We start from the raw sequence: 57,671 nt of genomic DNA on the forward strand, positions 1-57,671 counted from the left end.
TCGATCATCTCTTGGAACATCTCGAAGCCTTCGAATTGGTACTCCCGAAGTGGATCTGTACCGCCATATGCACGTAAGTGAATACCTTGGCGCAGCTGATCCATCGCATCGATGTGATCCATCCATTTGCTATCTACTGCACGAAGCGCTACGACTTTTTCAAATTCACGCATAAATTCTGCGCCAATTTCCGTTTCACRCTCATCATACCGTTTGCTCACAAGATCTTTGATCAGCTCGATGATCTCATCTTGCTCTTTACCCCACATGGTTTGATCAGTAATTTGTGCATCATCGTGCAGCAAGTTGTTATTCACAAAGTTCGCAACTTCTTGCAGTTCCCACTCTTCCGGAATTTGCTCCTCTGGACAGTGGGCTTTCACGATACGCTCGATCACGGCACTGATCATACCCTCAATTACCTCGCGGATATTTTCAGACTCCAGCAGCTCGCGGCGCTGTTTATATATAATCTCACGTTGTTGATTCATGACATCGTCATATTGAAGGACGACTTTACGTACGTCGAAGTTGTTACCCTCAACGCGCTTTTGCGCAGATTCCACGGCACGGGAGATCAATTTGCTCTCAATTGGTTGATCTTCTTCCATTCCGAGACGATCCATCATCGCCATAATATTTTCAGCGCCGAATCGTTTCATCAACTCATCTTCAAGAGAAAGGTAGAATTGTGAGGATCCAGGGTCACCCTGGCGTCCTGCGCGCCCACGCAGCTGATTATCAATCCGTCTGCTCTCGTGACGTTCAGTACCTATGATATGCAAACCGCCAGCATCATGTACGCCTTGACCAAGCACAATGTCAGTACCACGACCCGCCATGTTCGTTGCAATCGTAACGGAACCTGGTTGACCTGCACGTGAAACGATTTCCGCTTCTTCCGCATGATACTTAGCATTCAATACTTTATGTTGAACGCCTTTCTTCTTCAGCATCTCGGAAAGCTTCTCTGAGTTCTCAATGGATACTGTACCCACAAGCACTGGCTGATTCAGCTTATGACGCTCTAGAATTTGCTCAACAACAGCTCTGAACTTACCGTTCTCTGACTTATACACCACGTCCGGTAGATCCTTACGAATCATTGGACGGTTCGTCGGAACGATAATAACTTCAAGGCCGTAAATTTTCTTCAACTCTTCTTCTTCCGTCTTCGCCGTTCCCGTCATTCCCGCTAGCTTGCGGTACATACGGAAATAGTTCTGGAACGTAATCGTAGCGAGTGTCATGCTCTCATTCTGAACTTTCAGCTGCTCTTTCGCCTCAATGGCTTGGTGCAACCCATCACTATAGCGACGGCCAGTCATGATACGGCCTGTAAATTCATCAACGATCATAACTTCTTCTTCTTGAACAACGTAGTCCACGTCACGTTTCATAATGAAACGAGCTTTGAGCGCTTGTGTGATGTGGTGGTTGATGTTTACGTTTTGATGATCAAATAAGTTCTCAATACCGAAAGCTCGTTCACCTTTCGCCACGCCTTCTTCCGTTAACGCGACAGCACGCACTTTGATATCGATCGTGTAGTCTTCTTCTTCTTTTAGAGTCGATACAAAACGGTCCGCCGTAAAGTACATATCTGTTGATTTCGCAGCTTGTCCAGAAATAATCAATGGTGTTCTCGCTTCATCGACTAGAATGGAATCCACCTCATCGATAACCGCATAGTACAGCGGACGTTGAACCATCTGCTCTTTGTACAGCACCATGTTGTCACGCAGGTAGTCAAACCCGTATTCGTTATTCGTGCCATACGTAATATCACAAGCATAAGCAGCTTGCTTCTCTTCATGAGACAAGTCATGCAAGTTAACCCCAACGGTTAAGCCGAGGAACTCGTAAATTTGACCCATTTCGGCGCTATCCCGCTGTGCCAAATAGTCATTGACGGTAACAACGTGTACGCCTTTACCAAGCAAAGCATTCAAATAAACAGGAAGTGTTCCAACTAACGTTTTCCCTTCACCTGTTCTCATCTCTGCAATACGGCCTTCGTGCAGTACCATACCCCCGATAAGTTGAACGTCATAATGACGTTTTCCTAATACACGGATACCCGCTTCTCTGACTACTGCAAAAGCTTCAGGCAATAGATCATCGATTTCTTCGCCCTTCTCAAGGCGTTCTCTGAACTCGATTGTTTTCCCTTTTAACTGTTCATCGGTCAGCGGTTTAATACTGGCTTCAAGCTCGTTGATGTAGTCAACGGCTTTGAGCATCCGTTTAATCTCCCGTTCATTGGAATCACCAAAAATTTTCTTCACTAGTCCTAGCATCGGTGAACCCCTTTCCCTTGCGTTCGTATCCTTAAATTGTACCACTTATGACAGTCCTGCCGCAACAAACGAGCATTCTCTTCCTTCTAAAACCTATAGAAATAGGACTTCAAAACCATGCTTTTCGTATTTCTTAGTATGAAATGGAGATGCCGCTAACATGCATAGCAAAGATTATGACTTCATCGCTAAAGGAAAGAGCTTAATCCGATGATATCGAATTAAGCTCACTTGATCATTTTGTATAGGAATGTTGATTAAATGTATTAGGCCATTTGTTTATGCATTACATCGCCGGTTCGATTAAACCGTACTTACCGTCGTCTCGTTTGTAGACCACATTGACTGTGTCTGTCTCCATGTTCGAGAATACAAAGAAGTTATGACCCACCATATTCATTTGGAGAATCGCTTCTTCCACGTCCATCGGCTTCAAATTGAAGCGTTTGTTGCGCACGAGTTCGAAGTCCTCTTCTTCTTCCATGTAGGAAGCTGCCGCGACTTCTGCCTTGAACAGATCACGCTTGCCGCCATCTTGGCGAATTTTACGATTCGTCTTAGTCTTGTGCTTACGAATTTGACGTTCTAATTTGTCCACAACCAGATCAATGGATGCGTACATGTCGGTGTTGCGTTCTTCTGCTCGTAGTAACACACCTGTTAACGGGATGCTTACTTCGATGGTCTGAAGACCTTTAACCACGCTTAGCTTTACTTGTACATCAGATGTAAGGGGAGCTTCAAAATACCTCTCTAGTCTATTCAACTTCTTGTCGACATAGTCTCCGAGGGCTTCAGTAACTTCAAGGTGTTCTCCGCGAATGCTAATTTCCATAGTTAAACATCTCCCTTCCTTCTTACATTATACTACATTCCACTCCAACTTCATAATTCCTTTAAATTCCGAGCTAAACTTTCTAGCCAAAATATAAAAAACACCCCAGAGTATGTCCCCAGGGTGATTTGTTCATCGTTGTATGCGATGGCACAATACGTGCCGATTAATTATAGTCTGCTTACGTTTGCAGCTTGTGGTCCGCGCGCGCCTTCTACGATGTCAAACTCAACAGCTTGACCTTCGTCTAGCGTTTTGAACCCTTCGGACTGAATCGCGGAGAAATGAACGAATACATCCCCACCATCTTCGCGCTCAATGAACCCATAGCCTTTTTCTGCGTTAAACCATTTCACTTTACCTTGCATATCGTACACAATCCTTTCGTTTTAAAAAATATAAAAAAGAGTTTAAATGAAATGTAAGCCCTTTCTTTTTGACTATACCACCTATCTGCTTGACCTGTCAATTTCTAACTTTTAATAAAAGTGAATATTTAGAAAATTCAAGTATTTACATCCCGTGGATAACTGCAGAATTTGTAGAATCCTGTCATGACGGGCTTCTTTACATGTTATTAACAAAGTTATTAACAGGTTTATGCACATTATCCACAGGTAGAATAGGAGGAATTATGGATAACTCGCGGTAAAACGGTCCGTTTATTCACATCGTGGGGTCAGATCGGATTGTTTATCCACGGAAACTTGTACGAGGTTGAGGAAAACAGGGGATAAAAGAAAAAACCTCCTGCCGCGGCAAAAGGTTGGTGTGGATAGGTTATTTCTTCTTGTCGAAGAAGTAACTTTCCTGTGCATAGGGTTGCTCATACGCATTGTTATGCACACGGGCCCGTTCTATTTTATCGATGCCGATCTTCGCTTCATCTCTTAATTGCTGCATGCGCCTTACGATCGCCTCATCATGTTGGAGAATGCCTTGAATCACCAACTTTTGCTGATCATTATAACGCTGATTCATCGATTGTAATTCATCAATAATGAGTTGTCTGTCCTCAACAAAGCTAGCTAACTGCTCATACTCCATCTGATCCAGCTCTATGATGATTTCGTGCGTTATCCGCTGTAACGTTTGAAGTAGCTTATCCATTTTTCGACGCCAAAGAAAGCTTGGCTGCCTGAACCCACGTTTCTTTCAACTCTACTAGATACCCTAACACTTCCTCCGCGGATTCCACCTGCTTCTTCGTATTCGCTTCGACTAGGCGGAAGAGGAAATAATCATATAAGCGTAGCAACTCGTCAGCCACAGGAGCTTTCTTATCCAAAGTGATAATAAACTCTTGGATGATGTCTTGTACTCTCATCAGATAGTTATTAGCATCTTGGTAATTCTTCTGCGAAAGTGCCTCAATGGCTTGCTTACAATATCGGATAGCACCATCAGATAACATGATGAGCAGCTGAGCTGGGCTCGCTGTTTGAATTGAATTTTGCATATACTTATTCTGCTGCGCCGAAATCATGAGAATGCCCCCTAATGTTTTGTCTTGTTCGTTTATTATCTACGCTCATCTACCATAGCTCCAGCCATTTCCCAAACCCTAGCTAGAAAATCAAGCGATTTCTCATTCGGGATTTCTCGAATAAGTTCACCATTGCTTTTGTCTAATACTCTAACAATAATATGCTTTGTCTGTTCGTGAATTGAAAAATCAAGCGTTGTAGAAGTACCTTCTACGGCTTTAATTGCACGTTCAATAGCCTTTACAAGTTGTTGCTCACTAATCGGGATATTCTGCCCTTGCGCTTGAGCTTGCTTTAAATCATGAACACTTTGAATGCCGTCATTGCTCGAAACTTTAGGTACTGCAGGGGCTGCGTTAACACTAGGCTTTGGAACATTTCCAATCGATGGGTTCATACTCAAAGCAAGGACCTCCTAAAATAATAGTTATTACTAATATCGGTGAACAGTTACATATTATTTATAGGAAATGATTAACTACCACTTGATAGAGATTGTGAAAGGTAAGAGCTTTGCGAATTATAGTTATTCATCGCTGTTTCCATAGCAGTAAATTTTTTGTAAAAATTAGTTTCTTTCTTGCTAAGTCGATCTGTCTCGGTATTAATGTCCTTATATGTCTTGCTCATCAACTTTCCGATCACACTTTGATCAAACTGAGTATTTCCAGCACTCCCCGCTTTATCTTTAATTTTAGTAAATGCTGTTTGGAAATCATCATACAAACGAACTACCAACCCTTTTTTCGCATCTGTCGTTGTATCACTGGAGGTTTGTGAAAATAGGTTTTTAACTGCCTCTGGATCAGCCACAATCGCCGCTCGTAACTTCGTTTCATCAATATACAGTTTCCCTTTATCCGTATAATTTTGAGAAGCGATACCAATTGATGAAAGAGAGTTGTAACTGCTCCCATTATCGACCTTAGACGTTATATGATTTCGCATACTATTAACCAATTCTTTTAAGCTACTGTCACTATGGAACAATCCACTCTTAGCTTTCGTTTCCCACGCTGTGATCTGTGTTTCTGACATGGCTTCCCTTTGCTCATCGGTCAAGGGCAGATAGTCCTTATAGACAGTCTCATTAATCGCTTTATTGAGTTTATCCAACATCTCATTATATTTAGTTACGAAATCTTTAATATTTTTAATCTCAGCATCTATATCACTTGCAACAGTCACCGTCTGGGCAGTTGTCGTAACATTTTTTAGTGTGTAATTGACACCCATAACTTTTACATTATTAGATGCTGAGGTTACGTCCGTACCGTTAAACTTAATCTTAGCGTCTTGTGCAATATTTTGATTCGTTGAATCAGAACTACCCTTGCCAACGATTTTCCCCAATGCGGTCGCTGCGGATACATTTATGAGTGAGAAAAGATTTGCTACTTCGTCAGCCATTGTACCATTACCTACATCAATCTCAATAGAGCTCGAAGGACCCGCCGATTTAGTCTTGAAACTAATATCTGTACCGTTTGTCGTAATATCAAGCAAATCAGATAGTTTACTAGTGCCAGAGGTTACTTTCTTTAATTCGGCAACCACATCAGTAAGTGTCTTACCAGACCAGTTTTTTTGCAAAGCTAAAKCAATATCGAAGTTTGTGCCGTCAACTGTAATACTGGCATTCTTTGTAGCATCAGTAGCACTCATATTAAACATATTTGCTGAACCAGCTACATAGTTAGTCGCATTAGTGTCTGGCACACGAGTTGCACTTGTTTTTTGAGCTGTCGTATAGGACCCAGAGCCTCCGTTAAATCCATTAGCAAAGTCAGTATCTGCGGAGCTGCTAAAACCGAGTGTTGTATCCAGAAATGTATTAGGCGTAGTGTCGGTAGTATCGGTATTTGTTGCTGAAATCGAGATTTGTGTGTTCGCTCCAGTATCTTTTGTTTTCAAAATAAACTGTTTGAGAGTGGAATCATAGATCGCTTTGAGACCCATGCTCTTTCCAGATTCCGGTTTACCAGTTGTAGTATCTTTAGCCGCGTTTAATTTAGCAATCACATCAGCTATCTTATCCTTGGCAGCAATGCTGACCTTCGTCGTATAGGAAGCACCCGTCTGATCTTTGGTTGTTATAGTTAACTCCGTCGCACTCCCCAATTCAGCAGTCTGATCAATATCGATATTGGACTTCATCGTTGCCGATTGGGCAAGATTTGAAATCTGATAACTATATGTTCCCACAACAGCATCGGCTGATGATACACCACTCATCGAATCAGGACTAGAGGGAGTTGTCGAATAAGTGTTGTAGTTGCTCGATAGCTTCATATTAAATAACGTGTTACTCCTAAACGCAAATAAGTCTGAATTCCACTGACGGTAGCCATCACTTTGCCAGGTATACTTTTGCTGAGTTTGCTTCATTTTGTTTAATTTGATACTTTCAGCCGCCATCATCTTTTTTACCAGCGCATCTGTGTCCAGACCTGAGGCCATTCCACTGATTCGAGTGACCGATGTCATCATCATTCCTCCACTTAACATTAAATTTATTAACAATATCCCGGAAAGTATTCTCTACTCTTTATATCGGTATTAGCATCACTTTTCTGAATCCCTTCATCAAAAATATTAACTCTAATCATTAGCTACTACAACAAATAGAAATAGAAATAGACCGAGCTAGCTAAGGTCACGGTCTACTTCGTAGTTAAACTTAATACTATTAACCGCCTTTAGATACGATTAGTTGCGGGAAACCGCACTAACTACTTCAGTCTATTATTTATACCTTCACATCAAAATTCCCACCGAGATGTGGCTGTACTGATTGCTGTATAACTGTATTTTGACTTAACATCTCCGTAAGATTAGTTGCACTCATTTTAGCTGAATCCATTGCTATTTTCATTACAGACAAGCTTGCATTTTGCACTAAGCTAGTTTGGCTCATAACCATTGACATTGCGGCAATATCCATTTTAGCACCTCCACTAATGTTTTAGGCCAAGCTCTTACATTTTTATATTTCATAAGTATGAAAAAGAGGACTCTAGAAAGTCTAGAGTCCCCTTCCGTAGGGCTAATATTAGCCACGAAGCAATTGAAGAACGCCTTGTGGTTGTTGGTTCGCTTGTGCAAGCATCGCTTGAGCTGCTTGAGCAAGGATACTGTTTTTGGATTGGTTCATCATTTCTTTTGCCATATCTACGTCACGAATACGGGATTCAGCAGCAGTTAAGTTTTCAGAAGATGTATTCAAGTTGTTGATAGTATGCTCCAAACGATTTTGATACGCACCAAGTTTGGAACGTTCAGAGGATACATTCTTGATAGCTTCATCAAGAATATTCGTAGCACTTTGAGCGCCCTCTTTAGTGGTAACATCAACATCTTTTACAAACTTATCTGAACCGTTAACATTCGTTTTGCCAATTGCACTAGTTCTCATATCACCAATGCTGATTTGTAATGTTTGGTTAGCATTAGCACCAATTTGGAAGGATACACCTGAGTTTTTGATATCAGCGTTAACATTAGTCATGCCGATTAGTGAAGCTGCTTGAGATTTCTCATCAAATTTCATTTCAGCAGGACCACTGATTTGTAACTTATGATCTGCGGAGAAAGAAACATCAAGGCTTGTTCCTGCTTTAGACAACAGATCTTTCATGTATGCAGCTTTTTTATCGTCAGTTGTTGCACCATTATATCCTTTTGCTGTCAAGTCAGCATCACTCAAGCTTTCAACAGCCTTAACGATACCCGTTGCATTAGCAGCACCACCTGCAGCCGTACGAAGGGTTGCAAAATCAGTACCTACCATAGCGCTACCTGTAAACGTAGTAACATCACTCGCACTTGCACCAATGATAGCTGCTTTTACGGCATCTTTGAGGGTCGACTCAGAAGCGTAGTCACCTTCAGCAATCTCACCACTTACAGTAAGTCCATCGTAAGTCAGGCTAATTTTGTTGTTTTGATTAGCCGTCTGATTTAAACCATCCTCTAACTTAATAGAGAAATTGTCAAATGTATTTGTAACGCCAGCATTATTTGAGGAATTAGCAGCGGCTGTTGCTGTAGTGCTTGTAGCTGGTGCAGTAACTTTAGCAATAGATACTGAAGATGTACCGAATCCTAAAGAATTTGCAAAGACATCATTTGTATGAGTAGTTCCAGTAGAATCAGCGCCCGACAAAACAAAATTGTTCGTCGCATCCGTACTTACAAAAGAAAATGTTACTTCTTTATATGTACCGGATGTTGGGTCAGTATCAACGTTAAAGTTCAGTTTCAAATTAGCGATAGCAGTTGCTGCAACGGTTCCCCCGTTAGCTTTGTCGTACGCATCAGCTGCAGATTTGATTGCACTTTCAACTGCAACTGAAAAATCCACTGCATTTGTATAGTTACCCTCTGCAACATTTACATCTAAATCAAATAACGTAGGGTTAGCACCAGCGCCGCTTTGGTACGTAAGTTTAAAGCTATTGTTTTTGGTTTCAACACCATCAGTAAAGCTTATAGCGCTGGTCGGAGAAACATTTACAGCAGAACCACCAGTCAGATTAGCACTTGTAGTTTTAGCACCTTTGGAGCCATCAAGCAACTTTTGTGTATTGAACTCAGTTGTGTTACCGATACGGTCCATCTCGGATTTCAACTGTTTTACTTCGTCTTGAAGAGCATTACGGTCGTCTAAAGTATTTGTATCGTTGCTTGCTTGAACGGAAAGTTCACGCATACGTTGTAGGATATCATGAGTTTCGTTCAAAGCACCCTCAGCTGTTTGGATCAAAGAGATACCATCTTGCGCATTACGGGAAGCTTGATCTAGACCACGGATTTGACCGCGCATTTTTTCGGAAATTGCAAGACCAGCTGCGTCATCACCTGCACGGTTGATACGAAGACCGGAAGACAATTTCTCGATGGATTTGCTTTGGTTAGCTGTGTTTGTGGACAATTGACGGTGCGTGTTCTGTGCTGTTACGTTGTGATTAATTCTCATTGGTAATTCCTCCCTGAATATATGAATTCCACATCCATGTGGATTAGCGTTTCTTCCAGGTCGGCCGCCCTTGGAATCGCTCATACTATTAATATCGACAGGGGGCGACTATTTCTGAAGTCCTATTTTCGCGAAATTCCGACATTTACAGCTATAAAGTCTCAGATATCATTTCATTTCGCCCAAATTTAGCCTATTTACTCTGTTTTTCTCGTTTTTTTGAACATTTCATTGAGACCGTTATAATTTGATGCGCTGCCAAGGGCATCCTTGTTAGCTTGCTGAATAGATAGGTAGATCTCTTTTCGGAATACCTCGACACTTTTAGGAGCGGAAATACCTAAACGAACTGTATCCCCTTCCGTACCCAATACGATAAGTTCAATATGGTCGCCAATCATAATGGCTTCGCCTTTTTTACGAGTTAGCACAAGCATGCCTGTCCCCCCTTATTTATTTGTTATCGGATGGAACCGATTGCATCAATTTATTTTTGGCGTTGTAGGAAGAGCCGTGAAGGATGACCTGCTTCCCTATTCTCGAATTCACATTCACAATGATAGGCGCTAATAAGTTTAGAGTCGCTTCTTCCAGCTGTACCCCTACGGACACAACCGACCATACAGCCACATCTTCCTTGCTTTCAATCCCCAACTCCGTAACGACACTATCTGATAATTCTAGATCATAATCAGGGAAGAACTCGAATGGGTTCGTTAATAACAGTGCTACATTCCCATCGTCCAGACACTGTAAGAAGATAAACGGTGACTCCATATCGGGTTGAATGAAGATGTAATTCACAAACTGCTCAAACCCTGGAATACCCTGAGGGAACGTGAAGACCTCTTTCTYGGCAATCGTTAATTCACCAAACTGCAACGTGGTTATATTCATGAGTGACAACTCCTATACGGATTGATTAGTGGTTGAAGAATAAACAAAAAAACTATAGATTAGGCAATCTACAGTTTCAACTATACCCTACATTGTTGGGCAATCATACTTTTATATCGATCTCAGGTGGAATCATTTCAACCTTTGGATATTGCTGCATATAAATTGAAACCTTACCAGGCGTGTAATTAATTTCAGTTTGATGCGGTGTAATTTGTATATCAACATTCCCCGGATTCACATCGATCTCTATCTTGTGCGCCGTGTAATCCAGCTCGACATTGTCGTAAGAGGCCTCACCGAGATAATTCATAGTGCTTGGTTCAAAAGCCCGTTGTGCTGCCAAATCGGCAATCGGACTTCCTCCCTTATGTATGGCTGCTAGTCGATTCCCTTTCTCTACAATGCTTGCGATTCCCTGTAGAGCTATATTCTTCGACTCGCTGTAAATCCGATTCATGAAGGTCGTGTGGCTTCCCATCCCAAGCGCATCCCAAGCAGCACTCTGATCAATATGTAGTTCCCCTTGAGGGGAGCGCATTTCCATAGAAGGTGGAGTCGTATGCATCTCCATGTCAGCTTTAGGCTGACTAATATCCCACTGCCCTCGCTGAACATCTATGCCAATTCGGCCAGACTGAATATCAAGTCTAATCAAAGGAACGGACGACATGATCTACACCGCCTTATTTGAGAAAATCAACTAGACTTGGTCGTATAATCTGTGAACCTATCGACAAAGATGCTTCATACACATTCTGCGAAGTTTTGAGGTTGGTCATCGCTTCAGCAACATCTACATCTTCCACTCTAGTTTGCAGTGTCTGTAGATTAGTATTAATATCTTTCAGCCGTTCATTTGATAAATCCACACGGTTCATCTTGGCGCCTACATCAGCGCGAACGGATAAGAAGCTTTCCATTCTGGTATCCAGACGAGCCAGACCATCACTGATCCCTTTAAGATCACTTGTCCCCATAGCGGTCATTAAATCTTGCATGATTTTAAATGCATTGTCCGCATCGGTTGATTTGCCAAACACTTGATCACCTGTAATATTAACAGAAATCCGTACACCTGCACCAATTTCATATTGAATGGCTGAGCTATCCGCATCGATTATAGCAGCATTTTCCTCCGTATACGGTGCTAAATCTGTCAACTGTCCATTGAATACATGCTTTCCATTAAATTCACTATTGCCCAACTCGACGAGTTGGCTGTATAACTGCTTAATTTCGCTATTAATAGCGTCTTCAGCCGTTTGTGGGTTTGATCCATTAGCTGCATTAACAGTAAGCTCGCGTACTCGCTGAAGGACCTCATTTGCCTTGCCAAGCGTCGAATCTGTATAATCCAACCAAGATGTAGCAGACTCCACATTCGCTTGATATTGATCATTCGCAGACAACTCACTGCGGTATCTCATAGCAAAGCTAAGTCCAACCGGATCATCCGATGGCTTATTTATTCTTCTTCCAGTCGCTAACTGGTTCTGCAAGTTATCCATACGATTGAGGTTCGTTCCCAAATTTCGAACCATCTGGGTATTAATCATCGTTTGCGTGATTCTGGTTGGCATTAAGTCCCCACCTTTCATTTAAAATAATTATCTGCCAACGGTTCCCATACCATTAATTACTTTATCCAGCATTTCATCAAATGTTGTTAATGATCTAGCCGCAGCGTTGTAGGCGTGTTGATATTTAATCATGTCCGCCATCTCTTCATCCAAAGATACACCGCTAACAGACTGTCTTCTCGAATCGACCTGATCCACAAGTGCCTGTTGGTTCGTAGTTTGTCTTGTAGCTTCTTGTGACTGTACACCCAACTGTCCTACGATAGCACGAAGGAACTCATCAAACGTACCGCTAGTCAATAGCGGTGTTCCGTTAGAACTTGGATCAAAGTCAAACTTCTGATTCTGGAAAGATGCCAACGCTAATGCGATATCATTATTCCCTCTGACTACTTTGGTGTTACCATCCGTATCCACATATGTACGAGAGGAAGCAGCAATATTGGCCACTTTCTTGACGATTTCAGGATTTACGGTAAGGCTGTTTGCATTAAACTCAGTTGCACCTTCTTTTAAAGTAAAGAACGGAATTCCGCTTTTCGGTGGATCTTCCAACGTATATCCCAATGCATGCAGACCGTTAATTCCATTGACCGTGACTTTCGTGTCGGCTGCTAGGGTAGTTCCTGGTGTCGCTCCAGTCAGTGTTGCTCCAGCCGGGATTACCGAGCCTGCAGGCAACGTTATCGATACCGGACCTTGGACAAGTGCTTTAACCATAGAATTGAATTGAAATTTATAACTGTCTAAGTATTGATCTCGGGAAACAAGCATCCCATAGATCTCACCGCTCTGCAGATTACCGGATGTCAAATCAGCAGCAACTGTACTGGCATCAATTGGGTTGGTGACATTAATTCCATTTACTAGCTCAACACTGCCCATTCTCAACGTATATCCACCAGACGTATCAATAGAGGTTATATTCACTATTTTGGACAAGTTATCAACTAATAGATCCCTCTGATCTCTTAGATCATTTGCGTTATTACCCAGTCCTTCTATTTTAAAAATTTCGTTATTTAAATTAGCAACTTGTTTCAACATCGTATTGGCTTCAGAAACCTTAACGGATATATTATCAGTCAGATTCGTGGATAGATCATCCAATTGCTTACCTGTATGATTAAAAGCATCGGTCATGGCTAGTGCTTTTTCCTTAAGTGCAGCACGTGCTGTCAGGTTATCAGGTTCCTTACTCACATCCTGCCAAGCACTCCAAAACCCTTCCACCACTTGCCTGATCCCCGTATCTGAAGGTTCATTCACGATAGCTTCCAACTTCTCTAAGGTATCTCGACGAATGGTCCACTCGCCTAATGTCTTGTTCTCATCATAAAATTGCGTGTCCAGAAACTTCTCGCGAACTCGCTTAATCTGGTCGAATTCAACACCTTGTCCCAACTGACCTGGTACTGCACTTCTCGTCATGCTCGCAGGTTCATAGGGGAGCGCAGCAACCATATTTACTCGCTGTCTCGTATATCCTTGCGTATTCGCATTCGCTACGTTATGTCCGGTCGTCTGTAAGGCTGTTTGTTGTGCGAATAGACTTCGCTTTGAAATTTCAATGCCAGAGAATGTAGATCCCACAGCAATTCCCCCTAGATGTTCTTAGTCAGATCCAATTTGAAGCTATGCCCTTCTGTCAAACATCCCCATTCGCTTATCACTCTTTTGTAGGGTGGGATTCCGATAAACGACATCCTCTTCAGAGGGTCCCATCACAAGGTCGATGGTATAATCTATAAATGAAAGTGATTGCTGAATCAATTGTTGATTGGATACATTGATATCTTTCAACTTCTCCAAGACAACCACAAGCTGCTTATGTGCATGCAAAAGGGCTTGTTTCTCTTCCGCTTTGAAAATCAATCTAATCAAGTCGCTCACTGTTACTTGAGGATTCGGATTGTAGCCGCGCGAAATGAGATACTTGCCGATTTCATGAAACCGCTGCTTATCTAGCTCACTAATATGCCTAACAATCTTGCTCTCTTTATTCACAATCAGATTAAGTTGATTCACATTGTTGCTGACGAGTTCTTGGGTCTTCTCTCTGGAAAGCTCCAGCAGCGATTCATGCGCCTCAAGAAGCTGTTCCAATATCGTAATCAACGGTTGAATAGACATGGCGTTCTCCTAATCCTTATACATCTATATAAACACTTATTTCAAATAAGGGAGCAGCTTCTCTGCAATTTTCTTAGCATCTACGTGATAAGTCCCTGAAGAAACCGAATTCTTCAATGACTCGATTCTGAGGCTTTGCTCTTCCGTACGAGCACTGCCTGAAGCTCCTAGAAGCTCCTTCGCTTCCGCAGAGATTTCAACCTGATCCTTCACTTTGCCTTTCTTACCAGCAGCTTGTGCGGAAGTTGCCTCTCCAGCTTTCTTATACGGATTCACAGCGCCGATGCGACCATTCTCATTAATTTTCATACCGATACACTCCTATGCTCACTGACCTAAAAAAAACAAAAAACCGATAATCGTTAGTACTATTATCGGCATCTTCTATATAAAACTTTATATCTCTATAGACCTATTTCGAATTACCGCTTATTTTTCAGTCGATCATGAATGTTATAGGTAATCCTATTCTCTTGCTGTCTACGCTCTTCATCCCGCCGCTCATCTTCCGAGGTATTCCTAACATCCTTCACAAGTTTCTGACGACACAACTCACAAATCGTGTTCTCACGAATGAGCGTTCCACAAACTTCGCACGGATAAGACATGTTAGGCGCATTATAAATGGAGATACGACCTTCACGAACAAACTTAGTGATTTGCTTAATGCTAACCCCAGTCGCGTCGCTTAATTCAGTGATGTTGACACTCTTGTTCTCACGCAGGTACTTCAAACACTTCTCGTATTGCAGCTCCTGCTCTTTCACGCAATTCGGACAAAGCTCTACGAAGCCCTTCACGTATATTTTCCCACAACGCGGACAATTTGCCACATTCATACTCACAGTATGTCCCCCTTTTCAGCATGCCCAGTTTCCACTTTTTAATTCCAGTTTACCGCAATTCGACAGCTTTTGCCTATTACTATTTTTGTGAAAATAGGACTTTGACCTATTTATCTCGCCCAGGTAAGCCCGCAAATTTCGACAGGTATCGACATTTTCTCTTTTATTACCATCGCACATTGATTCATCGTACTCCCCGTTGTGTACACATCATCTACGATATAAATGATGACGGCGTTCCCGTTACCCATTATTTCTCGCAATTCCGTGACATCAAATTTAAAAACATGCGCAAGGTCATCGATCCGTTCACTTCGCTTTTTAAAACTTTGCTTCGCCGTATGCTTGGAACGATTGAGTAGACGTACGACCGGGAGGCCAACTCTTCTACCTAACTCTCTCGCCATTTGTTCCGCTTGATTGAATCCACGCTCTTGCATGCGTTGCTCACTTACGGGCACGTAGGTGATAACCTCTCGAACTCGCTCCGCTGACGCTGGCACCCGATCCAATTGAAGTTGCTGAAACGCATGAACCAGCATATGACCGAAAACTGCCTTCAAACGCTCGTCTCCCCGATACTTGTATCTAGCCAGCAGCTCTTTCATCGTCTCATCATATCGGACGGCACTTCGGCTTTTGGCGAAATAGGTGTGCGGCTTCCGACGACAATCTGGACAATACTCACCTCGTCCACAAGATAAACAAATCACCTTTCGAATCCACGGAATTCGGGTGTAGCACGTGTGACAAAGCCCCAACTGGCCTCTTTCCAGACTAGTCGCCTGTTTGCACAATAAACACACTTCCCGCTTAGGGCTTAATAGTGAGAATAGCGTGTTCCCCAGCCGCCTCCACTTGCTCATACCTGGCCTCCTTGTAGAAATCCCTGTTTACGCGCAATCCGATTCATCGTACGGATCTGTCGAACAGCCTCTTTCTGTGATTTCGTTATTTCTGCAGCTGCCAAGTATACCTTGCCATGTGGGTCATCCTTCGATCTCCCAGCTCGACCTGCCATTTGGACAAGCGCGGCTTCATCGAACAACTTCGAGTCTGCATCCAAAATGAAAACATCGGATTGGGGCACTGTTACCCCACGTTCGAGGATGGTTGTCGTGACAAGTACGCGGATCTCCCGATTTCGGAAAAGCTGTACCTTCTCTGTACGCGAAAGGTCTTTGGATGAGGTGCCCTCTACACGAACCGCTGCGCTTTTAGGGGCCTTGCTCAACTTCTCTCTCAGCAGCATGACCATCGGCTCCACAAGCTGAATATTTGGAACGAACACAAAAACTTGCGCTCCACGTTCAATAGATACTTCTAATCGGGATTGAATCGACTGCGGGATGGATTGAGCAGCGATGGATTTTCTTAATGTAGGCGTAGATATCAACTGAGGTACTGGTAGGGGATGTTTATGAAATCGTACGGGAACACGAACATGTGGAAGACGTCGGCGCTCTGCGGCGCGCCTAACGCACGTAGGCGGAGTCGCTGACAACAGGATATTCGTCCCGCTGGGTTTGCACACTTTCTCTGCTGCATAGCTTAGCATAGGGTTATTGTGGTACGGGAAGGCATCGATTTCATCGATGATGACGAGGTCAAAAGCTTGATGAAACCGCAACAACTGATGCGTTGTTGCGATGGTGATTTGCCCTTGCTCCCAGCGTTGCTCGCTTCCGCCATACAGCGTGACCACGCTGTATGCAGCGAACGCACGCTGGATGCGCGGTTGCAGCTCTAGCACCACGTCCTTGCGTGGTGTAGCAATGAGGACACGCCCGCCCCGGGCGGCGGTGTAGTGTATGAACGGGAAGATCATTTCTGTCTTCCCGGCGCCTGTAACGGCCCAGATGAGGAACTTGCCTGGGCGGCCAGGTTGCTTGCCTTGGATGTAGCGCAGCCCCTCCATGGAAGCGTGGGTCTGAGCATCACTGAGCCCCCAGGGCTCTATGTAAGCTTGAAATTCGTCGGCAGCCTCTGCGGCAGCGGTGGACAGTGCATCACCCGAGCCGCCGAGCACTAACAAGGAGCAGGATCGAACCCTGCCCATTGTGAGGCATTCCTCACAATAGGGGCAGTCTTGGCCGCAATGCATGCAAGGCGACCAGAACATCCGCTCTTCGCCGCTGCCGCAGCGTTTACAAGCGTAATGCGAAGTCTTCCTGAACCATCGCCGCCAGTCACGCTTTACCTGTAAGTGTAAGCCACTCGTAAGCGACACATCGCCATTGAGATAGGCGAGTTGCAAATAGGCTGGCCACGAAGCTTCCAACCCCGCCAACCCTGCCGACTCAACACCAGAAGCATCTATTAGCTGCTGAAGCTCATCCACCAACAGCGAACGCCCTCTGCAAGCTTCAACGAGACTAATATAAGTGGACGAGTGTAGCTGGAAGCTGCGCACATGCTTAGCACGCCACAACTTATAGTCCATCACTTCCGAACGCATTTCATCCACCTTCGCTATTCCAAGCACAGCGGCTTCCCGCTTAATCATTGCAAGTAAGCGACTCTCACTAGTATCCTTAGAAATCGCATCACTTTTTCTTAACTTCTCAAGCAGTTCCATGCCCTGCCCTAACGAAACAAAAGGTTCGAACAATACGAGGCCGGCGTCGGCTGCGTAGTGCTCGAACCAATATTGGATATCTGTCTGGGCATGTATCGTGAATTGCCACTCCCACACATGTCCCTTGTGAACGGCATAGATCTGAACCTTCATTCCTCACCGTACTCTCTTCATCAAATTATTTGGCGCGTATGTCGGTTGAAGTGTAGGATTTATTGAAAGCGTTTGCTCTCAGACAACAGGAATCTTCACGAGATCCTCCCTATTACTGAGGTGAACAAGTATAACAGGATCTTCATCATGCTGACTCAGAAAACGATCAACAGCATCATAGTCAGACTGTACACGCAGCTCTATGGCATACGTTTGGGATAAACGCTCAATGATCTCTCTTGTATCGTCAGACGACCCCTCGTCAATAACCGTAGCCTTGACCTGGTTTCCTCTTACACGTGAAAAGAAAAATAATGAGCGAATAACCCACTCAATTTGATTTTGATTGTTTTTGGTAACAAGTAACACTGTAGCAGGCTTCTTCTTCATTCCCTTACGGGTACCCAATAAGAGATGCAGCACGATAATGCTCACGCCATAGCAACCGAAGATACAAAGCAATCCAATCCACATAGCGGGTCCCTCCCTTACCTGCAGTGTATGCGACAGTGCAAAGGGGGGTTCCTATAGGCGCAGAAAAGCAGGATAGCGAGTTACAATGTTACCCAACCATTCTTGATTGCAATAATTACCGCTTGCGTACGGTCATCGACTTCCATTTTTTGAAGAATACTACTCACGTGGTTTTTCACTGTTTTCTCACTGATGTACAAGAATTCGCCAATCAGCTTATTGCTCTTGCCTTCCGCCATAAGTCGAAGCACTTCTGCTTCCCTTTTGGTTAGTGGGCTATTCGCATTATGTATGTATTTCAATCCGGAATCCTTCACGCCTGTGCCCGTACCAACCACACCAACGTCATCCAGATACGTCATACGTCTTAGTTGATTGATTAGCTTACCCGTTACCTTAGGATGAATGTAGGCGTGTCCTGCAACGACAGAACGAATCGCATTAATCAGCGACTCTGCTTCCATATCCTTCAGCAAGTAACCTGAAGCTCCTTTACGAAGCGTCTCAAACACGTAGCTCTCATCATCGTGGATAGATAGAATGATGACTTTAATATCAGGAAAAATCAGTTTCAGACGTTCTGTTGCAATGACACCGTTCTCCAGAGGCATATTGATGTCCATGAGCACGATATCGGGCGTGATTTGATTGCACAATTCAATGACTTGGATGCCGTCGCCACACTCGCCGATAACTTCCATGTCATCTTCCATATTAATGATCCGTTTAACACCTTCACGAAAAAGCTGATGATCGTCTGCAATGACAATATGTACATTGCGTTTGTGACTCGCCGTGTTGTCCATTCTAGTTTTCCTCCTTGTTCTCTCCAACGCCGCCGATAGGGATGAGCATCGTAATTTTTGTTCCTGAATCTTTCTCGGACTCCAGAACCATGGTACCTTCTAGCAGCTCCACACGCTCTCTCATTCCCAGTAAACCAAAGTTATTCCCCTTGGCTATTCTTAGTTCTGTTAGCGGAACATCAAAGCCGATTCCGTTATCTACAACGTAAATCTGTACTTGATCTGGTTCTAGCGTGAGTTCAACAGACAAGAAGGTTGCTTTGGCATGTTTGTTTATATTCGATAAAGCTTCCTGCACCAAGCGGAAAATGGCAATTTCCAACCCAGACGGGATGCGTGTTTCTTTCCCGACCAAGTTAAACTGTGTGTGGATTCGATATTTGTCTTCGAAATCCTGCACATATTTCCGTAATGTAGGCACAATCCCTAAATCATCGAGCGCCATTGGTCGGAGGTTGAAAATAATTTTGCGAACCTCTTCAAGGCCATTTCTGACTTGTCCCTTTAAATCAACTAACTCATCCTTCACCGCCGAAATATCTTCCTTGACGAGCATCCGATGGGCAATTTCAGTCCGAAGCACAACATTCGCCAAGGTTTGAGCCATTCCATCATGAATTTCGCGAGCGATTCGTTTGCGTTCTTCCTCTTGGGCCAAAATAATTTTGAGCCCCAGCAGTTGTCGATTCTTAGCCGACTCAATAATACGGGTTAACTGATTGAGATCCCCTGATAAATATTCCAGTGCAACATTCATCTGAGAGACGATCGTTTCGGCGCGTTCTACCTGCTTGTCCACATTCTTCATGCGAACCTGCAGGTCATTGCGGCGGATCTTGAGATTATTCTCTTTTTCCCGCGCAACGGTTAGCTGTAATTGAAAAGCGATAGCGGCTTCATAAGCAATCTTGATATCTTCTTCTCGATACTTGTTGAAATCTCGACTCACTTCCGTGAGCCGGATCCGCGACCTCTTATATTCTTTCTCTAACATATCCACGAGATCAATCGTGACACCCGTCTCATGCTTAATGTCATTGAGCTCCCGAGTAAGCGACTCCTTCTCTAAGCGTGATGACTCAGCAATCTCAAACAATTGATACTTGCTGCTTTCCATGACGTTAATGGCGTTGGTTATGACCTTGTCTATAGCGTCTGGTTGCACATGAAACGAGCTCCTTTTAATAAAACCTTATAATAGTAAGTTGTCTACCCCATATTGTAGCATAGTTCTTCCCGTTTGCCGTGTACTTCTAGTACTATTTATTCAATAGAAATTCCGTAATTCTGGGGATCCCAGCCTACTTTGAAGCCTAATCGCTCCGAAATGAGCCGTAATGGGACCATTGTCACATTATTCATGATCGCTGGAGCCACTTCTGCCGTGACACGACCGCCATTTACAAGCAGATCAGCTTGATCAATCCATAGGTCAATTAGTTTATCACCTCGAAGGACAGTTACCTTACGTTCTTTGTCATCCCACTTTACAGTGCCACCCAATGCTTCTGTGACAAAACGAATCGGAACCAACGTATTATCCTTCACGATCGTCGGTGCTTGTTCCAACGTCATCGGCTTGCTATTCAAAGTTGCTTGCTTCTTATTTACAGTAAGTTTAACTGCACTCTTCGGTAGCGCTGGCATTTGTCCTTTATAAATGAATGAAATATCGTCAATATTAATTTTCCCTTTCGCGGCTCTTTCATCCTGCCCGTTAGCTGGATTTGCGACATAAATGCTTTTCACAAGGAACGGTGCCTTCAGATCCGACACATCCGCCGTCACCTTGCGCCAGCCTGTCCAGTTCATATTTTCCGTAAAACTAACATAATTCAACTTACCATCCGCATCAATGACCTCTGCACGGACCCAGTTGAAGCTGCCATCACCCAAGACTTTAGCCGTTATAAATTCAGGTTCACCCTCAATCGGCGCGCCATTCCCATTATTAAACCTTGCATAAGCTGCTTTCGTTCCTTGTCCCTTGGAGAAATCATAGGCGATTTCTAAGTTCTTATTTCCATTGTTTTGCACAATATTAACGGTGKAAACGACCTCAGCCGGATATTTGTCCCCTGTTGTCATAACAGCAAATTTATCTAAATCGTACCACACTTTCTCCTGTCCTACAGGCAAAGTGACCATGGTGCTATACCCATCGTATCGTGCGATAACCTGAGCCGTTTGTGCGCCCGCTGTACTATCTACGTGGAGAACCCCGTTCGTAATGGTACCTTTAACTCCGCTTAGCTCCCAAGTCGCTGATGCCGCGGGTAATTCCCGAGTTGCTCCACTTCGTGTTGTAACAGTAATAGGAAGCTTGAAATCGCCACCTTCTGTCAATGAAAATGACCCTGAGCTAAAAGCCATCGACGTAATTTGATCACGCCCGACAATTTCGACATCCATCGTTGCGGATCCTTTACCTGATTTTGCGACAATCTGCGTTTTCCCAGGCATTGTTGGTGTATATACGTTATCCTTGAACGAGCCATTGGCCATCGTGCTGCTCCATTGTGGTACAATACCTGTTACGGCTATAGGATTATAATAATCATCATAAGCTTTGAATTGATAAGTGCTGGATTCATTTACGAATAATAAGGATTGCCCTTTTAAAATAAGACCTAACAAATCACCCTTTGGCGCTGTCGAATATACGCCCAAACCATTTGCTACCGCACGTTGATTCCCGTTCTGTGTTTTGTTCACTAACTTCGGATCTACATCACCAAGCGGCCTAGACACCATCTGTGTCGATCCACCGCCGTCGAGGACCATCCCTCTCCATACACCAGCATCAATCATGAATTGCTGCAGCTCTGGCAGCGTCATCCCTGCACTAGGACCGTTGCGATCCACTGTTATAATATAAGCCTTCTTCAGATCCTTGGAGTAACCCACTGCTGTCCTAGAAACGGGACTATATCCGTTGAAATCATTAATATTCCGCGTAAAATAGCTCGGCTTCGCCTCATCCACCAGCAATGTGCTACCGCCGATTAGCATTTTGAAGTTCTTCCAATCATATGTCTTCGACGCATCGTGTGGAATCATGTCGTACTTCGTCGAGATTTTATCGCCAACCTTGAGATGATTTACAATAAATTCTCTAGCCAAACCGGAGCCCCTAAGGATATACCCATCTGCAGGAGCAATCATTTTCACATTCGTATCAACTTGAATTTCCTTAACGATATCGTTCTGGATAAGCGCCTCAGTAGGTACGTGTGTCCCATCCACAGCTCGCTGTGTCATCGCCCAAGCACTTGTATAAAGGAAAAGACCATCCGCAATCAGCGGAACATCGTTATCGTCCCAGTAGAACGTTTTGTTCACGCCACCCAGCTCGAACTTTGTCCCATCCTTTGCCGTAACCGTACCCTGGAAATCGAAAATATCAATAATTGGTTGATTCGTCTTCGTAATAGCAAACGAGTACAATCCCGAAATCTTCGCTGGCGTCGCCATCACCTGTCCATTCGTGATTTGCGCCCCCTCTGGTACGCCTTCCGCCTGGGTATTGTAGAAATCCCCGTTCACGCCTGCTACAGCGCCTGTATCCTTCACCATGCCGAGCACACTCTGGTTCTTCGTGAACTGATTGTTTGTTCCTGCCATTGCGTCTATCTTCACGTTCGGGTTCGTCAGATCCACTTCGATCACATTGGCGTTCACCGATACATCCTTATTGCTTCGTGTTGTCGACCATACATAATTCTTCATAATTGCACCTGATGTGATCGTCTCTTGCGAGCTCAACGTCAGCTTCGTGCCTGCCGCATTTACCGTAACTCCCGATACCAACTGCCACACCATAGCGCAAGCCAGCGCTGCTACTCCTACTTGCCTCTGTACCTTCACGTTGCCGTTCCACTCCTCTTTTTAATCTAAGTCTAGTATCTATCTTTAAACCGATAACTATATAGACTCTTAAACTATGGAAAAAGTTACGATATTCCCCATGTTGTATTCATATGTCACAGATAATGGGTAAAAAAGTAAAAAGAGAGCACAACCCTACTGGGTTTGCTCTCTGCTTGAGATGCTTATATATGTTTACAAAATTCGTCTAAGTTTAGCCTCGTGTTCAATCGAACGTGCTGACAGAAGAACAATAATTTCATGTTGTTGCGCTTGAACAAGTTCTATCCGCTTCACAATCTCATTAGTTTCCAATACGGCTTGTTTGATTTGCGCTTGTTCTAACTCTATTCTCCCTAAGCGAGCATCGATACTATCAAATCTTACATCCATACCATTTAATCGAGAATCAATCCCATCAAGGCCCATAAGTACTGGTGATAATTCTGCTTTAAGTATAGCGGCAAGTGCGTCTTTCAATTCGTTTTCCAAGATATCGCTCTCCCTTCCTCTAATAAACCAGAACTTATCTAGTATTCATCATAACATAATTCCCTATGAATTAGCATCAGATGACATATATATATAGTACCACGTTTATTAGCAAAAGGAAAATAAAATGTTTACTGTAGCAAATTAAGATTTTGTTGGTAATATACAAACAAAAAGCCGCCCCAAAAGGACGGCCTCTCTCTATTAATGCTTAAGCTCTAACGCTTGAGTTCTCAATGATTCTGCTTTATCTGTACGCTCCCAAGGAACATCTAGATCGTTACGGCCGAAGTGACCATAAGCCGCAGTTTGACGGTAAATCGGACGACGAAGATCAAGTTCTTTAATGATACCCGCTGGGCGTAGGTCAAAGTTGGATTGGATCAGCTCTACAAGCTTCTCTTCACTCACTTTAGCCGTACCGAACGTATCAATAGCAATGGATACTGGACGAGCAACACCAATCGCGTAAGCCAATTGAACTTCACATTTCTCAGCAAGGCCAGCTGCTACGATATTCTTCGCAACATAACGCGCCGCGTAGGCACCAGAACGGTCAACTTTTGTCGGATCTTTACCGGAGAATGCGCCGCCGCCATGACGAGCATAACCACCGTACGTATCAACGATAATTTTACGACCTGTAAGACCTGCATCCCCTTGAGGACCGCCAATAACAAAACGGCCAGTTGGGTTGATGAAGTAGTTCGTCTTCTCATCCAACAAATGTGCTGGAACGATTGGAAGAATAACATGTTCTTTAATATCTTTTTGGATTTGCTCCAAAGTTGTGTTCTCATCATGCTGTGTGGATACAACGATTGCATCTACACGAACAGGTTTATCATCGATGTACTCAACAGTTACTTGAGTTTTACCATCTGGACGCAAGTATGGAAGAGTGCCGTTCTTACGAACTTCAGTCAAACGACGAGCCAATTGGTGAGAAATAGAGATCGGAAGAGGCATAAGCTCAGGCGTCTCATTTACTGCAAAACCAAACATCAACCCTTGGTCACCAGCACCAATTGCTTCGATTTCTTCATCAGACATGTTACCTTCTCTTGCTTCAAGGGCTCTGTCAACACCTTGTGCAATATCAGGAGATTGCTCGTTCAACGAAACGAGAACCGCACATGTTTGGGAGTCGAAACCATACTTCGCGCGTGTGTAACCAATGTCTTTAATTGTTTGTCTTGCAATTGCTTGAATATCTACATATTCAGACTTCGAAGTGATTTCACCAATTACCAAAACCAAACCAGTTGCTACAGATACCTCACATGCTACACGAGCATTCGGATCATTAGCAAGAAATGCATCCAAAACCGAGTCAGAAATTTGGTCACAAATTTTATCTGGATGACCTTCTGTTACGGATTCGGATGTAAATAAACGACGTCCACGAACTTGAGCCATATTATTCATCCTCCTACATTACATTTAGTATGTTTGAAAAGCTTCTACTCGATGCCTCTATGATAAAAAAATCGGGCCCGGCTTTAGCGTTAGCTTTTCTCGCCAAACGGAATCCCTCTTTTGCGCTCATGCGCTGATAAGATCTTTGAATTCCGCACTGGTACAAATAGATAAAGCATAAATAAAGACAATACATGAATAAAGACAACATTAAAATGAACCTTCCCCTATTGGAAAAGGTTAAATTGAATATTGACCTTCAATTAACCATCCTACTTTATTTGTCGTGTAATGTCAATTTATAATTTCCAATATCATTAATCTTCTTATTAAGTTTACTTTAAGGTACGCTTCACTTTTTTTTCACAGCTATTATCTATACTACTCTATATATTAACAACTGAGTTCGTGAACATTTTGTAATCTCTGAAAATTTGAAGAAAGAGGTCAGCCTATAGCCGACCTCTTTCTCATCACTATAATAGAAGGAATAATACCTACAAGGTAAACAAGGTTTCTTCTGCTCTCTGAATCAGACGCTGCGTAATACGCCCGCCTACAGCGCCTGCATCCCTGGAGGTGATATGTCCCCAGTAGTCTTTTTTCATAGAACTTGAAGGAATAGAACCAAGCTCACCCGCAAATTCTGTATCTGCATTGGCAGACATCGAATGGCCTACTGGCAGACCTAATTCAGCAGCAATTTCGTATTTTAAAATATCCAAAGCCTTTTTCGATTCCGGAACCACTTTATTTCTAGCCATACCCAAACGCCTCCTTAGAGTTTTTGTTCAGATCATGCACTCCATAAGCAGCTACCCGATTAACKGGATACGCTAATAGTATGGCTAGAATCGGCTCCGTGAACCGAATAAGAAGTTGTCATTTTGGGTAAAATTATGGAGTAGACATTTATTTATTGCGGAACTTTACTACCGTCTGCATTCAAAATCAAAAATCCACCACGTACCATGACATATATGGACGTGTCATTTTTTGGCGAAGGCTTAATCCCGCGGCCCTCCGTTGGGAAAATTAAAAGATGATTCAGCGCGACTTCCGTCCCTGCTGGCAGATCCTTGCCTCCCGTTACATCCGGGATGCCGTTCTCATCGTTGCTCACGGCTAGTACTTTGCCGCTTCGCACGATAAATTCCGCGCCAGCGCCGGCATACAAGGTTTGTCCATTTTCCAATTGGACAACCTTCATAATCGCAGCTGCCGTAGGGGTAGTGCTCGTGCCTCCGTTGCTCCCGCCAGCATTCGCTGCGATCGCGGAGGCCACAATCTCCTTCACCTTGGCTTCGCTCAATGTGTGCAGTTCGAAATAGCTTTGGGTGATCAGCGGGTCGGTTGTACCTGGTGATGGGGCTTCGGCTTGGGAAGTAGATGAAAAAGTTAAAACTATAAAGCTACAAGCACTCAGAAGTAGGAGCTTTTTCTGTTTGTTCATTTGGTGTTCCTCCGTTTGAATAAATGAGAAAAGAGACCCCGAAGGGTCTCTTTAAACTTAACATTAATTATTATCTTGTTACAAGTGTTGTTGTTGTTTTGCCATTGCTAGAAACTGCTTTGATAACAAATTCGTTAACAACGCCAGTCAAAACTACTTTACCATATGTTGCAGTGTTTGCTGGATCTGTATCAATTTTCGCAGTTCCGCCACCTTGTACGTTAGAGATGATGTACTGAACTCCAAAGAAGTCATTGTATACCTTGATGTTGTTCACATCTGGACTTCCAGTAACATATTTGTACTCAACACCGTAGTTGTCAACAACTTTAGCATTAACCAAATACTCAACATCTTTTGCTGCACTGTAAGTTGCAGTTGCATCAGCTGTTAATGTTGCAACTACAGGTGCATCAGTTTTTACATTTACAGTGTAAGTGAAGTCTTGTGTTTCACCATTAGCCTTGTAAACAACAGCGGTAACAGTAGTTGTACCTACTCTTTGACCAAGCACTTTACCAGCAGCAGTTACAGTAGCAATGTTAGGATCCACCACAAATGCAGTTTTAACTGCTTTCAATGCATCTGGAACTGCTACAGTGTCGCCAGCCTTATCTTTAACAGTAACAGCTACACCTTTAGCAAATTTACTTTGAGCTCCGTCAGCAAAGATGCTTGTGCTTACTTTCGCTTTATCATTTGTTTGAATAGCGAACAAATCGGAAAGCGTGTTAGCTGAGTATGTCAAGTCTTTGTTTTCAATAACTTCAACAGTTCTCTTGAACGGTGTAGAGATTTCAGTCGTACCTTTAGTAATCGTGAATTTAAGAGTTGTTTTACCTACAGTTGAGCCTGCAGTGAACTTAATCTCTTTGTCATTCAGATTATCTTTAAGAACAGAATTAATAGGATTGTCGCCTGTATTTAATGTTGTTGGTGTTACTGTTGCATTAGCGATAGTTACAACAGAGGAAGTACCTTCAACATTTGCTGTTACTGCATAACCACTTGGTACATCTGTCAATGTTTCGCCATATTGGTCTTTAACCAAAACTTTGTAAGTTGTAGTTGCAGTAGGTAGAGCTTTTTTAGCTGGTTCTGTAGTTCCAGAAAGAATTACACTCTCAGGTGTACGTGCAGCCACAACCGTCAATGGTAATTGAGCTTGCGTTTGAATGTTAGCATTGTAGATTGACATGTAGAGGTAAACTACGCCTCTCTCTTTTGCAGTCACATTGTTAATTTTCAATTTACCCTTGTTCTCACCATATTTAACAATACCTTTGGAAGTTACTTCTGAACCAGTATTAACAACAGAGGCACCTGAAACTGTGAAGCTAATGCTGTCGGAATTGTCAACAATATCTTGTGCAGAAAGTTGTTTCCCTTCAGCATCGTAAGCAACGATAGGAATAAACTTATCAGCTGTATCACCGTCTGCAATTGTTCCAGTGAAACTACCAAATTCTAATTTCGTAGGTACACTTGCTGCTTTTAAGGATAGTTTTGCAGTTGCTGAAGCTCCAGTATCATAATAAGTTACAGTATAATCAGCAGTTTTATCAACCTTTTTACCTGTAGCTACTGTAACTTTCACTTTATTATCTTCAACTTTTTTATCTAAGATGTTCATGTCTGTAGGTGTAATAACAGGAGTAATACTAGTTGAAGCATTAGCTACCATTTTGAATCCATATTGGTCATATCTTGTAATATCAAATGTAGCTTGGTCGCCCTCAGCAGATAGAGCAGTTTTACCAGTTGCATAAACTGCATCTTTAAGCTCAACTTTGGATACTAGCTGCGTTGTACCAATTTTAAATGTCTTGGATACGGAAATAGCAGATTGATTCAAGCTTACAGTTACTGGGAACACACCAATTTCGGTTGGATATAATCCTGCGTCATGAGTGTCTACTTTCAAATCAAGGTAACCTGTGTCAGCATTACGAGTCAATGTACCAGCAGTTGAAGGGAATACGGAGTAGTTACCACCGTTCAAAGTAGCATTCTCACCATATTGGTTTTCAGCTTTAACTGAAAGAACTAGGTTAGCTACTTGTGGAATTTTATCACTAGCGTTTACGAAGCTAAGTTTAGTAACTTTTTCGTTCTCAGCTGTGAATGTAGCTGTTGTTTTGTCAACATTAGCTGCATCAAGACCGGAAAGCGTAGCTGTGTAGCTGCCATCTGTAAGTTTAACGCTAGTCAAAGTCAAAACAACTGATTTTTTGTCATCTGCAAATTTTGCAGTTGTTGCTACTGCCAAGCTACCTTTTGTCAAAGCAACTTTAGCTTTAGTATCATCAACTGGTTTGCTGAAGCTAACTGTTACTTGTTGTACGCCAGTTGGTTTTGCTTCGGAAACGGATACTTTACCTGGGGATACGTATTGAGCTTTCGCTTCGTATGCACCAGTCAAAAGAAGATCGCGAGTTGCGTTGGATGTACCACCGAATTTACCGTCTGCTCCATTGGAGAGAAGTTTCAATTCAAGTGCAAGTGCTACATAACCTTGTGCCCAATCAGTTACTGTTGCATCAGTACCTGTTTTGCCTTTAGCATCAGCATCTTTACCAAGAACGCGAACCAAGAAAGTAGCAAGTTGTTCTTTTGTTACTTTACCAGCTGGGTTGTAAGTGCCTTCACCGTAACCATCAGTGATACCATTAGCTTTTAAAGCTTCGATGAAAGGAAGTGCGTAGCCGTTAGCTGCGTCATCCGCTTTAACATCGGAGAAGCTGGAAGTTTTAAGATCTTTATTAACTTCGATACCAGTGATCAAAGCTGCAACTTTCGCGAATTGAGCACGGTTCATTTCTTCTTTCAAACCGAAAGTTGTGTCGCTCACGCCATCAAAAATACCAGCGCTGATAAGAGCGTCAAACTTTGCTTTTGTAGCTGCGTCAAGATCTTTAAGATCTGTGAAATCAGCGGATGTTTTACCAAATGCTACGGAAGAAAACATGGATAATGCCATTGCTGCTGTTAGAACTACGGATAAACTTTTTTTCATAACCTTTTTTTCTCCTCCTTGAATATCTGTATAATTTTTTTCTTTAAAACCATTATTATTTGAGCTCGATGTACTCATTTTTGGTTCACCTCCTTTCCAGAGTTAGAGCATAAAGTATAACTAAGTTCATTAGTAGCTCTATTGGCTACTTTAGAAACTAGTAATTTCACGATAATATCCATTCATACCAATTCACATTATACAATGGTCGAATAGCTCCGTAAAGTTTTTTTTATTTTTGATCACTTCATTTTGTTTTCAAAGTATTAAACGCATATAATCTTAAAAAGTTGCGTTTACCTATAAAAAAATAAAAAATAATTTTTGAATCGCTTGAACTTATAAAAATAATTAAAAACAAAAAGGAGTCATCCTTGGGAAATTCCCAAAGATGACTCCTTTTTTATTAAATTTATTAGTTCGAAACTACAGTGCTTGTTGTTTTACCGTTAGATGCAATTGTTTTTACAACAAATTCATTAACAGTTCCACTAATTGTTATTTTATCAGTGCTCGGGTTGTATACTACAGTTCCGCCACCTTGAACATCAGAGATAATATATTGTACCCCTAAGAAATCTTGGTATGCTTTGACTTCATTTACGCCACCATCTGTATATTTGTACTCTGTGCCATAGTTATCAACAGCTTTTACATTCAACATTTGAGCTACATCCTTAGTTGAACTGTATGTTGCACTTGCATCTGCAGTCAGTGTTGCAACTGTTGGCGCGTCTGCTTTTACATTTACTGTGTAAGTGAAGTCTTCCGTTTCGCCATTCGCTTTATACACCACAGCAGTAACTGTCGCAGTACCTACACGTTGACCTAATACTTTACCATCCGTCGTTACTGTAGCGATATTAGAATCAGTTGTATAAGCTGTTTTCACTGCTTTAAGATCACTTGGTACAGCAACTGTGTTACCTGATTTATCCGTTACTGTAACCCCTAATGTTTTTGCAAATTTACTCACTGAACCATTTGCAAAATCGCCTGTTTTTGCTAGTTCATTTGTTGTAATTGCAAATACATCTGAAACTGCTTTTGCTTTATACACTAGATCTGAGTTTTCTACAACCTCTACAGTTCTTTTCAAAGCTGGCGCTACTTCTTGCCCACCTTTTGTAAGTGCTACTTTAACTGTTGTTTTACCCAGGGAAGCTGCCGTGAAAGTAATCTCTTTATCATTAAGCTTTCCTTTTAGATCGGTTTTGAAGTTATCTCCAGTAGCTTGCGCTGCGGAATCTACAGTAACACCTGCAGTTGTTCCTTCTACATTTACATTCACTTCGTATCCTGTAGGGACTGTATCAAGCGTTTCGCCATATTGGTCTTTTACAAGAACTTTAAATGTTGTTGTAGCATTTACCAATGCTTTTGTCGTTGGCTCATCACCTGATAGCAATACACTCTCTGGTGTGCGAGCTGCAACCACAGTCAACGGAAGTTGTGCTTGTGTCTGTACGTTAGCATTGTAGATGGACATGTATAGGTATACAACGCCTCTCTCTTTTGCTTGGATCGAGCTTAGTTTTAGTTTACCTTTGTTTTCACCATATTTTACAATACCATTCGAAGTTACATCTGTCCCTGTAGCTACTGTTGCACCAGAAACTGTGAAGTTAATGCTACCTGCATTGTCAACAATATCTTGTGTGGATAGAGCATTGCCTTCCGTATCATAAGCTACGATTGGAATGTATTTTGCACTAGTATCACCATCAGCAACAACTCCGTTATAAGTGCCGAATTCTAGTTTAGTTGGTACAGCACCAGCTTTTAGAGATACTGTAGCCGTCGCAGAAGCTCCGCCTTCGTAGTAAGTTACTGTGTAATCACTCGTTTTATCAACCTTTTTACCAGTTGCTACTGTAACTACCACTTTGTTATCTTCAACTTTTTTATCTAGAATATTCATGTCAGTAGGTGTAATAACAGGCATAATTGATGCAGCAGCATCAGCTACTACTTTATAACCGTATTGATCATATCTTGTGATGTCATATGTTACTTTATCGCCTTCACTTGATAGTGCCGTTTTACCATTTTCATAAGTCGCAGTTCCTAGTTCAACTTTAGAAACGCGTTGTTCAGTCCCAATTTTAAATGTTTTGGATACTGATACAGCCGACTGATTCAAGCTAACCGTGATTGGTAGTACACCAATTTCAGTAGGATATCTGGATGTGTCGCTCGTATCTACTTTAAGCTCGAGGTAGCCATTATCTGCATTACGGGTAATTGAACCTGTGTAACCGAATACCGAGTAGTTTCCACCATTTAATGTTGCATTTTCACCATATTGGTTCTCAGCTTTAAGTTGAATGACGAAATCCTTTACTTGCGGAACCACATCACTTACATTTACAAAGCTTAGTTTTGATACTTTTTCATTCTCAGCTGTAAATGTTGCCGTAGCTTTAGCTACACTAGCTGCATCAAGGCCGGAAAGTGTTGCTGTATATTCGCCTTCTGATACTTTAACATCAGTCAAAGTTAGCACAACTGATTTCTTATCATCTGCAAACTTAGCAGTTGTTGCAACGTTAGTTGTACCTTTAGTCAAAGCAACTGTTGCTTTCGTCGTATCAACTGGTTTATTGAACGTTACTGTTACTTGTTGAATACCAGTAGCTTTCGCTTCCGTTAAAGAAACTTGACCAGCTGGTACATATTGTTGTTTTGCTTCGTATGCGCCAGTTACAAGAAGATCACGAGTTGCATTCGTGATACCACCGAACGTTCCATCTGCATTATTGGAAAGAACTTTCAATGCAAGTGCTTCAGCTACATAACCTTGTGCCCATCCAGAAACTGTCGCATCTGTACCAGTCGAAGCTTTTGCTTCTGCGTCTTTACCAAGAACACGTACCAAGAAAGTAGCTAGTTGTTCTTTTGTTACTTTACCAGCCGGGTTGTATTGACCTTCTGCATAACCATCCGTTACATTAGCTGTTTTCAAAGCTTCGATGTAAGGAAGTGCATAACCATTAGCCGCGTCGGTTACACTAACATCAGTAAAGCTTGAAGTTGTAAGATCTTTATTTACATCAAGACCCATAATCAGAGCTGCTACTTTAGCGAATTGAGCGCGATTCATTTCTTCTTTCAAGCCAAAAGTCGTGTCGCTCACGCCGTCAAAGATACCAGCAGAGATCATAGCATCAAATTTCGTTTGTGTTGCTGCATCAAGATCTTTCAAGTCAGTGAAGTCGGCAGATGTTTTACCAAAAGCGACAGCCGAGAACATGGAAAAAGCCATTGCGGAAGTAAGAACTACGGATAATGTTTTCTTCATAAAGGGTATTTCCTCCTAATATTTAAAGTTTTTGTTATAAAACTTATAACTAAATTGATGTAACACTTTCTATTAACATTGCAATATCACTCGTATATAATTTCGTATATCATCTTTTGTTGCAAATTGAGTATACGATAATATATGCGATATTTCATTGCTAAGTATTTTCCAAACATGGCCGTCACCGTTTGCCACATCCCGACTACTTAATTAAATTGTAATCAATAATTGTAAAAAAAATTTGAATGGAAGCTTAATAGAACTTAAAAGTTACCTGAAAGAATGCTGAATGTATAGTTAACCGCTCTCAGCCAAATCCCAACTTTTCAATCGCCAAATACTTATTAAAATCCAAAAGGAGACCATGAGGTCTCCTTTTGGGTAAGCATTATTTTTTTATTACTTCGTCACCAAAGTAGTTGTTGTTTTACCGTTAGATGCGATTGTTTTTACAACAAACTCATTAACTGTTCCGCTTGTAGTGATTTTGTCAGTGCTTGGATCGTATTGTACAGTACCTCCACCTTGAACGTCAGAGATAATGTATTGAACTCCCAAGAACTCTTTGTACTTACTAACTTCGTTCACGTTAGTGTCTGTATTGAATTTATACTCTGTGCCATAGTTATCAACAGCTTTTACATTCAACATTTGAGCAACAGTTTTAGAAGCGCTGTATGTTGCATTAGCATCTGCAGTTAGAGTTGCCACTGTAGGAGCATCTGCTTTTACATTCACTGTGTATGTGAAGTCTTGTGTTTCACCATTTGCCTTCAATACCACAGCTGTAATTGTAGCTGTACCTACACGTTGACCTAATACTTTACCATCAGTTGTTACTGTAGCAATATTGGAATCGGAAGTATAAGCTGTTTTTACCGCTTTAAGAGTACTAGGCACTGCAACTGCATTACCTGATTTGTCTGTCACAGTAACATCTACAGCTTTCGCAAATTTACTTACTGCTCCATTTGCAAAATCACCTGTTTTTGCTACTTCATTAGTTGTAATTGCAAATACGTCAGAAATTGCTTTCGCTTTGTATGTTAGATCTGTGTTATCTACAACTTCTACAGTTCTTTTCAAAGCTGGGGCTACTTCTTGTCCACCTTTTGTAAGTGCAACTTTAACTGTTGTTTTACCCAGGGAAGCTGCTGTGAACTTAATCTCTTTGTCATTAAGCTTTCCTTTTAGATCAGTCTTGAAGTTATCTCCAGCAGCTTGAGCTGCGGAATCTACAGTTACAGCAGAGGATGCTCCGTCTACATTTACATTTACTTCGTATCCTGTAGGAACTGCATCAAGTATTTCACCATATTGGTCTTTTACAAGAACTTTAAACGTTGTTGTAGCATCTACCAATGCTTTTGTCGTTGGCTCACTACCTGATAGTACTACGCTCTCTGGTGTACGTGCTGCAACTACAGTCAATGGAAGTTGGGCTTGTGTTTGTACGTTAGCATTGTAGATGGACATGTATAGGTATACAACGCCTCTCTCTTTTGCTTGAATGGAGCTTAGTTTTAACTTACCTTTGTTTTCGCCGTATTTTACAATACCATTCGAAGTTACATCCGTACCCGTTGCTACTGTTGCACCAGAAATCGTGAAGTTAATGCTATCTGCATTGTCAACAATGTTTTGTGCGGATAGTGCTTTACCATCAGCATCATATGCAGTAATTGGAATGTATTTCGCATTTGTGTCGCCTTCAGCAACCACTCCATTATAAGTACCGAATTCTAGTTTAGTTGGTACAGAACCAGCTTTTAGTGATACTTTTGCTGTCGCAGAAGCTCCACCTTCGTAGTAAGTTACTGTGTAATCGCTCGTTTTATCTACCTTTTTACCAGCCGCTACTGTAACTACTACTTTGTTATCTTCAACTTTTTTATCCAAAATATTCATGTCAGTAGGTGTAATAACAGGCGTAATTGATGCAGCAGCATCCGCTACTACTTTGTAACCGTATTGATCATATCTTGTGATGTCATAAGTTACTTTATCGCCTTCACTTGACAGAGCCGTTTTACCGTTCTCGTAAGTTGCAGTTCCTAGCTCAACTTTGGAAACACGTTGTTCAGTACCAATTTTGAACGTTTTGGATACTGTTACAGCTGACTGATTCAAGCTAACTGTGATTGATAATACACCAATTTCCGTAGGATATTTGGATGTGTCGCTCGTATCTACTTTAAGCTCAAGGTAACCATTATCTGCGTTACGGGTAATTGTGCCTGTGTAACCGAATACTGAGTAGTTACCACCATTTAATGTAGCATTTTCACCATATTGATTCTCAGCTTTAAGTTGGATAATGAAATCTTTTACTTGTGGAACTACATCACTTGCATTTACAAAACTTAATTTTGATACTTTTTCATTTTCAGCTGTAAATGTCGCTGTTGCTTTAGCTATATTAGCTGCATCTAAACCGGAAAGAGTTGCTGTGTAGTTACCCTCTGTTACTTTAACGTTAGTCAAAGTTAAAACAACTGATTTCTTATCGTCTGCAAACTTAGCAGTTGTTGCAACGTTAGTTGTACCTTTTGTCAAAGCAACAGTTGCTTTCGTTGTATCAACTGGTTTGTTAAACGTTACTGTTACTTGTTGTACGCCAGTAGCTTTTGCTTCAGTCAATGAAACTTGACCAGCTGGTACGTACTGTTGTTTTGCTTCGTATGCGCCAGTTACAAGAAGATCACGAGTTGCATTTGTGATACCACCAAAAGTACCGTCTGCGTTGTTAGTAAGAACTTTCAATGCAAGTGCTTCAGCTACATAACCTTGTGCCCAACCAGAAACAGTTTTGTCTGTACCAGTTAATGCTTTAGCTTCTGCGTCTTTACCAAGTACACGAACCAAGAAAGTAGCTAGTTGTTCTTTTGTTACTTTACCAGCCGGATTGTATTGACCTTCTGCATAACCATCTGTTACGTTAGCAGTTTTCAAAGCTTCGATGTAAGGAAGTGCATAACCATTCGCTGGGTCGGTTACACTAACGTCAGTGAAGCTTGATGTTTTAAGATCTTTATTTACTTCAAGACCCATGATCAAAGCTGCTACTTTAGCGAATTGTGCGCGGTTCATTTCTTCTTTCAAACCAAATGTTGTGTCGCTTACGCCATCAAAGATTTCAGCGGAGATCATCGCGTCAAACTTTGCTTTTGTTGCTGCGTCAAGGTCTTTCAAATCCGTGAAATCTGCAGATGTTTTACCAAATGCTACGGACGAAAACATGGAAAGAGCCATTGCGGACGTAAGAACTACGGATAGAGTTTTCTTCATAAAGGGTATTTCCTCCTAATATTTTAAAGTTTTTTTGTTATAAAAACTTATAACCAACGGGGCGACTTTTGAATCTACCTACTCAGCGATCTCTGATTCTCTTTCGTGTAGCTTCGCGTCTATCACCTCGTCTACAAACTTAGTATACGACACTCTATACTACATTTCATTGATAAGTATTTTCCAAATAAGTCTCTCACGACATTCTATGGTCGCATCAAAAACAGCCCCATCGCCATTAGGTGACGGGGCTGTTTTTTTAGTTCTTATCTACTCTTGCTTATGGAACCATCTTTTGTTGCTTCATAACACGATAAGAAATAATCGACGCTTGGGCGCGCGTTAACAGTTCGGTTGGATCGAAGCGAACGGTTGATTTTGTTTGCCCCACCAGCAAGGTATTCTCGATGCCCTCAATTAATCCAGCCTTAGAAACAGCTTCAACAGCCGGCCTGGAGTAGGACTCGATATTGTCGGCGTCCGTAAATGTCTTCTGCAACGTCGTCAATGATTTCTTAAGGTCTGTGTTCAATTTCATTTCAGCGGCTCTAGCAATCATGACAGCGGCGTCCTGACGCGTTATGGATCCACTAGGGTTGAATCTATTACTTGCCTGACCACGAATAATACCTGCTCTTGCCGCGGTCTCAATGTACTTATAATCATAAAGCATGCCGATGGCATTATCGATTTTCAATACGTCTGAGAACGTTGAGCTGCCACTATAGTTCATAGGAAGCTTAAAGACCTTCACTAAGATTTGAGCAAACTCACCACGTGTAATGTAGTCATTTGGTCCAAATGAGAATGTTGTTTTGGCTCTCATAACCCCTTTAGAGTAGAGAGTTTCCAATTCCGTTCTCGCAAACGAATGACCAGTCATATCATCAAAGCTGCGATCCATGTACATAACTTGATAGTAACCAAACTTTCGGAATGGCACTGTTATCGTGTTATTCTTGTTATCTACTACACCACCAAGGTTCTTCCAACCATAATCTGTCGTGTTCGCGTAATTGGCATAAATGTCATAGAAGAATACAGTAATATACTTACCTGCATCTTGACGGATAGCTGGATCGAACTGCAACAGTAATGATCCTTCTTGGGAAGGCACAACGAGTTCATCGTTAAGGCGATTGAAATAAGGACGGCCTAAAGTTGTAGCATCATAGGGATCCAAACCAGTTCCATTAAGACCTTTGCTCAAATCGTCTGCTGTCGTTGTCGTTGTACTTGGCGCAGGAATGTAGCCCGCATCCATGTAGTACAGATTACTAGCTGCATGGAACGTATCTTCTGGCACCTTAACGCTAATCTTAGATTTAAAATAACCGTTCGCTACCGGATACAGGGTCTTATCCATTCTTCCATCATCCGTGTCCGCTATACCAAATAAGATTTTACGATTCGTTGAAATGTACTGATTGTTATTGCTATCTGGAACATTTCTCATTAATTTAGTGTCTTTAGGGAAGGATAATTGAACCCCTCCATTAAAAATCTTGAATTTAGTATTCATTAACTGTAATGTTTGCATTCCTTGCACATTCGTATTGGTATTGAAGAGAACGAAACTACCATTCACCTTGGCACCCTTACGCGTAATCGTAAACTTGATCGCATTCGCACCAGGTTTTAACCCTGTCACTTGATACAAATACTGATCCACGGAATTTACCGTACGTTTCGTTGCTTCATCTTTTCCAAACACGACGCTGTCCGCATTCTCTGCTTCAAGGATAATATTATAGAAGTCACTATTAATATTGGATTGCAGTTCTCCTTTTGGATTTTTAATCAGGAGAGGCTGAACAACTGTATAAGGGACATTTTGTCTAGTAATCGTTATAGATCTGGTTGATGTGATGTTGGAATTGTTCGTAATTCTAAATTCAAATACAACGTCAGAGTCATCTAATAACTTGAATGCATTCGTCGTAAAGGTTTGTACAGGAAGTGTATTGGATACGCCTGAGAAGAAATCTGTTCCCAAGGATGTAACTATCCTCGAATTAGGTGTTTGGTCAATAACAGTGATCGTATCTTTAATCGTTTGCTGATACACCAAGGCATCACCCTTGGCATCCTTCGTATGCACAACTAGTGTCAGTGCTTTAATTGGCGAAGCCGCTCCATTCGTATCAAGACTCGTAAATATACCGCTAAAGGATACGGTACGCTGCGTTGTTGTATAGGTGTCTGCATCCGAACCTGCGACATATTGGGTACCTGCACCGATTGCACCATTTTCTACTGGTTTAATCAAGGTGAATTGCGGCGCATCAGTTGAAAACAAATAGATGTCATAGGATTGCTCTGTAATGAAGACATTGTTGACGTAAATTTTGAATTTTAACGTGTTTTTCCCTTCGACCAAAACCTTGGAAATATCCGAATTAAACAGGTTTAAAGGCAAGGTAAAGGCATTGGTTCCTGGCGCAAATATGGTGTCGATTGTTTGAGAGTCCAATGTATACAAGCTCTCATTCATAAACACTTCTACTTTATTCCCTGGTACGGCTGGAGCCACAACAGGATCTTGATAAAAGTTCACTAAACGACCTGAAATACAAGCCTCTGTCGTTCCGCAAGTCAAATTCTTGATATTTCTGATGGACATGCTATTCGAAATATTATTGATGATAACATAAGGTGCATTGCTAATGGTTAGCTTGTAGTCCGTCGTACTATATTTCACATCATTAACATCATAAAGCTCGATGCTCAGCTTCTTGTTACCGTCGCTAATCCCTTGCAGCGTTATATCAAACTTCTTCAGACCAGTTGTTCCATAAACAGTGCCCTGCACATCATTACTATCCGGATAATCAACACCATCAAGCTTGACTCTAATATGATCAGTTATAGTATTGGTGTAAATATGAATTAGCCCTGGCAGCTCATTCACTAAATTGTCATCCGTTAAGCTTAGTTCATTCTCTATCGTTCCGTTGGTAAGTGTTGTCTTATCAATATAAGGTTTAGCTGGATCTACATATTTGAACTTATATTCTGTCGTTACTGGTATTAGACTATTCGAGATATCGCGAAATGTAAACGTAAGTCGTTGTTCATTAAGCGCATAACCCGTAAGGGTAGGGATTTCTACCGATACACTCTTAACTGCATACTCCTGACTACGTGTTAGAGAGGAGCTAACCGAAGAGTACGTTGAGCCGGTAACAGAGCCGGGTGCAGCCAATACATCACCAACTGCTCCTAAATCAATAATACCAACGGAAGCATCATTTATCGCAACATCGACATAACGATATTTCAAAGATGTACCTGTAGCATCAAAGTCACTTTTAACATTCGCTGTAAAAGTAAGCGCACTGGTTTGAAACGTCGGGATGTTGATTAAATCTTTCGAAGTTTCAGGATGCCCTGTAGCTAAGACTTTACCATTAAAAGCAAATGGCTGACCATTGTCGTACCATAGTTTTTTGACGACTTGATACTTGTTCGTGTCATTGCTTGCTGTGAAGTTAATAATATTATCCCCTGCGGTCAAACAGAAGCTTGTCACTGAAGAGCAAGTGGAAGACGACTTATTCTTATCATCCCCTGTGAAATAGAAATAACCATCATTACTTTTGAACCCCAGCTTAGGCAGACTATCCCCTGAAAGAGTAGCTTGAACTGCGCTAGCATTGGAGGCTTTGGTTTTAATTTGAATACCTGTTGTGCCTGCTTTCAGCGGGCCGCGGTCGACTGGATAGATCTTACCATCGTCAAGCTGCTCATTATTAACGGTAATGTTAGATAAATTCGTCGTTGGGGCATAGTAGAGCCAGCCTGGCGCAGACGCGATAGCGCTCGATTCTCCTAGATATACAACAACTTTATTCAAACCTTCCGATAACTGAATGTTATCGAATTTAACTAGATTGGATCCAGCAATTTGAGCCTTATTATTCTTCTCTGTTACAACAGCACCAGAGTTAATATTCGTGATCTCAAAATAGATGGATGGAATCTGTGAATCCGTTAAATTCGTTGTTTCTACATTTAAAACAAAGGGCAGTTGAGTAATCCGTGTTACCAAGTTGTTATCCGTAGGCCGTGCTGTAGATGTGCCGGCATTATCGGTTTCCGTGTATAAGTTTTTGATAACTAGCGTTGAAGCTGCACTCGCTGTCATCGCAGGCATTAAACTAATCATCAATGATAGGATCAACAGTATGCTTGCTAGTTTGGTCTGTAATCGTTTCAAAGCAATTTCCTCCTTATGTTATCTAAATGTTATTAGCTGTTTATGTATGGGGCAGGTGTATCACTTTCACTTATCACTTACTAAATTCGACAATCCCTCCTATATCCTTCTACCATTCTACATGATTAGACGTGGCTGAACGCCAAAAGTTGTTGTACATTACTTATCGGTAGATCGCCTTGAAATGTTTAGAGAAAGAACGTTTTTCCTTATAAATACAAAAAATCCAGCCCTGAAGGCTGGATTGCATAATTCCTATAAAGTTATTTACCTACACGATCGCTCTGTACCTGTTTACCAACTAATCTTTGCAGGAAGTTGATCACAGGCTTGCGGCTTTTGCTAATAATACCGATAGCTTCTGCCCCAACAAGCATTACGAGGAACAAGGCGACTATAATCATAATCAATCCCCACGTAGAGTCTTGGGAAATAAATACCGAGCAGACCACCGCGCTACCACCGAAAATAGCAGCAATTCCATAGATGATCAGAACGCTTGTACGATGACTGAAGCCCATTTGCAATAGGCAGTGATGCAAGTGGCTTTTGTCCGGAGCCGAGATTGGCAGTTTATTCACATAACGGCGAAGCATGGCGAAGAAAGTATCGGATAATGGCACGCCTAAAATCATAATCGGGATTAATAGTGAAACAACAGCAGCTTGCTTAAAGCCGAGAATCGAAAGTGTCGCAAGGGCGAAGCCCAGGAACAAGGCGCCGGAATCGCCCATGAAGATTTTGGCCGGATGGAAGTTAAAGAACATAAAGCCTGAAATACTTCCTAGCAAAATCACACAAAGTAAAATAACTGTTACATTATTCATCATCAGGGCAAGAATGAGAATGGTTGTTGTCGCGATACCTGATACCCCTGCTGACAGGCCATCTAGACCGTCAATCAAGTTAATCGCATTGGATACACCAACAATCCACAATATTGTAATCGGGATACTCAACCAGCCAATCGGCAAGTTCGTTTCGCCAAACGGAATATTAACCAAGTCTATTTTGAGTCCAAATGAAACAACGATACAGGCAGCAATAAGCTGTCCTAAAAGCTTCCATTTGGGGGATAATTGAAAACGATCATCCAGAGCGCCTGTGACAACAATCACAAAGCCTCCGAGCAGAAGTCCAAAAGCAGCATCTGAGTTCACAGCATCAAGTGCTGGAGAGACGACGAAATAAGCTCCCACGAACGCGAGGAATATCGCTAATCCTCCTAAACGCGGCATAATTCGCGTATGAACCTTCCGATGGTTCGGGGCATCAACAGCTCCTACCCAGAAGGCAAATTTTTTGACCAGGGGTGTCAGCAACAACGCCATAACGCACGCAGCAATAAACCCTATCGCATATAATCCATACATGTCTTCTTCACAGCTCCTCTTGTCATGGGTGGCAGGCTGATGACCGCCGAAATGAATTATACTCCCATTCCGTCACAAATACTACTGCTAAATTCATCTGAAATGACCGTTTTCAGCCAATTTTCAAAGATATTTTCATTATTTTGTGACGTTCTCTTTGTCGCGCATCACTTTCACTGCGAATTTCGGTAATAGAAGCATTCTCTTATAGCGCCACGGCTCCTGAAGAAGGCGGTAGAACCATTCAAGACGTAGTTTTTGAAAAAATTTAGGTGCTCGCTTTAGCTTGCCCGAAAGCACATCAAAACTTCCGCCGACTCCCATCATTACGGGTACACCCAGTTGTTCTTTGTATTTCCCGATCCATGGCTCTTGGTTCGCTGCCGCTCTACCTACGAGAAGCAGATCTGGTTCAGCATCTCTAATGGCTTGGATCACTTGCGCGTCCTCGGCATCACCGAAATAGCCATCCCTTACTCCGACCAAGTTTACCTTCGGATAAGTCGTGCGAATCTTCTCAGCCGCGGCTTGAATAACTTCATTAGAAGCACCTAAAAGATAGACCTTCCATGCCTTCTTCTCCCCAACCTTCATGAGTTCGTGAATTAAATCGTAGCCAGGCACTCTTTCTGCGACAGGTTGACCGACGTGATTAGCGGCCCAAACAACGCCTGTTCCATCTGGAACGATCAACTCTGCGCGCTGCATCATTTTTAGGTAAGAAGGATCTTCTTGCGCAGCCATCACCATAATGGGATTAGCCGTGATCACCTGATGCGGCTGTTTGTACTCAATGACCTTCGTTAAGTAGTCGACGGTTTGTTTCATACTCATTTTGGAGATAGGTACACCGTAAATTCGCACTTTCGGTATGGCTTGCAAGGATGCCAGTGCTGCTGGCTGATTGGTAACAGAAGTCGAGCTCATCATATCTCTTCCTTATTATTGACGTTGTAGGTTGCTATTTGGTTGCTATTTGGTTGCTATTTGGTTGAATGTGGATGAAAATCTATTTGCTATTTCCTTTTGTAAAAGGAAATGATCCGCTGCGCAGGCAGCTGCGCTTGCGCCTTCAGCTGCTCGATGGCGGCGCGGCTCGACGCCGCCCACTGCTCGCGAGCATCGAGGAGGCCCAGCGCCTCCTGCGTAAAAGTAGAAGCATCGAAGCGAGCTGTCGATGCGGCGGCTTTCATACCAAGCCTATGGAGGAACTGGTCGATCTTCGGATCGTACGAGATCCCCACCATAGGCACGAACTGCGAGGCTGCATAGATCAAAGAATGCAGCCTCATCCCGATCAGCAGGTCGCACGCCGCGACCTGCGCGAGCATATCCTGCGGATGCGTGATGCCACGCACCATCTCCGCCCTGTTCTTGTGATCGCCCAAGCGGTCGATCACGAACTGCGACGCCACCTCATCCGAGGGGAGGTGGAAGGGCAAGAACCGCAGCAGCACGTCCGTGCGTGCTGCGAGCAGCTCTTGCAGGGACCGCGCGAGAGCTTCCAGCTCGGTGCGGTCCTCGTTCCAGAAGCGGACGGACACACCGATCGTCCGCACCGCCCCCACAGACGCGCCGCCGTCCAGCGCGGCATCCACACATTCCCGGAGGGGCAAGCCCATCACCGGATCGGGCACGACCGTGATGCGCTCCCGTGGGAGACGCATCCGACCTAATAAGTCCGCGGACTCTGTATCGCGGACCGATACGAAGGCGCAGCGCTTGAACACGCTGCGGATCCAGCCGTAAAACATCGGCCGGCTTACCGGCCCGATGCCTTGGGAATAAATAAACGTTGGCTTCCCGAGCCATTGCGCAATTTTCAGAACAGCCAAGTAATACGGAATCGTCTTCGAGCTAGTGGCATCTTGCAATAAGCTGCCCCCACCGCTAATTAACCCATCCGATTCGCGCAAAGCTCGCAATAGTGAGCCTAGCTTCATGCGATGATAAGCCTTCACGCCATACATCTCTGTCGTTTTCGCTGGATTGGCTGAAAGCACGATAGGTTCAATCTGAATGCCCTGCTCTTGACCTTGCTCCTGCAAAGCGAACAAAATCGACTGCAGTACAGCCTCGTCCCCGCTATTATCGAAACCGTAGTAGCCGGATAACGCTATTTTGACAATTGGGGCTGTACCCATCGTTTCCAACTCCTTGTGAGTATTTCCCATGCTGCAATGAAAACTAACCCGATGATTGCACCTAGCACAAGTCCGTAGAAAATACGGATTAAGGAAATGTGCAGCGGTGTGTGCAGGTGAGCAAACGTATCCACTAAGGAAAGTTGACCAACGACACCGATGAACAGCAAGTACACAGCATGGCGATAGCGGACCGACAAATACGCACCAAGCAAGAAAATCGGATGAGCCACTAAGAACTCTTTGGTTCGCGGACGTACGCCTAATGTATTTTCTAAGAAGGAACGGAATAGTTTTTCAATAGTGGAAGCTTGTCCTTCATTGCCTGTACGAGACAAGTAGTAATACACTGCGGCCAAACCTACACCTGCGATGACGATCCACAACACACTTATATACGAAGAAAGTATGCGACGAACGTTCGCGATTTTTTCCTTATACGTATTATTCTCACTAAAGAACAAGAGATACAACCCAGTAATGGCAATCGGTAGGAGATGCAGCATGCCAACACCTCTAAACTGCTGCAACACCAGGGAGTACGTGACATGATTCAGCAGCGCTACTTCATACACCATACCGAGCAGTGAGATTAGCGATGTTCGAAGCAGCATCCATAGCCCAAACGCAAGTCCTGATTTCCACTTCGCTGCAACACCTGATCGCACTGATCGGATGGCCAGCATAACCGCAACGCTAGGTGCACTAATCGCTGTCGCCAACGCAAGTCCTTGCGCGTACAAATTCGCCGAAAGCGTGTGTAGAGCAACTAAACCAAGCAAGCCCACAACGAAGAAAACAATCGTCAATTCAGGCAAGAAGAACGAAATCATCCATACGATCAAGCTTAGTCCGCCTAACAGTAAGAAGAATCGAGCAATCTTCTGCCAACCTGTTGTATGTACATCGAATGCCTCAGCTGGTCCTAATGTAAAGCCTACTTCTTGGATACGAGGAATCGCACCTTCTTTACCCTGTAAGGCTGCATAATAGGACGAAAGCGGGTCAACAATCTTGCCTTTATCTAAGCTTTTCACCGGTCTAGCATTCAGAAATACCATGCGGATATTACGATCCTTCACAGCCAATACAAGCCGATCTGACACACCTTGCACACGATCTGCAAGCTCCGCTTTTTTCAGCGGCTCTGTCAGTCTCTCGCCATCTTTCTCTGTAAAAGAGTGCAGACGCACAACGTTATAATTCGTTTGCTTAGCTAATGTACTGAATCCTTTTTGCGGCTCCTTCAATAACTCAATTGCTGCGAGTCCGATGCCGTACTTATTAAGCAGATCAGCCATTTTATTCAAATTCACTTCTGTATCTTCTTCGGTATACCCAGGGACTTCATTCCMATCCACGATGATGCGTTTGACACCAAGATCATGGAACTGCTTGAGCATAGCATCCATCTCATTGGTGTGAAACGGTCTGCGATTCGCTAACCGTACGACGATTTGGAATCCTTGCTCTTTCAGCATTTGTAACGTGATCGGATCGGGGTCCATCGCCTTAATAGAAGCATCATCCGTGCTCATCTGAATGATGAGACCATTACGGTTTTTGAAGCTCCACGGCTTTACGCCTACATTCAAATCCGCAAAGGTTTTCTGGATAAGCGGCTCTAGCTTCTGTTGCGTTTGGTTATCTGCGAACAGAATATACGTATAGTTCTCGCTAGGATTACCAAGTGTTTGCGTCAGCATAGCCGCGTCACGAGAGTTGTACATCTCAATGCGACGGCTCTCCTTGAACTCACCCAGCGTACTTTCGTAAACAGCCATAGAACTTATACCCGCGGCTTTCATGTTCTTTAGCTCTGTGTTCACAAAGTTCTGTGGATTGGTCTGCACATCAGCAATATCCAATAAATCACGATAGTCGAACACGAATTCAACTTGATTCGCCGACGTTTCGGTTTGGTGACGTGTATAGGCCAGCGGCAAGGAACACAGCATCCCCAAAATCACGATCCACCACAAAATATTTCTTAACGGGTTATTCCAGGTTTGATACAAATTCACTAGTTCGTCCACTCCTTAGAGCATCTACTTTTTTAAATACTTTCCAATCCCGTATACATTTGAAAACCTCTCCGCCCCCAAACGCGGGGAATACGCCCACTACATGGTAGATTACATATCCAGCCATGTATTAGACGAGCTATCCCTCACTTAGGTTCTGAAGAGGTTTTGTACACCTATTTGTACTATTCGTCTACACGATTAAGTACGTATTTAATAATGCCATCTAGCTGCTGTGCAGCCTCAGGTCCTGTTGCTCCTTGGACAGCAAAATAAAATTTAATTTTCGGCTCTGTGCCGGATGGACGTAAACAGAACCAAGAACCGTCCTCTAGCTTGAACTTAAGAACGTTCTCCCGAGGTAAGCCATTAATCCCTTGTGCATAGTCCTCAACCGCGATTACACGTGTACCGCTGATCTCAGTTGGCGGATTCGTTCTCCAAGCTTCCACCATGCGGCCAATTTGTTCCACGCCGTCTTTCCCTTTAAGGGTTCTTGATTCCAGTTTTTCCAAAAAGTAACCAAAGGATTCGTACAGCTCTTGCAGCACCTCATACAGGGTCTTGCCTTGCTTCTTATAGTAAGCCGCAGCTTCCGCGATTAACATAGCTGCGATGACTGCATCTTTATCCCTTGCATAATCGCCAGCCAAGTAACCATAGCTCTCTTCATAGCCAAACAGGTAGGTATGTTCACCCGTTTTCTCGAATTGCGACATTTTTTCACCGATATACTTAAAGCCCGTTAAGGTATTCAGTGTTGGAATTCCATAGTGATTCGCGATAACTGCGCCCATCTCACTCGTTACGATCGTTTTGATCACAACACCGTTAGCTGGAAGTGTTCCACGTTCTTTCATACTCGACAATAGATAGTTCACAATAATCGCACCGGATTGATTACCCGAAAGCACGACATATTCACCCTTTGGATCTTTCACGACAGCACCCATACGGTCAGCATCCGGATCGGTTCCGATAATAATATCGGCATTCCATTCCTTCGCTTGTGCAATCGCTAGTGTGAACGCTTCACGCTCTTCTGGGTTCGGCGATTTGACGGTTGAGAACTGTGCATCCGGCAGTTCTTGTTCAGCAACAACACGCACTTGTTCAAAGCCAACGTCCTTCAGAACTTCGCGTACCGGTATATTCCCTGCACCATGCAGCGGTGTAAAAATCACACGGAAATCATCGCTGATTTCCTTAATGACGTCTGGATTTTGACTCACGGCCGTAACCGCCTGTATGTAAGCCTGATCAACATCATCGCCTAACCAAGCAAGAAGTCCTTGCGCTTCCGCTTCCTGCTGAGACAACTTCTTCACTTTATCAAAGGTGTTGATGCTCTGTACTTGCTCAATCACTTGCTCTGCAAACTCAGGAACCAATTGCCCACCGTCTGCACCGTACACTTTATATCCATTATATTCTGGTGGATTGTGGCTCGCTGTAACAACCACACCCGCTGTCGCGCCTAGGTATCTCACGGCAAAAGAAAGCTGAGGTGTCGCATGCAGCGTCTGGAACAGATAGGCTTTAATCCCATTACCCGCAAAAACAAGCGCGGATTCCAATGCGAACTCAGGTGACATGTGGCGGGAATCATAGGCTAGAACGATAGCCGGATTAGCCGCGCCTGTTCCGTTTACATATTGTGCTAAGCCTTGGCTAGCACGACCAACGGTGTATACATTGATACGATTGGTACCCGCGCCAATGACCCCACGGAGACCGCCTGTCCCAAATTCAAGATCTTTATAAAAGCGATCCTCGATTTCTCTTTCATCTTCCCGAATAGCTTGAAGTTCTTGCTTCGTTTGCTCATCGACAGCTGGATCTTGGAGCCATAATTGATACTCTGTTTGCACACGCGTCATCGTCGTAGGTTCATCTCCTTTATATGTATGGGCTATTTATTAGCAAGGGCGAACATAAGCTCACCTTCGACTACCACTTTGTCGCCAACTTTAGCCACAGCTTGACCTTTCACAATGGTGCCTTTTACCCGTGTGATGGTCATTTCTAAGGTAAGTGTATCTCCTGGTACAACTTGCTGACGCCAGCGAATGCCATCTGCACCTGCGAATAGGCCGATTTTGCCTTTATACTCAGGCATGGACAATACAGCTACAGCACCAACTTGTGCTAATGCTTCAACAATCAAAACCCCCGGCATAACTGGATAGCCAGGAAAATGCCCTGCGAAGTAAGGTTCATTGATCGTAACATTTTTAATTCCTACTGCTCTAACCCCTTCTTCTACCTCCAAAATACGGTCAACCAGAAGGAAAGGCGGGCGATGAGGAATGATCTCTTGAATTTGATTGATATCTAGCATCTTGCGTTCGTGCTCCTTTCGAATACCTGTATAAAATACAAGGGAATTACTTACACTATGGAGGTCCCTTCATATCCTGCAGAAGTGAAGGTTCATATAAGGGGAGCTTATGTAACGGTCTGTATGACAGACCCCTACATAGGCTCTTTTTTCATTTAGCCTATAACCATTATTTCGCTCGAGCTCCACGATTCAATAGAAGGAACTGGAAAATATAAATGAATGACGTTAAAAATGAGACCCCGATCACATACCACAAATAGGTGATGGCAAAGTCGAATTCAAACACAATAAAGAGGATGGCGAAATAGTAGAGTACCGTCGTTAGCTTCCCCATAACGTTCGCTGGAACGGTCAATTTGCCTCTGAAATGAAAGAAGGCGGAGCCTATAATCATGCCTACGTCACGGATGAACATGGCCACTGCTGCCTGCCAAGGAATCATCTCTGAGATGAGAAGGGAGAGGATGACCGCAATCATCATGCACTTGTCGGCAAGCGGATCTAACATAACACCCATCGGGGTGACCAGCTTGCGCGTTCTAGCGATATAGCCATCTAGAATATCCGTTAATCCAGCTACAAGTAGAATGATGAAGGAGGTTCGGATGTAGCCATTGAAAAAAAGCACGAGGTACACGGGGATTAGTACAAACCTGCTGATCGTGAGCATGTTCGGTATATTCAAGGTACTCCTCCTGCGCCTAAGTATCCGATCCGAAACTTCAATATTTGGTAGATAAAGTCTTTCTTCATTATACAACTGCTCTTACACAAAATAAACCACTAACCCGTCCTCCTTGGACGGATGGGTTTATCTAGAAATATAGCTCACTTATGAAGTGAAACTAATAATGTCTATATTTAAAATAAAACTCCCATACGGGAGTTCGATTAATTCGCAAAAACGAGATCGTATAAATGCCGCCATGTGCTAATATGTAAGATTTCTGATGAAGGTTGATTTCCGAGCTTCGTGTAGCCTACCCATAAACCAACATAGATCGCTACAACGGCTAGCACGGGAATACGTACAATTTTGAAAATAAGCCATAGGATCTTCTGCCATCTCGGCCTTGGCTTCTTCTTGACTGGAGCTGGCTTGTCTGCCATCGAGCCTATCCCTACCTTTCAACAAATATAAGAAAGTATAAGTTTCACTTTATACGATGCTTATATTTCTCCATAAACACTGTGATACGTCCTTAAAGGACATAATAGCCGTTTATTTTGGATCAAGCACGTAAATTGTTAGCCATATTCATCATCTGATCAGAGGATGTGATGGCACGGGAATTCAGCTGCAATGCGCGTTGGACAATAACTAGGTCCGTCATTTCATCCGAGAGTGTCACATTCGATTGTTCCAGAAAGCCCTGCATTAAGCTAACGCGAGTCGCTTCTGTTGCAGCCACACCGTTCACATCTTGCAAGATATTCGCTTTCTCAGCCGCAGTAATCCCCGTTGGAAGTGTGTATAAATTATCCCCCACATCTTGAAGAAGTTGCGGTCGTACGACACGCACCAGCTTGATTTGACCTAATATTACGGGTGCAGCAGCTGGATCCTGTTCATTGTAGCCTTTGATCGTACCGTCTTTCTCAACGACTGGTCGAGTCCCTGATGGTACGTTAATCGGGCTTCCATCGATATCTGAGATATAATGGCCCTCTTTCGTCGTAAGCACCGTTCCGCCTTGTCCGTCCGGCGTTAAGCTGAATGCTCCGTTACGCGTCCAAGCCGGCTGAAATACTTGATTACCATTATCGTCCACTTTGCTGACAGCTACTTCAAACAAGCCATCGCCTTGAATGGCGAAGTCCGTTGTATTGCCAGTTGGCTGAATCGGCCCTTGCGCCAAATTCGTCTGAATTTGCACAAGCCTTGAGCCCCAGCCTTGGTTAAAACCGAGCGGCGAGAAGCGACCTTGCTGACGGAACCCTTCAGGTTGTGCTTGTACATTGGTCAACACATCCTCGAAAGAGGCTTCCTTCTTCTTAAAGCCGTTTGTATTCACATTTGCTATATTATTGGAGAGAATATCCAGCTTTTGCTGTAAGCTGTGCATGGATACCGATGAGTTGATCATGGAATTGTTCATGGCTGGCTCCTTCGCAAGCTAGATTTAGACGCGTCCTACTTCATTTGCTGCTTTGTCCATACTTTTATCATACGATTGGATTACTTTCTGATTCGCCTCATAGGCGCGCAGCGCCGACATCATATCCACCATGGATTGCGCGGAATCCACGTTCGATCGCTCGATAAAGCCTTGGCGCACTTCAACTTGGTCGCCTGGCGCTACTTGCGAGATCGTCGCTTCATCTCCTGGATTAATACGCAACAACCCATTCCCCTCGCGGAGCAATAGATTCGGATTCTCTGCACGTGAAAGCATCAAACCAATCGGAGCACCTGCCCCATCAAGAATCGGGCGTCCGTCGCTATCCATGAACTCGCCCTTAGCCGTTACTTTGAAATTGGAGATCGGCTGCCCGGCTCCATCCAACAAAACTAAGGGTTGTCCATCTCGGCCCAATACTTGTTCGCCATTGGCATTAATAAGCTGACCTGCTGCATCGACAGTGAACTTCCCGTTTAAAGAGTACCGTTGCTCGCCATTCGGGTTTAAGACGGTAAATAGTGCTTGCGGTTGGAACGTTCGCTCCCCTTCTGCATTTACGTATTTACCCGTTGCATCAAATGCAATTCCCGGTAGTTGAATGTTGGAAACCAATGCGAAATCGAAGGGATTCTGCGTTTCCTGCAGATCACCTTGGGTGTGAACGGAGATACTCTCCTCTGAGAACACACCTAAGCTCATCCTCCCAAGCGGTGCTGGAGAGGCACCTTGTCCACCGCGAATCGTAGAGATCAGCATTTCTGGAAACGAACGCGACAAGGCATTACCCTGTTTAAAGCCTGGGGAATTCAAGTTAGCAATATTATTCGTTATGGTATCGTGTCTGCGTTGCTCAGAAATCATCCCTGCCGCCGCGGTATACAGTCCTCTTAACATCTAGTCACCTCTTAGATAGGTTGTTATTTCATCATTAAAATTTACGTTTGGTTACTTTATCTAAATTATCCAACATAATGCCTGTGCCTTTAACCACACAAGACATTGGTTCTTCAGCGATAAGTACAGGTACTTTCAACTCATCCGCAAGCAGTTGATCAAGACCATGCAACAATGCGCCGCCGCCTGTCAGAATTACGCCACGGTCAATAATGTCTGCAGACAACTCAGGAGGTGTCCGCTCAAGTACGCTCTTCGCCGCTGTGACGATGGAGTAAACTGGATCCCATAACGCTTCCTGTACCTCACTGGAGTGAATTGTAATCGTCAATGGAAGTCCAGAAACCATATCTCTTCCGCGAATATCCATCTCTTGATCACGCCCATGTGGATATACCGTTCCAATTTTCAACTTAATATCTTCGCTTGTCCGTTCACCGATCAACAGCTTGTACTTATTTTTGATATACTTCGTGATCGCGATATCGAACTTGTCGCCCGCGATCTTGATGGAAGAGGAGGTGACGATGTCGCCCATGGATAACACGGCAACATCCGTCGTCCCTCCGCCAATATCAACAACCATGTTACCGCTAGGTTGGAAGATGTCCATACCAGCGCCAATTGCCGCCGCCTTCGGTTCTTCTTCCATGAATACCTCTCGGGCACCGCTACGCTCAGCTGCTTCACGAATCGCTTTCTGCTCAACTGAGGTAATGTTGGTAGGGGCGCAGATCAGTATTCTCGGATGAGAATACCAATTCTTGCCCCCAATTTTGGCAATGAAATGCTTCAACATCATTTCCGTAATATCAAAATCCGCGATAACACCATCCTTAAGAGGACGAATCGCAATAATGTTACCAGGTGTTCTACCTACCATGCGGAAGGCTTCTTCTCCAACAGCCAACACACGTTTCGTATCACTTTCAATCGCAACTACGGATGGCTCATCAAGCACAACTCCGCGACCTTTTACATGAATAAGCACATTTGCCGTGCCGAGATCTATTCCAATATCCTTGCTGAACATTTCTAATTAATCCTCCCTAAACCTACCGTCCATCCCGTGAAGAATCGGCGCTCTGATATACAGTTCTAATTATAAGCTAAATTCGCTATAAATGCATGTTTTCCTCTTTTTCCGTGAAATTTCGACACGCCCAGTTAAAGGAAACACAGGAAACATCTCGGGATGAAGGGTATCTTAGGACTTAACCGTAACCAAGACCTCGGAAAGCTTAGGATTACGGGTCTTACGATACTTAATTTTCGTCGCTTCTCCTCCCCTAAGGTGCCGAATTGACTTGTGATACTCCAAAATGTGCTTCACCTGATTGGCCAGGTCCGGGTTGATTTCCGGTAGTCTTTCCGTCAAATCCTTATGCACTGTGCTTTTGGAAACGCCGAATTCCTTAGCAATGGTGCGAACCGTATTCTTGGTCTCGACGATACAGGTACCAATCTTAATGGTTCGCTCTTTGATGTAATCGTGCACTCCCCTCGCCTCCCTACTCGAGATAGTTTGGTAAAGTATATGAGGGGCATGACTAGATATTCTACGTAACCAAGCCTGACAAGCTCATTTCCCATATTTATTTTCAAAATAATCAAAGAAAATCAGCTTTAGACGCGTTTCCGGGTCAAATGTTCAATAAAAATGTGAAAAAGCAGCAGGTATATACCCGCTGCCGTTCACTGTATGTAGGCCTTAGCCTCATGTATCGTAATGCTCGAAATGCTGCTTATTGCTTCACGTTCAAGAGGGTTTCTGGGTTAACGGCTGCATTGTCGCTAACTTGACGTACTTCAAAGTGTAAATGCACGCCATCTTCCTTCTCGAAATCGTTGCTGCCAGCTTTGGCGATGATATCGCCCTTCTTCACTTCTGCACCTTTCGTTACCTTCACGTCAGATAAGCTTTGGTAAATACTGATCAACCCGTTACTGTGTGTGATCTCAACTAGCTTACCAACAACAGGGCTTTGCTCAACCGCTGTAACTTTACCACCCAGTGCCGCTAGAACATCAAATGCTGAGCCATCTTTGGCTTTCAAGTCAATTGCTGTGTGCGGTGTCAGTTGATCGAGGTATTCGATCATTGCCGCTGCTTTCACATCATTGGATGCATTCGTGTCATAGTAAGGAATTGCCACTTCGACAGCAGCTCTGTCTTTCACAGGCCATTGCATGGCTTCCGTGGTTCCATTAACCGCGATAGCCCCATCATGTGGTGCTTTCGGATTATCGGTTTGTTCGCTGCTGCTAACCTTAAGACCTGGATCATCTAGGCTGACTGTTTTCGTTCCTGCTCCCTGGTACACCCACATTAAGGTTAAGATAATTGCTGCTGCTGCCACATACGTCGCTGGGAATACCCATTTCTTAGCAAGCAACCTCTTCCATGCAGATGTTGGACCTTGTGCTCCTTGAACAGTTTTAGGAGCTTCTTCTTTCTGAAAACCTTTGTTATTATCACTCATGGTTATCACCTCATCAACCATTCTTGACACTTTACAAGGTTTTATACTTACAGAAAGATATTTTTATAGAAACATTAAAAGTTTATGATTTGCCCAGAAAAGAAGCTGCATTTTCAATAGAGATGCCCGTGTAATAATAGGTTACGATCTCCTCCGCGGTTTTCCCTTCTTTCGCCATACCATTGGCGCCCCATTGACTGAGACCTACTCCGTGGCCGTATCCGAACGTAGTAATCGTGATTTGAGAGCCCGCCCATTTCCAAGCGAATTGAGAGGATGCTAGACCTAGCTTCTCTCTTACTTCGCGTCCTGAGAATACCTTGCCTCCTATCGTCATGCTTTTAATACGATGTCCAGTAGACCAAGAGAGTACTTTCATGCCCTTGGCACTGGTATCTGTCGTTGAGATACTAGCTACACCTAACTTCTGAAGCATCGTCTTATAGCTGATCGTGACACTTTCTTGATAGCGAGAGGAGAGCTTAATATCCCACGGACTGGGCACGCTGCGTAAATAAGGGCTTGCGAACGGCCAATATTCTTCTGAATTCTCGGTATACCCATTGCTTGTTGAGAAAAAAGTCGCGTTGATCGGTACATGCCCATACGTAAGTATCTTATCTTTGGTCTCATTGACGGCTCTATCAATCTTGGCCATATTCGTTTCGTACTTATTCTTGTCCCACTTCGTTCGAAGCTCTTGATCCGTTAGATAGGCCTGATGGGCTGTCGTGTCTGTCACTAGTGCATCATTCACGGGCATATTGCTATGATCCTTCTCTATGACTCTACGCACAACATAGGTTCTTGCCGCCATCGCTTGCGCTTTGAGTGCCTCTAACTCAAAATCAACGGGCATTTCGGCAGCCAGCACACCTCTTACATACTGTTCAAGTGGAACGGTTTGCACGATTTCCTGCTTCGTCAAATACACGGGAATCATCAACCCTTGCCCCGCGCTAGTCTCTTGCAAAGTTGTGCCTTCAATGGGGTTCGGGTACACCTCGTCGGTCGGAATCTTCTTGACTAGCAATCCAGGCACGATGATAGTGACACACAACATGGAAGATAAGCAAACAGTCATCCACAGGATGACTTCTTTTCTGAGCACGCGTTTCTTTTTAAACATATGTCTGAGCAGCCTCCATAAGCGCGTTTACTAGCAGCAATTTTGGTATGTCTTAGCTTATGAGAGGGGTTGCTAGAATAGAACACGAACGAGGCTGGGAAGTAGTTGATAGGCATCTGATATGCTCTCCTTGTCGGCTGCGGGTTAACTGGAAAACATCCATCTATTTTCGCTGGGAAGGCCCGAAATCTCCAAATAGATGGAAAACTTACAGGTAAATCACCTCAATCGGCTATATTAGTAAAATCTCGCGAAATTAACTACAGGAAATCCAGTTAGTTCATACTAAGCGAGAAAAGTGGTGGAATTAACTGTAGTTTTTACAGTTAAACATGTGAGAGGGTTACTTTACATGCCATAGAAGCAGGAAGAGAGGATAGGAGTAGCGTAAAATCTAGCTTCGGGGGAGGTGTAGAGATAGACGTAGAAGTAGGTGTGAAAATAGAGGTCAAGTTAAGTATAGGAGTTAATTCAAAAAAAGAACCATCAGGTTCATTCCCTGATGATTCCTCTTGTCTTACGCTAGCGTCGGCTGGATATTGAAAAATCCAAGCTCTGCCACTTCTTGCTCAATTTCTTGTGGGACTGAGCGATAAATATCGGCACCTAGTTCACGCAGGACGTCGGTGATATCGACATAGCCACGATCAATGTGGTGAACACCCGTGATCTCCGTCTCACCCTCAGACGCTAATGCCGCGAGAATGAGCGCTGCACCAGCGCGCAGGTCTGTTGCACATACCTTGGCACCACGCAGTTTGGAATTACCGCTTACGATCGCTGTGCGACCGTCCACTTTAATGTTTGCATTCATATTCGCGAATTCTTCTACATGCATGAAACGGTTCTCGAACACCGTCTCCGTTACAAGGCTCGTTCCGTCCGCTACCATCAACAGTGCCATCATTTGCGACTGCATATCGGTTGGGAAGCCTGGATACGGCAACGTTTTCACGTCTACCGCGCGCAACGGGCCTGTAGCTCGAACGCGAATGCCGTTCTCATCTTCCTCGATCGTAACACCCATTTCCTGCATTTTGGAAATGACAGGACGAAGGTGGTCACCAATCGCGCCCTCCATATACAGCTCACTGCCTGTAATGGCTGCAGCGATCATGTATGTACCGGCTTCTACGCGATCTGGGATCACCGTATGTACGCAACCACGAAGCTTCTCTACACCCTCAATACGAATAACACCCGTTCCCGCACCGCGGATCACAGCGCCCATCGCATTCAGATAGTTAGCTAAATCAACGATTTCCGGCTCTTTTGCCGCATTTTCAATCGTTGTCGTGCCTTCTGCAAGCGTTGCAGCCATCATAATGTTCTCGGTTGCACCTACGCTGGCGACATCCAAATAAATCTTGGCACCCTTCAGGCGCCCTTTCACTTTGGCTTCGATATAGCCTTGACCTAGTTCAATATCGGCACCCATCGCTTCAAAGCCTTTGAGATGCTGGTCAATCGGTCTTGTGCCAATCGCACAACCGCCTGGAAGCGAAATTCTCGCTTGACCCAACCTAGCTAACAAAGGACCCATAACGAGGAAAGAGGCTCTCATTTTACGGACTAGATCATAGGAAGCTTCACAGGTATTAATCTGCCCAGCTCTTACTCGAATCACCTGACGGTTATATTCGACTTCAATTCCTAAGCTTTGTAATACTTTATTAATGACTAGCACATCGTCAAGGGGAGGCGCATCATGGATGACGCTTTCACCTTCCGACCCCAGAATGGAAGCCGCAATAATCGGCAGTACCGCATTTTTTGCTCCGTTGATTTTTACATTGCCAGCTAGCTTTCGGCCACCGCGGACGATAATTTTGCTCATCATGGTCCCTCCGCGCACTTATTTTAAAAGACAGGTTTTGCACATTTCCTAAGTTTATCATTTGGAGCCACATAGATACAACTGTGTTCTTTTGGCAGTCAGAGATGCCCTACATAGAGTTCGAAGCGTCATGTGATTTTCATTCCGTTCTATATCCATTGTTGACAACAAACTTCTGCATTATTCGGAAAATCGCATTAAAACATCTTGCTGAAGCTCATCGAGAGACCTAAATACTGAATGAAAAACCCTGCAACCAGCTGCCCGAGTCCGATCGAAAGTAAAATTTGCAGCATAATCGCTTGTGCGCCTTTGGGGCTTCGCAGCAAAACATCAAAGCGGAACGCTTGCAGCGACCACCATGCCAACCCAATGCAAAGAATATAGACAGCTATACTAGCCATATTCATCCACGACGCATATTGCGCCACTTCACTCCATTTGTCCGTCTCGCCCATAGGTCACTCCTCTTCGATTTTACCGATTTACGACTCTAGCCAGCAAAGTTACAAATTCAGCCCGTGTTGCCTGATCTTCTGGATGGAAGGTACCATCGGGAAATCCGCTGACCCAACCATCTGCCGCCATCTGTTTGAGGATGCCTAAACCCCAGTAAGATTCACTTACATCGCTAAAAGGTGTATTGCCTCTCAGCTTCCCTGTCATATTCATACTGCGCGCAAGCATTTGCGTCATTTCCATACGGGTTAGCTTGCCATCCGGGTTAAACGTTCCATCCGGGTAACCATCTACGATAGAGGCTTGAACGGTTTTGGCTATATCCGCGTAAGCCCAGTGTGAAACGGCCAAATCGCTGAATCGCAAATCCTTGCGTTTCGATAAACGCAAGGCACGGGATAGCACGGTAGCTGCTTCAGCCCTTGTAATGGATTGATTCGGTGCAAACCGATAATCCCCGTAGCCGCTAATCATCCCTTGCTCGGTAAGCTGGCTAATGGCATCTTGTGCCCAATGTCCAGCAATATCAACATAACCGCTGACCAGTCCATAACTATTCAACTGCAAGCGATACATCTGACTCATGAACCACTGATTCGCCTGGAGTTTAATATAATACGTCCCTTCGGGCAATGGCTTCTCGAAATTAAGCTGACTCGAACCACTTTCACTACGATAGGTGCCTTGTTCCTGTAACGAATTATTATACAACGTAGCATACAACGTACGTGAGG

General features: G+C 43.4%; 48 protein-coding genes (2 of these 48 only partly in view). All 48 read right to left on the minus strand.

The features are described 5' to 3' along the window. Positions 1-2,300: the 5' portion of a preprotein translocase subunit SecA gene (secA, locus tag AB4114_RS24900; RefSeq protein WP_441990869.1), read on the minus strand. The gene continues 220 nt to the left of window position 1, outside the view; the window shows 2,300 of its 2,520 coding nt (coding positions 1-2,300); the start codon lies at positions 2,298-2,300; its stop codon lies off the left edge, out of view. A gap of 286 nt (positions 2,301-2,586) precedes the next feature. Further along, on the minus strand, positions 2,587-3,135 hold the full coding sequence (gene hpf, locus AB4114_RS24905; protein ID WP_441990870.1) for a ribosome hibernation-promoting factor, HPF/YfiA family: 549 nt from the start codon (positions 3,133-3,135) through the stop codon (positions 2,587-2,589). Between the two features lie 170 nt (positions 3,136-3,305). Further along, entirely contained in the window at positions 3,306-3,503 is a 198-nt protein-coding gene (locus AB4114_RS24910; RefSeq protein WP_028556842.1) for a cold shock domain-containing protein, read from the minus strand. 412 nt (positions 3,504-3,915) lie between these two features. Then, on the minus strand, positions 3,916-4,245 hold the full coding sequence (locus AB4114_RS24915; RefSeq protein WP_441990871.1) for a hypothetical protein: 330 nt from the start codon (positions 4,243-4,245) through the stop codon (positions 3,916-3,918). Then, positions 4,238-4,621 carry a flagellar export chaperone FliS gene (fliS, locus tag AB4114_RS24920; protein WP_441990872.1) on the minus strand — a complete coding sequence of 128 codons (384 nt, stop codon included), beginning with the start codon at positions 4,619-4,621 and terminating at the stop codon, positions 4,238-4,240. The genes AB4114_RS24915 and fliS overlap by 8 nt, the downstream gene beginning before the upstream one ends. A gap of 35 nt (positions 4,622-4,656) precedes the next feature. Then, positions 4,657-5,019: a flagellar protein FlaG gene (locus tag AB4114_RS24925; protein ID WP_441990909.1), complete on the minus strand. Its 363-nt coding sequence runs from the start codon at positions 5,017-5,019 to the stop codon at positions 4,657-4,659. 77 nt (positions 5,020-5,096) lie between these two features. After that, on the minus strand, positions 5,097-7,115 hold the full coding sequence (gene fliD / locus AB4114_RS24930) for a flagellar filament capping protein FliD (protein WP_441990873.1): 2,019 nt from the start codon (positions 7,113-7,115) through the stop codon (positions 5,097-5,099). Between the two features lie 256 nt (positions 7,116-7,371). Continuing rightward, positions 7,372-7,566, minus strand: coding sequence for a YjfB family protein (locus AB4114_RS24935; protein ID WP_441990874.1), 195 nt, complete (start codon positions 7,564-7,566; stop codon positions 7,372-7,374). Positions 7,567-7,674: 108 nt separating this feature from the next. Further along, a complete protein-coding gene (locus AB4114_RS24940) occupies positions 7,675-9,600 on the minus strand; it encodes a flagellin N-terminal helical domain-containing protein (RefSeq protein WP_441990875.1) in 1,926 nt (641 codons plus the stop codon). 197 nt (positions 9,601-9,797) lie between these two features. Then, entirely contained in the window at positions 9,798-10,037 is a 240-nt protein-coding gene (csrA, locus tag AB4114_RS24945) for a carbon storage regulator CsrA (protein WP_056611544.1), read from the minus strand. Between the two features lie 16 nt (positions 10,038-10,053). Continuing rightward, positions 10,054-10,497, minus strand: a complete 444-nt coding sequence (fliW, locus tag AB4114_RS24950; RefSeq protein WP_441990876.1) for a flagellar assembly protein FliW — start codon at positions 10,495-10,497, stop codon at positions 10,054-10,056. A 103-nt stretch (positions 10,498-10,600) separates the two neighbouring features. After that, positions 10,601-11,170 (minus strand): DUF6470 family protein, encoded by a 570-nt coding sequence (locus tag AB4114_RS24955; protein ID WP_441990877.1) that lies wholly within the window; start codon positions 11,168-11,170, stop codon positions 10,601-10,603. A gap of 13 nt (positions 11,171-11,183) precedes the next feature. Next, positions 11,184-12,080, minus strand: coding sequence for a flagellar hook-associated protein FlgL (gene flgL / locus AB4114_RS24960; RefSeq protein WP_441990878.1), 897 nt, complete (start codon positions 12,078-12,080; stop codon positions 11,184-11,186). Between the two features lie 27 nt (positions 12,081-12,107). Next, positions 12,108-13,673, minus strand: coding sequence for a flagellar hook-associated protein FlgK (gene flgK / locus AB4114_RS24965; RefSeq protein ID WP_441990879.1), 1,566 nt, complete (start codon positions 13,671-13,673; stop codon positions 12,108-12,110). 42 nt (positions 13,674-13,715) lie between these two features. Further along, positions 13,716-14,213 carry a flagellar protein FlgN gene (locus AB4114_RS24970; RefSeq protein ID WP_441990880.1) on the minus strand — a complete coding sequence of 166 codons (498 nt, stop codon included), beginning with the start codon at positions 14,211-14,213 and terminating at the stop codon, positions 13,716-13,718. 36 nt (positions 14,214-14,249) lie between these two features. Next, positions 14,250-14,522: a flagellar biosynthesis anti-sigma factor FlgM gene (gene flgM, locus AB4114_RS24975; RefSeq protein ID WP_441990881.1), complete on the minus strand. Its 273-nt coding sequence runs from the start codon at positions 14,520-14,522 to the stop codon at positions 14,250-14,252. 113 nt (positions 14,523-14,635) lie between these two features. After that, the gene (locus tag AB4114_RS24980) at positions 14,636-15,052 is read right to left on the minus strand and encodes a TIGR03826 family flagellar region protein (protein ID WP_441990910.1); all 417 of its coding nucleotides are present in this window, start codon (positions 15,050-15,052) and stop codon (positions 14,636-14,638) included. A gap of 116 nt (positions 15,053-15,168) precedes the next feature. Next, positions 15,169-15,924: a ComF family protein gene (locus tag AB4114_RS24985; protein WP_441990882.1), complete on the minus strand. Its 756-nt coding sequence runs from the start codon at positions 15,922-15,924 to the stop codon at positions 15,169-15,171. Continuing rightward, positions 15,921-17,789 carry a DEAD/DEAH box helicase gene (locus tag AB4114_RS24990; protein ID WP_441990883.1) on the minus strand — a complete coding sequence of 623 codons (1,869 nt, stop codon included), beginning with the start codon at positions 17,787-17,789 and terminating at the stop codon, positions 15,921-15,923. The genes AB4114_RS24985 and AB4114_RS24990 overlap by 4 nt, the downstream gene beginning before the upstream one ends. A 78-nt stretch (positions 17,790-17,867) precedes the next feature. Further along, entirely contained in the window at positions 17,868-18,263 is a 396-nt protein-coding gene (locus AB4114_RS24995) for a hypothetical protein (protein WP_441990884.1), read from the minus strand. Between the two features lie 80 nt (positions 18,264-18,343). Further along, the gene (locus tag AB4114_RS25000) at positions 18,344-19,069 is read right to left on the minus strand and encodes a response regulator (RefSeq protein WP_056611570.1); all 726 of its coding nucleotides are present in this window, start codon (positions 19,067-19,069) and stop codon (positions 18,344-18,346) included. 1 nt (position 19,070) lies between these two features. Then, complete coding sequence (locus AB4114_RS25005) at positions 19,071-20,234, minus strand: sensor histidine kinase (protein WP_171633325.1); 1,164 nt, start codon at positions 20,232-20,234, stop codon at positions 19,071-19,073. A gap of 98 nt (positions 20,235-20,332) precedes the next feature. Beyond that, positions 20,333-22,936 (minus strand): stalk domain-containing protein, encoded by a 2,604-nt coding sequence (locus tag AB4114_RS25010; RefSeq protein ID WP_441990885.1) that lies wholly within the window; start codon positions 22,934-22,936, stop codon positions 20,333-20,335. Positions 22,937-23,131: 195 nt separating this feature from the next. Continuing rightward, positions 23,132-23,428: a hypothetical protein gene (locus AB4114_RS25015; protein ID WP_441990886.1), complete on the minus strand. Its 297-nt coding sequence runs from the start codon at positions 23,426-23,428 to the stop codon at positions 23,132-23,134. 204 nt (positions 23,429-23,632) lie between these two features. Next, the gene (gene metK, locus AB4114_RS25020) at positions 23,633-24,847 is read right to left on the minus strand and encodes a methionine adenosyltransferase (RefSeq protein ID WP_441990887.1); all 1,215 of its coding nucleotides are present in this window, start codon (positions 24,845-24,847) and stop codon (positions 23,633-23,635) included. Between the two features lie 497 nt (positions 24,848-25,344). Next, positions 25,345-25,611 (minus strand): small, acid-soluble spore protein, alpha/beta type, encoded by a 267-nt coding sequence (locus tag AB4114_RS25025; protein WP_441990888.1) that lies wholly within the window; start codon positions 25,609-25,611, stop codon positions 25,345-25,347. Between the two features lie 152 nt (positions 25,612-25,763). Beyond that, entirely contained in the window at positions 25,764-26,300 is a 537-nt protein-coding gene (locus AB4114_RS25030; RefSeq protein ID WP_441990889.1) for a hypothetical protein, read from the minus strand. A 70-nt stretch (positions 26,301-26,370) separates the two neighbouring features. Beyond that, the gene (locus tag AB4114_RS25035) at positions 26,371-29,394 is read right to left on the minus strand and encodes an S-layer homology domain-containing protein (RefSeq protein WP_441990890.1); all 3,024 of its coding nucleotides are present in this window, start codon (positions 29,392-29,394) and stop codon (positions 26,371-26,373) included. Between the two features lie 337 nt (positions 29,395-29,731). Then, a complete protein-coding gene (locus tag AB4114_RS25040) occupies positions 29,732-32,617 on the minus strand; it encodes an S-layer homology domain-containing protein (RefSeq protein ID WP_441990891.1) in 2,886 nt (961 codons plus the stop codon). A 402-nt stretch (positions 32,618-33,019) separates the two neighbouring features. Next, a complete protein-coding gene (locus AB4114_RS25045) occupies positions 33,020-35,908 on the minus strand; it encodes an S-layer homology domain-containing protein (RefSeq protein ID WP_441990892.1) in 2,889 nt (962 codons plus the stop codon). Positions 35,909-36,188: 280 nt separating this feature from the next. After that, positions 36,189-40,127, minus strand: a complete 3,939-nt coding sequence (locus tag AB4114_RS25050) for an S-layer homology domain-containing protein (RefSeq protein ID WP_441990893.1) — start codon at positions 40,125-40,127, stop codon at positions 36,189-36,191. Between the two features lie 263 nt (positions 40,128-40,390). Next, positions 40,391-41,500, minus strand: a complete 1,110-nt coding sequence (locus AB4114_RS25055) for a glycosyltransferase family 4 protein (protein WP_441990894.1) — start codon at positions 41,498-41,500, stop codon at positions 40,391-40,393. A gap of 138 nt (positions 41,501-41,638) precedes the next feature. Further along, entirely contained in the window at positions 41,639-42,427 is a 789-nt protein-coding gene (locus AB4114_RS25060; RefSeq protein WP_441990911.1) for a WecB/TagA/CpsF family glycosyltransferase, read from the minus strand. Between the two features lie 89 nt (positions 42,428-42,516). Next, on the minus strand, positions 42,517-43,644 hold the full coding sequence (gene csaB, locus AB4114_RS25065; protein ID WP_441990895.1) for a polysaccharide pyruvyl transferase CsaB: 1,128 nt from the start codon (positions 43,642-43,644) through the stop codon (positions 42,517-42,519). Then, positions 43,617-45,668, minus strand: coding sequence for a DUF5693 family protein (locus tag AB4114_RS25070; protein WP_441990896.1), 2,052 nt, complete (start codon positions 45,666-45,668; stop codon positions 43,617-43,619). The genes csaB and AB4114_RS25070 overlap by 28 nt, the downstream gene beginning before the upstream one ends. Before the next feature lie 185 nt (positions 45,669-45,853). Next, the gene (locus AB4114_RS25075) at positions 45,854-47,548 is read right to left on the minus strand and encodes a phospho-sugar mutase (RefSeq protein ID WP_441990897.1); all 1,695 of its coding nucleotides are present in this window, start codon (positions 47,546-47,548) and stop codon (positions 45,854-45,856) included. A 32-nt stretch (positions 47,549-47,580) separates the two neighbouring features. Continuing rightward, on the minus strand, positions 47,581-48,009 hold the full coding sequence (fabZ, locus tag AB4114_RS25080; protein WP_441990898.1) for a 3-hydroxyacyl-ACP dehydratase FabZ: 429 nt from the start codon (positions 48,007-48,009) through the stop codon (positions 47,581-47,583). Positions 48,010-48,178: 169 nt separating this feature from the next. Beyond that, a complete protein-coding gene (locus AB4114_RS25085; RefSeq protein WP_441990899.1) occupies positions 48,179-48,697 on the minus strand; it encodes a CDP-alcohol phosphatidyltransferase family protein in 519 nt (172 codons plus the stop codon). A gap of 206 nt (positions 48,698-48,903) precedes the next feature. Further along, the gene (locus AB4114_RS25090) at positions 48,904-49,122 is read right to left on the minus strand and encodes a DNA-directed RNA polymerase subunit beta (RefSeq protein WP_441990900.1); all 219 of its coding nucleotides are present in this window, start codon (positions 49,120-49,122) and stop codon (positions 48,904-48,906) included. 122 nt (positions 49,123-49,244) lie between these two features. Further along, entirely contained in the window at positions 49,245-50,111 is an 867-nt protein-coding gene (locus AB4114_RS25095) for a flagellar hook-basal body protein (protein ID WP_441990901.1), read from the minus strand. A 24-nt stretch (positions 50,112-50,135) separates the two neighbouring features. Continuing rightward, positions 50,136-51,029, minus strand: coding sequence for a flagellar hook-basal body protein (locus AB4114_RS25100; RefSeq protein ID WP_441990902.1), 894 nt, complete (start codon positions 51,027-51,029; stop codon positions 50,136-50,138). A 34-nt stretch (positions 51,030-51,063) separates the two neighbouring features. Continuing rightward, complete coding sequence (locus tag AB4114_RS25105; RefSeq protein WP_441990903.1) at positions 51,064-52,062, minus strand: rod shape-determining protein; 999 nt, start codon at positions 52,060-52,062, stop codon at positions 51,064-51,066. 174 nt (positions 52,063-52,236) lie between these two features. Further along, positions 52,237-52,527 carry a sporulation transcriptional regulator SpoIIID gene (gene spoIIID / locus AB4114_RS25110; protein ID WP_057313422.1) on the minus strand — a complete coding sequence of 97 codons (291 nt, stop codon included), beginning with the start codon at positions 52,525-52,527 and terminating at the stop codon, positions 52,237-52,239. A gap of 247 nt (positions 52,528-52,774) precedes the next feature. Next, positions 52,775-53,512: a peptidoglycan DD-metalloendopeptidase family protein gene (locus tag AB4114_RS25115; protein ID WP_441990904.1), complete on the minus strand. Its 738-nt coding sequence runs from the start codon at positions 53,510-53,512 to the stop codon at positions 52,775-52,777. A gap of 82 nt (positions 53,513-53,594) precedes the next feature. After that, complete coding sequence (gene spoIID, locus AB4114_RS25120; RefSeq protein WP_441990905.1) at positions 53,595-54,641, minus strand: stage II sporulation protein D; 1,047 nt, start codon at positions 54,639-54,641, stop codon at positions 53,595-53,597. A 517-nt stretch (positions 54,642-55,158) separates the two neighbouring features. Continuing rightward, positions 55,159-56,478 (minus strand): UDP-N-acetylglucosamine 1-carboxyvinyltransferase, encoded by a 1,320-nt coding sequence (gene murA, locus AB4114_RS25125; RefSeq protein ID WP_171633436.1) that lies wholly within the window; start codon positions 56,476-56,478, stop codon positions 55,159-55,161. 197 nt (positions 56,479-56,675) lie between these two features. After that, entirely contained in the window at positions 56,676-56,936 is a 261-nt protein-coding gene (locus tag AB4114_RS25130; RefSeq protein ID WP_235549894.1) for a DUF1146 family protein, read from the minus strand. A 19-nt stretch (positions 56,937-56,955) separates the two neighbouring features. Further along, positions 56,956-57,671, minus strand: partial view of a S8 family peptidase gene (locus AB4114_RS25135; protein WP_441990906.1) — the 3' portion only. It continues 1,819 nt past the right edge of the window; the window shows 716 of its 2,535 coding nt (coding positions 1,820-2,535); the start codon falls outside the window, past its right edge; it ends in the stop codon at positions 56,956-56,958.

This window comes from Paenibacillus sp. 2RAB27, from assembly GCF_052115445.1.
In the GTDB taxonomy this organism is placed as follows: domain Bacteria; phylum Bacillota; class Bacilli; order Paenibacillales; family NBRC-103111; genus Paenibacillus_E.

Bases quoted from the DNA above. Each gene is read 5' to 3' on its own strand.
- fliS (WP_441990872.1), bottom strand. From the start codon at position 4,621: ATGATTTCGGCGCAGCAGAATAAGTATATGCAAAATTCAATTCAAACA.
- AB4114_RS24995 (WP_441990884.1), bottom strand. From the start codon at position 18,263: ATGTGGATTGGATTGCTTTGTATCTTCGGTTGCTATGGCGTGAGCATT.
- AB4114_RS25075 (WP_441990897.1), bottom strand. From the start codon at position 47,548: ATGACGCGTGTGCAAACAGAGTATCAATTATGGCTCCAAGATCCAGCT.
- AB4114_RS24990 (WP_441990883.1), bottom strand. From the start codon at position 17,789: ATGAAGGTTCAGATCTATGCCGTTCACAAGGGACATGTGTGGGAGTGG.
- AB4114_RS24940 (WP_441990875.1), bottom strand. From the start codon at position 9,600: ATGAGAATTAATCACAACGTAACAGCACAGAACACGCACCGTCAATTG.
- AB4114_RS25030 (WP_441990889.1), bottom strand. From the start codon at position 26,300: ATGAACAAACAGAAAAAGCTCCTACTTCTGAGTGCTTGTAGCTTTATA.
- AB4114_RS25000 (WP_056611570.1), bottom strand. From the start codon at position 19,069: ATGGACAACACGGCGAGTCACAAACGCAATGTACATATTGTCATTGCA.
- AB4114_RS25105 (WP_441990903.1), bottom strand. From the start codon at position 52,062: ATGTTCAGCAAGGATATTGGAATAGATCTCGGCACGGCAAATGTGCTT.
- AB4114_RS25090 (WP_441990900.1), bottom strand. From the start codon at position 49,122: ATGGCAGACAAGCCAGCTCCAGTCAAGAAGAAGCCAAGGCCGAGATGG.
- csrA (WP_056611544.1), bottom strand. From the start codon at position 10,037: ATGCTTGTGCTAACTCGTAAAAAAGGCGAAGCCATTATGATTGGCGAC.
- fabZ (WP_441990898.1), bottom strand. From the start codon at position 48,009: ATGCTAGATATCAATCAAATTCAAGAGATCATTCCTCATCGCCCGCCT.
- AB4114_RS25045 (WP_441990892.1), bottom strand. From the start codon at position 35,908: ATGAAGAAAACTCTATCCGTAGTTCTTACGTCCGCAATGGCTCTTTCC.
- AB4114_RS25025 (WP_441990888.1), bottom strand. From the start codon at position 25,611: ATGGCTAGAAATAAAGTGGTTCCGGAATCGAAAAAGGCTTTGGATATT.
- AB4114_RS24910 (WP_028556842.1), bottom strand. From the start codon at position 3,503: ATGCAAGGTAAAGTGAAATGGTTTAACGCAGAAAAAGGCTATGGGTTC.
- flgM (WP_441990881.1), bottom strand. From the start codon at position 14,522: ATGAAAATTAATGAGAATGGTCGCATCGGCGCTGTGAATCCGTATAAG.
- AB4114_RS25060 (WP_441990911.1), bottom strand. From the start codon at position 42,427: ATGAGCTCGACTTCTGTTACCAATCAGCCAGCAGCACTGGCATCCTTG.
- AB4114_RS24925 (WP_441990909.1), bottom strand. From the start codon at position 5,019: ATGAACCCATCGATTGGAAATGTTCCAAAGCCTAGTGTTAACGCAGCC.
- metK (WP_441990887.1), bottom strand. From the start codon at position 24,847: ATGGCTCAAGTTCGTGGACGTCGTTTATTTACATCCGAATCCGTAACA.
- AB4114_RS25130 (WP_235549894.1), bottom strand. From the start codon at position 56,936: ATGGGCGAGACGGACAAATGGAGTGAAGTGGCGCAATATGCGTCGTGG.
- AB4114_RS24935 (WP_441990874.1), bottom strand. From the start codon at position 7,566: ATGGATATTGCCGCAATGTCAATGGTTATGAGCCAAACTAGCTTAGTG.
- AB4114_RS24955 (WP_441990877.1), bottom strand. From the start codon at position 11,170: ATGTCGTCCGTTCCTTTGATTAGACTTGATATTCAGTCTGGCCGAATT.
- AB4114_RS25100 (WP_441990902.1), bottom strand. From the start codon at position 51,029: ATGTTAAGAGGACTGTATACCGCGGCGGCAGGGATGATTTCTGAGCAA.
- AB4114_RS25055 (WP_441990894.1), bottom strand. From the start codon at position 41,500: ATGTATGGATTATATGCGATAGGGTTTATTGCTGCGTGCGTTATGGCG.
- AB4114_RS24915 (WP_441990871.1), bottom strand. From the start codon at position 4,245: ATGGATAAGCTACTTCAAACGTTACAGCGGATAACGCACGAAATCATC.
- murA (WP_171633436.1), bottom strand. From the start codon at position 56,478: ATGAGCAAAATTATCGTCCGCGGTGGCCGAAAGCTAGCTGGCAATGTA.
- flgL (WP_441990878.1), bottom strand. From the start codon at position 12,080: ATGCCAACCAGAATCACGCAAACGATGATTAATACCCAGATGGTTCGA.
- AB4114_RS24985 (WP_441990882.1), bottom strand. From the start codon at position 15,924: ATGAGCAAGTGGAGGCGGCTGGGGAACACGCTATTCTCACTATTAAGC.
- AB4114_RS24980 (WP_441990910.1), bottom strand. From the start codon at position 15,052: ATGAATGTGGCAAATTGTCCGCGTTGTGGGAAAATATACGTGAAGGGC.
- csaB (WP_441990895.1), bottom strand. From the start codon at position 43,644: ATGGGTACAGCCCCAATTGTCAAAATAGCGTTATCCGGCTACTACGGT.
- AB4114_RS25040 (WP_441990891.1), bottom strand. From the start codon at position 32,617: ATGAAGAAAACATTATCCGTAGTTCTTACTTCCGCAATGGCTTTTTCC.
- AB4114_RS24970 (WP_441990880.1), bottom strand. From the start codon at position 14,213: ATGTCTATTCAACCGTTGATTACGATATTGGAACAGCTTCTTGAGGCG.
- AB4114_RS25115 (WP_441990904.1), bottom strand. From the start codon at position 53,512: ATGAGTGATAATAACAAAGGTTTTCAGAAAGAAGAAGCTCCTAAAACT.
- spoIID (WP_441990905.1), bottom strand. From the start codon at position 54,641: ATGTTTAAAAAGAAACGCGTGCTCAGAAAAGAAGTCATCCTGTGGATG.
- hpf (WP_441990870.1), bottom strand. From the start codon at position 3,135: ATGGAAATTAGCATTCGCGGAGAACACCTTGAAGTTACTGAAGCCCTC.
- AB4114_RS25035 (WP_441990890.1), bottom strand. From the start codon at position 29,394: ATGAGTACATCGAGCTCAAATAATAATGGTTTTAAAGAAAAAAATTAT.
- AB4114_RS25095 (WP_441990901.1), bottom strand. From the start codon at position 50,111: ATGAACAATTCCATGATCAACTCATCGGTATCCATGCACAGCTTACAG.